46 protein-coding genes and 1 riboswitch (1 of these 47 running past the window's edge) are annotated in these 45,480 nt (G+C 64.9%); of the genes, 24 read left to right on the top strand and 22 right to left on the bottom strand.

All coding sequences use genetic code 11. The features are described 5' to 3' along the window. Positions 1-351: hypothetical protein (locus OOZ63_RS07020; RefSeq protein ID WP_266004708.1), on the top strand; the 351-nt coding region annotated here is incomplete at its 5' end. Further along, on the top strand, positions 348-704 hold the full coding sequence (locus OOZ63_RS07015; RefSeq protein ID WP_266004707.1) for a DUF705 domain-containing protein: 357 nt from the start codon (positions 348-350) through the stop codon (positions 702-704). The genes OOZ63_RS07020 and OOZ63_RS07015, both read left to right, overlap by 4 nt. Before the next feature lie 254 nt (positions 705-958). Here the strand turns inward: OOZ63_RS07015 and OOZ63_RS07010 are convergent, their stop codons facing one another. Both OOZ63_RS07010 and OOZ63_RS07005 read right to left on the bottom strand, forming a co-directional pair. Then, positions 959-1,162 carry a hypothetical protein gene (locus OOZ63_RS07010; protein ID WP_266004706.1) on the bottom strand — a complete coding sequence of 68 codons (204 nt, stop codon included), beginning with the start codon at positions 1,160-1,162 and terminating at the stop codon, positions 959-961. Between the two features lie 273 nt (positions 1,163-1,435). Beyond that, positions 1,436-1,591: a hypothetical protein gene (locus OOZ63_RS07005; protein ID WP_266004705.1), complete on the bottom strand. Its 156-nt coding sequence runs from the start codon at positions 1,589-1,591 to the stop codon at positions 1,436-1,438. 159 nt (positions 1,592-1,750) lie between these two features. Between OOZ63_RS07005 and OOZ63_RS07000 the strand changes: the two genes are divergently transcribed. Beyond that, the gene (locus OOZ63_RS07000) at positions 1,751-2,791 is read left to right on the top strand and encodes a GSU2403 family nucleotidyltransferase fold protein (RefSeq protein WP_266004704.1); all 1,041 of its coding nucleotides are present in this window, start codon (positions 1,751-1,753) and stop codon (positions 2,789-2,791) included. 657 nt (positions 2,792-3,448) lie between these two features. Here the strand turns inward: OOZ63_RS07000 and OOZ63_RS06995 are convergent. Next, the gene (locus OOZ63_RS06995; protein WP_266004729.1) at positions 3,449-4,195 is read right to left on the bottom strand and encodes an NUDIX hydrolase; all 747 of its coding nucleotides are present in this window, start codon (positions 4,193-4,195) and stop codon (positions 3,449-3,451) included. A gap of 115 nt (positions 4,196-4,310) precedes the next feature. Between OOZ63_RS06995 and OOZ63_RS06990 the strand changes: the two genes are divergently transcribed. The 6 genes from OOZ63_RS06990 to OOZ63_RS06965 are packed head-to-tail and all read left to right on the top strand — an operon-like array spanning position 4,311 to position 10,366. Next, positions 4,311-5,372, top strand: coding sequence for an SPFH domain-containing protein (locus OOZ63_RS06990; RefSeq protein ID WP_266004703.1), 1,062 nt, complete (start codon positions 4,311-4,313; stop codon positions 5,370-5,372). Then, on the top strand, positions 5,356-6,288 hold the full coding sequence (locus OOZ63_RS06985) for a sugar kinase (RefSeq protein WP_266004702.1): 933 nt from the start codon (positions 5,356-5,358) through the stop codon (positions 6,286-6,288). Before OOZ63_RS06990 ends, OOZ63_RS06985 begins: the two co-directional genes overlap by 17 nt. A 35-nt stretch (positions 6,289-6,323) precedes the next feature. Next, positions 6,324-6,875 carry an RNA 2'-phosphotransferase gene (locus OOZ63_RS06980; RefSeq protein ID WP_266004701.1) on the top strand — a complete coding sequence of 184 codons (552 nt, stop codon included), beginning with the start codon at positions 6,324-6,326 and terminating at the stop codon, positions 6,873-6,875. Continuing rightward, positions 6,872-7,240: a hypothetical protein gene (locus OOZ63_RS06975; protein ID WP_266004700.1), complete on the top strand. Its 369-nt coding sequence runs from the start codon at positions 6,872-6,874 to the stop codon at positions 7,238-7,240. Before OOZ63_RS06980 ends, OOZ63_RS06975 begins: the two co-directional genes overlap by 4 nt. Continuing rightward, a complete protein-coding gene (locus OOZ63_RS06970; protein ID WP_266004699.1) occupies positions 7,234-7,788 on the top strand; it encodes a 2OG-Fe(II) oxygenase in 555 nt (184 codons plus the stop codon). Before OOZ63_RS06975 ends, OOZ63_RS06970 begins: the two co-directional genes overlap by 7 nt. A gap of 52 nt (positions 7,789-7,840) precedes the next feature. Continuing rightward, positions 7,841-10,366, top strand: coding sequence for a putative bifunctional diguanylate cyclase/phosphodiesterase (locus tag OOZ63_RS06965; RefSeq protein ID WP_266004698.1), 2,526 nt, complete (start codon positions 7,841-7,843; stop codon positions 10,364-10,366). Positions 10,367-10,475: 109 nt separating this feature from the next. Here OOZ63_RS06965 and OOZ63_RS06960 read toward each other — a convergent pair whose 3' ends face one another. The 8 genes from OOZ63_RS06960 to OOZ63_RS06925 form a co-directional block, all read right to left on the bottom strand. Continuing rightward, on the bottom strand, positions 10,476-11,486 hold the full coding sequence (locus tag OOZ63_RS06960; RefSeq protein ID WP_266004697.1) for a sulfate ABC transporter substrate-binding protein: 1,011 nt from the start codon (positions 11,484-11,486) through the stop codon (positions 10,476-10,478). A gap of 105 nt (positions 11,487-11,591) precedes the next feature. Next, entirely contained in the window at positions 11,592-12,536 is a 945-nt protein-coding gene (locus tag OOZ63_RS06955; protein WP_266004696.1) for a CysB family HTH-type transcriptional regulator, read from the bottom strand. An 89-nt stretch (positions 12,537-12,625) separates the two neighbouring features. Then, positions 12,626-13,555: a CysB family HTH-type transcriptional regulator gene (locus OOZ63_RS06950; protein WP_266004695.1), complete on the bottom strand. Its 930-nt coding sequence runs from the start codon at positions 13,553-13,555 to the stop codon at positions 12,626-12,628. Further along, positions 13,552-14,532: a sulfate/molybdate ABC transporter ATP-binding protein gene (locus OOZ63_RS06945; protein ID WP_266004694.1), complete on the bottom strand. Its 981-nt coding sequence runs from the start codon at positions 14,530-14,532 to the stop codon at positions 13,552-13,554. Before OOZ63_RS06945 ends, OOZ63_RS06950 begins: the two co-directional genes overlap by 4 nt. Further along, positions 14,529-15,422, bottom strand: a complete 894-nt coding sequence (gene cysW / locus OOZ63_RS06940) for a sulfate ABC transporter permease subunit CysW (protein ID WP_266004693.1) — start codon at positions 15,420-15,422, stop codon at positions 14,529-14,531. Before cysW ends, OOZ63_RS06945 begins: the two co-directional genes overlap by 4 nt. Beyond that, complete coding sequence (gene cysT, locus OOZ63_RS06935) at positions 15,422-16,258, bottom strand: sulfate ABC transporter permease subunit CysT (protein ID WP_323055726.1); 837 nt, start codon at positions 16,256-16,258, stop codon at positions 15,422-15,424. Before cysT ends, cysW begins: the two co-directional genes overlap by 1 nt. Positions 16,259-16,461: 203 nt before the next feature. Continuing rightward, positions 16,462-17,055, bottom strand: a complete 594-nt coding sequence (locus tag OOZ63_RS06930) for an RBBP9/YdeN family alpha/beta hydrolase (protein ID WP_266004692.1) — start codon at positions 17,053-17,055, stop codon at positions 16,462-16,464. Between the two features lie 16 nt (positions 17,056-17,071). Beyond that, the gene (locus OOZ63_RS06925; RefSeq protein WP_266004691.1) at positions 17,072-17,290 is read right to left on the bottom strand and encodes a TOBE domain-containing protein; all 219 of its coding nucleotides are present in this window, start codon (positions 17,288-17,290) and stop codon (positions 17,072-17,074) included. A 12-nt stretch (positions 17,291-17,302) separates the two neighbouring features. Here OOZ63_RS06925 and OOZ63_RS06920 point away from each other — a divergent pair, with 12 nt between their 5' ends. Beyond that, complete coding sequence (locus tag OOZ63_RS06920) at positions 17,303-17,923, top strand: hypothetical protein (RefSeq protein ID WP_266004727.1); 621 nt, start codon at positions 17,303-17,305, stop codon at positions 17,921-17,923. A 12-nt stretch (positions 17,924-17,935) separates the two neighbouring features. Here OOZ63_RS06920 and soxR read toward each other — a convergent pair whose 3' ends face one another. After that, positions 17,936-18,409, bottom strand: coding sequence for a redox-sensitive transcriptional activator SoxR (gene soxR, locus OOZ63_RS06915; protein WP_266004690.1), 474 nt, complete (start codon positions 18,407-18,409; stop codon positions 17,936-17,938). Between the two features lie 132 nt (positions 18,410-18,541). Here soxR and OOZ63_RS06910 point away from each other — a divergent pair, with 132 nt between their 5' ends. Beyond that, on the top strand, positions 18,542-18,892 hold the full coding sequence (locus OOZ63_RS06910) for an antibiotic biosynthesis monooxygenase (protein ID WP_266004689.1): 351 nt from the start codon (positions 18,542-18,544) through the stop codon (positions 18,890-18,892). A gap of 12 nt (positions 18,893-18,904) precedes the next feature. Here OOZ63_RS06910 and OOZ63_RS06905 read toward each other — a convergent pair whose 3' ends face one another. Continuing rightward, a complete protein-coding gene (locus OOZ63_RS06905) occupies positions 18,905-19,636 on the bottom strand; it encodes a glutathione S-transferase (RefSeq protein ID WP_266004688.1) in 732 nt (243 codons plus the stop codon). A gap of 139 nt (positions 19,637-19,775) precedes the next feature. Between OOZ63_RS06905 and OOZ63_RS06900 the strand changes: the two genes are divergently transcribed. From OOZ63_RS06900 to OOZ63_RS06860, 9 genes are all read left to right on the top strand, one after another. After that, positions 19,776-20,636 (top strand): HpcH/HpaI aldolase/citrate lyase family protein, encoded by an 861-nt coding sequence (locus tag OOZ63_RS06900; RefSeq protein ID WP_266004687.1) that lies wholly within the window; start codon positions 19,776-19,778, stop codon positions 20,634-20,636. A gap of 103 nt (positions 20,637-20,739) precedes the next feature. Further along, complete coding sequence (locus OOZ63_RS06895; protein WP_266004686.1) at positions 20,740-23,091, top strand: sodium:solute symporter; 2,352 nt, start codon at positions 20,740-20,742, stop codon at positions 23,089-23,091. A gap of 78 nt (positions 23,092-23,169) precedes the next feature. After that, positions 23,170-24,060, top strand: coding sequence for a LysR substrate-binding domain-containing protein (locus OOZ63_RS06890; RefSeq protein WP_266004685.1), 891 nt, complete (start codon positions 23,170-23,172; stop codon positions 24,058-24,060). A gap of 119 nt (positions 24,061-24,179) precedes the next feature. Then, positions 24,180-25,256, top strand: coding sequence for an alpha/beta hydrolase (locus tag OOZ63_RS06885; protein ID WP_266004684.1), 1,077 nt, complete (start codon positions 24,180-24,182; stop codon positions 25,254-25,256). A gap of 205 nt (positions 25,257-25,461) precedes the next feature. Beyond that, positions 25,462-27,618 carry a TonB-dependent receptor gene (locus tag OOZ63_RS06880; protein ID WP_266004683.1) on the top strand — a complete coding sequence of 719 codons (2,157 nt, stop codon included), beginning with the start codon at positions 25,462-25,464 and terminating at the stop codon, positions 27,616-27,618. Positions 27,619-27,694: 76 nt separating this feature from the next. Continuing rightward, positions 27,695-28,654, top strand: coding sequence for a ribokinase (locus OOZ63_RS06875; protein ID WP_266004682.1), 960 nt, complete (start codon positions 27,695-27,697; stop codon positions 28,652-28,654). Positions 28,655-28,693: 39 nt separating this feature from the next. Next, positions 28,694-30,874: an SUMF1/EgtB/PvdO family nonheme iron enzyme gene (locus OOZ63_RS06870; RefSeq protein WP_266004681.1), complete on the top strand. Its 2,181-nt coding sequence runs from the start codon at positions 28,694-28,696 to the stop codon at positions 30,872-30,874. Then, positions 30,871-32,766 (top strand): glycoside hydrolase family 127 protein, encoded by a 1,896-nt coding sequence (locus OOZ63_RS06865; protein ID WP_266004680.1) that lies wholly within the window; start codon positions 30,871-30,873, stop codon positions 32,764-32,766. The genes OOZ63_RS06870 and OOZ63_RS06865 overlap by 4 nt, the downstream gene beginning before the upstream one ends. A gap of 9 nt (positions 32,767-32,775) precedes the next feature. Beyond that, entirely contained in the window at positions 32,776-33,999 is a 1,224-nt protein-coding gene (locus OOZ63_RS06860; protein ID WP_266004679.1) for a CaiB/BaiF CoA transferase family protein, read from the top strand. Between the two features lie 27 nt (positions 34,000-34,026). On the opposite strand, the gene OOZ63_RS06855 is transcribed toward OOZ63_RS06860, so the two are convergent. Genes OOZ63_RS06855 through thiC form a run of 5 tightly spaced genes read right to left on the bottom strand, consistent with a single transcriptional unit; the run spans position 34,027 to position 39,585 of the window. After that, positions 34,027-35,685, bottom strand: coding sequence for a bifunctional hydroxymethylpyrimidine kinase/phosphomethylpyrimidine kinase (locus OOZ63_RS06855; RefSeq protein WP_266004678.1), 1,659 nt, complete (start codon positions 35,683-35,685; stop codon positions 34,027-34,029). A 5-nt stretch (positions 35,686-35,690) separates the two neighbouring features. Next, the gene (locus OOZ63_RS06850; protein ID WP_266004677.1) at positions 35,691-36,482 is read right to left on the bottom strand and encodes a thiazole synthase; all 792 of its coding nucleotides are present in this window, start codon (positions 36,480-36,482) and stop codon (positions 35,691-35,693) included. A gap of 1 nt (position 36,483) precedes the next feature. Further along, the gene (gene thiS, locus OOZ63_RS06845) at positions 36,484-36,687 is read right to left on the bottom strand and encodes a sulfur carrier protein ThiS (protein ID WP_266004676.1); all 204 of its coding nucleotides are present in this window, start codon (positions 36,685-36,687) and stop codon (positions 36,484-36,486) included. Next, complete coding sequence (locus OOZ63_RS06840; RefSeq protein WP_266004675.1) at positions 36,684-37,721, bottom strand: FAD-dependent oxidoreductase; 1,038 nt, start codon at positions 37,719-37,721, stop codon at positions 36,684-36,686. The genes thiS and OOZ63_RS06840 overlap by 4 nt, the downstream gene beginning before the upstream one ends. 4 nt (positions 37,722-37,725) lie before the next feature. After that, positions 37,726-39,585: a phosphomethylpyrimidine synthase ThiC gene (thiC, locus tag OOZ63_RS06835; RefSeq protein ID WP_266004674.1), complete on the bottom strand. Its 1,860-nt coding sequence runs from the start codon at positions 39,583-39,585 to the stop codon at positions 37,726-37,728. 87 nt (positions 39,586-39,672) lie between these two features. Then, a riboswitch (TPP riboswitch) is annotated at positions 39,673-39,812 on the bottom strand. A 154-nt stretch (positions 39,813-39,966) separates the two neighbouring features. Here thiC and OOZ63_RS06830 point away from each other — a divergent pair. Then, positions 39,967-40,716 carry an energy transducer TonB gene (locus tag OOZ63_RS06830; RefSeq protein ID WP_266004673.1) on the top strand — a complete coding sequence of 250 codons (750 nt, stop codon included), beginning with the start codon at positions 39,967-39,969 and terminating at the stop codon, positions 40,714-40,716. 7 nt (positions 40,717-40,723) lie between these two features. Here the strand turns inward: OOZ63_RS06830 and OOZ63_RS06825 are convergent, their stop codons facing one another. After that, positions 40,724-41,635, bottom strand: a complete 912-nt coding sequence (locus tag OOZ63_RS06825; RefSeq protein ID WP_266004672.1) for a LysR family transcriptional regulator — start codon at positions 41,633-41,635, stop codon at positions 40,724-40,726. 125 nt (positions 41,636-41,760) lie between these two features. Between OOZ63_RS06825 and OOZ63_RS06820 the strand changes: the two genes are divergently transcribed. The 3 genes from OOZ63_RS06820 (at position 41,761) to OOZ63_RS06810 (ending at position 43,908) form a co-directional block, all read left to right on the top strand. Next, positions 41,761-42,384 (top strand): FMN-dependent NADH-azoreductase, encoded by a 624-nt coding sequence (locus OOZ63_RS06820; RefSeq protein WP_266004671.1) that lies wholly within the window; start codon positions 41,761-41,763, stop codon positions 42,382-42,384. 36 nt (positions 42,385-42,420) lie between these two features. Then, entirely contained in the window at positions 42,421-43,293 is an 873-nt protein-coding gene (locus tag OOZ63_RS06815) for a pirin family protein (RefSeq protein ID WP_266004670.1), read from the top strand. 72 nt (positions 43,294-43,365) lie between these two features. Then, positions 43,366-43,908 carry a cysteine hydrolase family protein gene (locus OOZ63_RS06810; protein WP_266004669.1) on the top strand — a complete coding sequence of 181 codons (543 nt, stop codon included), beginning with the start codon at positions 43,366-43,368 and terminating at the stop codon, positions 43,906-43,908. Between the two features lie 2 nt (positions 43,909-43,910). Here OOZ63_RS06810 and OOZ63_RS06805 read toward each other — a convergent pair whose 3' ends face one another. The 3 genes in view from OOZ63_RS06805 to OOZ63_RS06795 are tightly spaced (at most 26 nt apart) and all read right to left on the bottom strand, a layout consistent with a single transcriptional unit that may run on beyond the window. Then, positions 43,911-44,798 (bottom strand): pirin family protein, encoded by an 888-nt coding sequence (locus OOZ63_RS06805; RefSeq protein WP_266004668.1) that lies wholly within the window; start codon positions 44,796-44,798, stop codon positions 43,911-43,913. Positions 44,799-44,824: 26 nt separating this feature from the next. Then, the gene (cueR, locus tag OOZ63_RS06800) at positions 44,825-45,226 is read right to left on the bottom strand and encodes a Cu(I)-responsive transcriptional regulator (protein ID WP_266004667.1); all 402 of its coding nucleotides are present in this window, start codon (positions 45,224-45,226) and stop codon (positions 44,825-44,827) included. Further along, positions 45,223-45,480 carry the end of a heavy metal translocating P-type ATPase gene (locus tag OOZ63_RS06795; RefSeq protein ID WP_266004666.1) on the bottom strand. 2,103 nt of this gene lie beyond the right edge of the window, so 258 of the gene's 2,361 nt are visible here — the last part of the coding sequence; its start codon lies off the right edge, out of view; it ends in the stop codon at positions 45,223-45,225. Before OOZ63_RS06795 ends, cueR begins: the two co-directional genes overlap by 4 nt.

Below are 45,480 nucleotides of genomic sequence, written 5' to 3'. Positions count from 1 at the left end.
GCCAACATGCCCACGTTGATCACTCCTGATTCCCCGCTCAGCCTTGAGCAGGTCAGTGTCGATACGTGGGTCAGATTTGCGCGATCACCGCCCTTGCAGGTGGGTCAGTTTTCAGTGATCGCCAACACTCTTCAGCCCACCGTCTCTGCTAGTGCAGTACAGAGTTGGGTCAGTGACATTGAAGCCGGTATGCCCATTCCACCGATTCACGTGGACGGTAATGTCATCGTTGATGGCAATCATCGATACATCGCTGGTATGCTTTGCGGTAAACCCGCACCAATTCAACCCTGGACGGCGCCGTTAACCCGACCGCGAGTGCCAATGCGCAACCTACAGATTCAACCGTGACCGCTGCCATTGCCGTTCCGCTGGTTGTCTATGTTGATGTGGACGACACCCTTGTTCGGAGCGTTGGCTCGAAGCGCATTCCGATGACCCGAGTTGTCGAGCACGTTCGGCAATTGAAGGCTGCTGGAGCTGTGCTCTATTGTTGGAGTTCGGGGGGAGGCGAGTACGCGCGACAAAGCGCTGTGGAGCTTGGAATTGAGCAGTCGTTCCAAGCGTTTCTTCCGAAGCCGAACGTGATGATCGACGATCAGTCAGTCGCTGACTGGCGTTTGTGCTTAGAGATGCACCCGCTGTCGATCGAGGAGTGCAGCCCCGATCAGTATTGGGGCGAGATAAGGGCAAAGCAAAACTGATCAGCCTGTATGCGGTGTCGCGTCACCGGGGACTTCCTGGCCGACGACTCCGAATACGCGCTCAATCCATACAAGGAACTGGCCCTCATGTTGCCCACACTCTGGGCAGTAGAGCGACTTGGCGCTGTGCCGCTGAGGGTGCCATGTGCACAACACGAAATGCAATGAACAACCAAGGCACTTGGCCTTGACCCGCGAGTAAGTGGAGTCATTCATTGCTGTTGCTTTAGGGTGTCTGGTTGAGGGCGCCGAGGTTAAATCTTAGCTCTTACCCCTGAGGCCTTCTTGCTGTCCTTGTCCTCATGCGTGACGAACCCAGTAGGCCGCTTGGGCGGGTCGGGCGGTGTCATCAGCTCGCGCAGCGCATCAAACACCTGCTTGAGCTGATTCCTCGTGTTGCGGCTGAAGGTGTCATGGCTCATCGCCAGGCCTTCGGTCTTTTCTTCGAGTTCGGCCACCGCAAGGATTCTGGTTGTTGTTTACGACTTTGGTTCGGCGGTGAAACCGATCACATCCTTGCAAAGCCGCGCCGAGGCGAGGCACGCGTTTACGACTTTAATTGCCAGGAACAACTGCTGTTCTCGACAATTAGAGTCGTAAACAGGTCAATAAAGTCGTAAACATAGACTGTAATTTGTTGCGGCATCCTCCGCTGCTACCGTTCATGCGCAAATGTCGTAAACAAGCGGGGCCGGCTGGTGCGGGTCGCGCGTCTGTGCGGGCTTGAATTGCTAGGGTGCGGCCCAGCTCAGCTTCGCGCCCAGATCTTTAGCCTCGTCCGACCTGGCCGCTGCGCAGCGGGTCAGTGGGTGCTTGACCAGCCAGGCGGTCAGGTCGATCCTCTTCGCGCCCAGGTCCTCGGCTGGACTGGGGAATCCGGCGTGCACGACCGCACCTCGGCCTGCGACCAGGAGCAGCAATGTGGCAACAACGACCGCAGCGCAGTCTTGGAGGTCGTCTGATGCAGTCCCGTCGGCTTTGACGGACTTCTAACACCCTGGTCAGAAATTGATGTACTACCTCGCTAGAAAAGGTAGTATAAAAGCATGTTCGTCGACAACAGCCTGGCAGCGCAGGCCGCCTACTCCTCCGTGCTCTCCGCAGCCCGGATGGCGCAGCTCAATCGATCGCCCGCCGACCTTCCAGGCGGCTTCGCGTCGAAGCTGATCCACGGCAAGCGGTACCACTACTACCAGCGCAAGGGCCCGGCCGGCCTCGAGCAGATCTATGTCGGTCCGGATGACGAGGCAACCCGCGCGCTCATCGAAGCCGCTCACGACGAGACGGTGGTTGCGAACCAGGCGCACTTGCGCAAGTTGGCCAACGCGGCTGCAGCCTTGGGCTGCTACACCGTGGCGCCGAAGCATTTCCGCGTGCTGAAGCGCCTCGCCGATCACGGCGTGTTCTCAGCCGGCGCCCTTGTGGTCGGAACACATGCCTTCCTGGCCTACCAGAACGTGCTGGGCGTGCTCTGGGGTGATCCTGGCCAGACAGTCGACCGGGACTTCGCCCACGCGGGCAGAAACCTCTCATTGGCAGTGGCGCCGGACGCTCGCGTCGATGCCCACTCCGCGATCGAGTCCCTGCAGATGGGCTTTGTGCCGGTGAACTCTGGAACACGGTACGTCAAGCCGGACGAGCCGGACTTCGATCTGGACTGGCTGACCTCCCGGACGCGCACCAGTGACGAGCCGGTCGAATGCCGGGCGCTGAACGTGACGCTGCAGCCGCTGCGTTTCATGGAGCTGGCGCTTGAAGCTCCCATTCCCGCGGCCCTGCTAGGCGGTACTTCGGCCATCGTCGTCAACCTGCCAGCGCCAGCCGCCTATGCCGTGGGCAAGCTCCTCGTGGCCGCCGAACGGACCGGGGACAGCCGATCAAAGACCAAGAAGGACATCGCGCAGGCTGCGGCACTGATCGACTACTTCGTGCAGCGCGATCCCGACGCCATCATCGAGATGATCGCCTCGACACGTGCACGCGGACCGGCTTGGCGCAAGGCCTTGGACGTTGGCTTGGATGCCTTGAACAGAACGTGGCCTAGGGTCGGTGAGAGCCTGGCCACAGCGACCGAACAAGGGAAGTAGGCGGGCGCTACGCGAGCTCTCGACGCAGGCGCTCGGCAGCCAGTCTGTCCATCTCCTGATCGGCGATCTCCCGCGTCCGGTCCCGCTCTGCTTGCTCTGCCTCAGCCTTCGTGCGCGCCTGGCGGTAGGCCTCAGCCGATTCCTTGGTGATCTGATCCTGCCGTTCGATCCAAGCCGAGATCTGCTTGTCATAGACGGATATGACGAGCCCAAGCAGGGTGATGCCAGCCAGACCAGCAACTGCATATCCACCAGCAGGATCATCTTCTCGGCCTCGGTCTTGACCGTGTTGAGTCCGTGCTCTGTGAGCTTGCCAAACACGTAGGCAAGCAGCTGCGGCTGAGTGTGGCGGGCGAATGAATCGGCGGTTGCGCGCTCCTGCTTGCGCGGCGAGAGCCCCTCGATGAACCGCGCACGTGCAGTGATGCGCTCAAGGCCCCGATCCTGGACTTCTTCAGAGATGACCGGCCAGGCCGTGTCGTTCATCTTCATCGCGCTGTAGAAGACCAGCAAGATGTTCAGGACGACTTCCATCTCCTCAATGGCGGCTCCGATGGCTTGAAGGGCGTGCACCGAGAAGAACAGATTAGGCTGGGCCGCGTGGATTTCGTCTGCAAGCAGTTCGCGGTCGTGAAAGCTCAATGGACATTGCGGGCCTCAGTCCCCGCCGCGTGGGCTGAAGGTACGCGGGAAGAAGACGGGCGCCGAGCGATCCTTGAGGCGATAGCCCATCGGCGGTCGATTCGACGAGCTTTCAACGAAACCGACCTCTTCCAGGAAATCGGCTGCGATCATGCGAGTCCGGAAGCCGCTCTTGTCCACGGCGCGGCCGAGCACGACTTCGTACGTCTTCTGGAGCTGCGGCAGCGTGAAAGGTTCTGCCAGGAGGAAGGCCGGCAAGGACGTGTATTCCACTTTGCTCCGAAGCCGTTCCACCGCAGTCTGCAGTATCTCGCTGTGATCGAAGGCCAGCCGGGGCCTCTTCAGCAGATCGTCCACCTTGAACCAGGCGACGTCGGCGGCATTGGCGCCCTTGGCCAGCTGGATGTCTTGCGTAGGAATCAGGGCGAAATAGGCGTGAGTGGCCGACCAACCGCGTGGGTCGCGGGTTGCACTGCCCCAACTTCCAAGCTGCTCCAGATAGGGGCTGCTCACGGCCGTCTTCTCCAGCAGCTTGCGGCGAGCGCACGCCATCAGGTCCACGTCCAGGTCAACGTTGACGAAGCCGCCAGGCAGCGCCCATTGACCAGGGCAAGGCTCCATCGTGCCAGAGGGGCGCTGTACCAGCAGGACCTCTAGGGCATCGTCCAGAACGGTGAAGATGACCACATCCACTGTCGTGTACGGACGAGGGAAGTCGATCGCCTGCGACCGCGGAGCAGGTGTTGCGCTCGCCTTCTTCATCTGTGGTGTCTTGGCCGCCATGGCATGAAACCTCTTGACGCTCATGAATGTTGGTTGTACTGTACATCTTATGCAAGATGTACTGAACAACTAATAACCAGCCAAGGAGGAATTCATGTTCGGCATTCGATTCATCAAGTCTCAACCGACCACTCACCTGATGCAGTTCCGAGGAGGCAAGCTGGCGCGCCAAGGCGCCGGCCTGTCGTTCTTCTACTACGCACCCGCCACGACCTTGGTGGCAGTGCCCGTCGCAAGTCATGACCGCCCCTTCATGCTCGACCTGGTCACGGCGGACTTTCAAAGCGTGACCGTGCAGGGCCAGGTGACCTATCGCATCAATGCGCCGCAGCGGACCGCGGCGATGATGGACTTCTCCTTGCGCCCTGATGGGAAGACCTACGCCTCCGAAGACCCGATTCGTTTGGCGGACCGCGTGGCGCAGCAGGCCGAGGTGATCGTCCAGCAGGCTGTCCAGGCTCTCGACCTCAAGCAAGCGCTGCGCTCGTCTGCTTTGATTGCACGCACTGCGCAACGCGAGCTGGGCGTACAGCCTGAAATCGAAGCGCTCGGCCTGGAAATTCTCGGTATCTCGATCCTCAGCGTGAAGCCCACACCGGACATCGCTCGCGCCCTGGAAGCCGAAGCACGCGAATCCAACCTTCGCGCGGCCGACGATGCCGTCTACGCGCGGCGCATGTCAGCCGTAGAGAAGGAACGCGCCATCCGGCAGAACGAGCTGGACACCGAGGTCGCCGTCGAGCAGAAGCGGCGCGAAATCAGCGAGACCAAGCTAGAGGCCAAGGCCGCGCTCATGCGCAAGGACAACGCATTGCGAGCCGAGCAGATGAGCTCCGACGTGGAACTGGAGGAAAGCCGCAAGGCCTTTGTCGCTGGGCAGGCCAGCAACAGCCGCACCTTGGCCGAAGCCGAAGCGCACCGTGTCTCCAGTGTCATGGCAGCATTGAGCCACACTGACCCGCGCATAGTGCAAGCGCTGGCAGCGGTCGGCATGCAGCCGGCCCAGCTGATCGCGCAGGCCTTTGGCGGCATTGCCGAGAACGCCGAGCGGATCGGCCAGTTCAATATGGCGCCGGAGCTGCTGCAGGTACTGCTGGGCCACAACACGGCAGCCGCGGACGAGGCACCCAGGAGCAATCGTGAGCTCAGCCGCTGAACGCAAGGTCGTGCTGGTGACGCGCAAGACGCGGCTGGAAGAGTTGGTGGCCAAGTACCACACGCTGGCTCAGGCGCGCTTCTACATCGAGCATCTTGGGGCGGACTTCACCGACTATGTCGAGGAGAACATGGCCTACGGCAAGAGCCTGGGTCTGGTGAGCGAGGCACTCAGAGGCTGGGGACGGCACCAGGTGTTGGATCGGGCACATCTGCCGAACTACGTGTTCGCGCCGGACGACATCGTGGTGGCTCTAGGGCAAGACGGCCTGGTCGCCAATACGATGAAGTATCTGGAGGGCCAGCCCCTGGTGGGCATCAACCCGGAGCCCAGCCGTTGGGATGGACTGCTGCTGCCGTTTGAGCCGAGCCACGTCGATGCGTTGCTCGTCGACGTCGCGCACGGACGTCGCCCGACCAAGGCTGTCACCATGGCTCAGGCGCGCTTGTCGGATGGGCAGACATTGAGAGCGGTCAACGACCTCTTCATTGGTCCGCGCAGCCACACCTCGGCCCTGTATGACATTGCTATCGGAGACAGTCGTGAGCAGCAGTCCTCCTCGGGCGTCATCGTTTCGACGGGGCTAGGATCGACCGCGTGGTTGAAGAGTGTGATGACCGGATCGCAGGCCCTTGCGGCAGCGACCGGTGGCCGAGGAAGCGGCGAGTACAAGCCGATGGACTGGGATAGCGATCGGCTGACATTTGCAGTCCGGGAGCCGTTTCCGATGAAGCGCGCGCAGGCAACGCTGGTGTATGGCCAGGTGACCAAGGGCAGGCCCCTGAGCCTGCGCTCGCGCATGCCTGAGAACGGCGTCATCTTCTCGGACGGCATGGAGGCGGATTTCCTGCGCTTCACAGCAGGGGTCGAAGTGATGGTGACGGTGGCGGATACGCAAGGGTGCCTGGTCATGTGACTGGCACTGGGTATCGAATGCGCAAAGAAAGAACCATGAATACGAAAGCCGAGCTGACGTCGATCAGCAAATTTCTCAGCCTTGTGCTTCGGCACGAGCCACAGCGCCCCGGCCTGGAGCTGGACGAGGCCGGCTGGACGCCTGTCGATGAACTGCTCCGCAAGGCGGCGGCTGCCGGGCGGCCCATCTCGCGCGATGTGCTGGATGAAGTCGTCGCGACCAGCGACATGAAGCGCTTTGCCTTTAGCGAGGATGGCCAGTCCATCCGTGCCAATCAAGGGCACTCCATAGAGGTCGACCTGGGTCTGCCGGCGGTGACACCGTCCGACGTGCTGTTCCATGGCACGGCCTCCCGATTCAGCGAAACGATCCTGCGCTTCGGTCTGGAACGTCGCGCCCGTCACCATGTGCACCTAACGCAGGATCGGCAGACTGCGGTGTCCGTCGGTCAGCGCTATGGCGCGCCCGTGGTGCTGCGTATCGACACACGTCGGATGGCCGAGCTGGGCCACGAGTTCCGTTGTTCCGCCAACGGCGTCTGGTTGGTCGATGGCGTTCCCGCCGAGTTCCTGCAGGTGGAGCCATGAGCGAGACGATCACGCTGTACCGACCCACGGGGCCGATGGAGTTGGAGTTGGTGGTGAGTAGCGGCTGGCGTCGCTGGCCGCCCCGCCTGCCCGACCAACCGATCTTCTACCCCGTGACCAACGAGCAATACGCCATCGAGATTGCTCGTGACTGGAACGTCCCGAGCAGTGGAGCCGGCTTTGTCACGCGCTTTCATGTGCGCAAGGACTTTATGGACCAATACCCGACGCGCGTCGTGGGAGCTGCGCGCCATACCGAGTGGTGGATTCCTGCCGAAGATCTCGAAGCGATGAACGACGCGATTGAGGGCCTGATAGAGCTCATCCACACGTTTTCCATCTGGGAGCGACACGAATCATGCTGAAGTTCGAAATGATCGGGATAGGGGTCTATGTCGTTCGCGACTTCCTGTCGGGCGAGGAATGCGAGGCGCAGATCGCTCAGGCAGAAGCGCTCGGCTTCGAGTCCGCCGGAATTGAGCGTGGCGGCGAGGGCGTGGTTGATCTTCGGGTGCGAAACAATGATCGAGCCATCGTCCAAGAAGACGAACTTGCCGCGAACTTGTGGAAACGAGTTGGACCAGTTCTGCCGGAACGCATGATGGGTCGGCGGTTGGTCGGACTGAATCCGCGCTTGAGGTACTACCGCTATGTGCCGGGGCAGCGGTTCAGGTGGCACGCGGACGGGCCGGTAAGCAACAGCCATGGCCACCGCAGCATTCTGACGTTCATGATCTATTTGAACGATGGCTACCAAGGTGGGGGAACAAGGTTCCGCTGGACAGAGGTTGTGCCGGAACGCGGTATGGCCTTGGTTTTCGATCATGACCAATCGCATGAGGGAGCAGAAGTGATCTCCGGAACCAAATATGTCCTTCGCTCAGATGTCATGTCCGAGGGAGCAGATGACTGATCGCTTCATCAGCTCACAAGCCAGGTCAGGCGTATTGTCGTCGGGCTGATCGATGGCCGTGCGCCAGCCCGCAGCTTCAAATGAAGTCGATATGGTGCTTATTGTCGAGAACATAGAATGTGGTGCCGTAGCGCTGATCCCGAGGCAAGCAGTGTCACAGTCTTCTTTGCCGGCCTACCCGAACGCACATACTGGAGCATTCAGAGATGTCTGGCTCGCTCGTTTCGGATCGCGGGGCGCCGCAGCCGCACTGGCGGAGCGTCATCTCGCGCACGCGGCCGGCGATGAACGTCTGGCGCTGAGGATGCGCCTGCTGCTGCTGCGGCATGAGCCGCTTTCTGCGCGCGCCGCCCATCGCTACACGGAGCTTGCGGACCGCATGTTGGTCCTCGGCGACCGCTCGGGCTACCTGATCGCCAGAAGCTTCGCACTCGGAGTCGCCAATTTTGGCGGCGACACGGCGGCTGCCCTTGCTGCCTACGAGCAACTGAGCGCCGAAATTAATCGCCTGGAGGACCCGCTGGAACAGCATGCGGCGATGGGTACGTCGCTGCTGCTGTACCAGGCTGACGGCAAGCCGGCGGCTTATATGCAGCAAGCCTGCCGCATGCTGCAACTTGCCAACGAGATAGACCACGGCGCCATACGTTCAGCGGCCATCAGTAATCTCGGCATCGCCTTCTTCCTGGCGGGCGATGAGCTGCAGGCTCGCCATTATCTTGAGCAGTCGCTGGCAAGTAACGATCTGGGCGGTTGGGTTCGCTTCAGTGCCGTTGCCATCCTGGCAGAGATCTATGCATCGGCCGGTGATGTTGAAAAGATCCTGCCGCTGCTGCGCGTCTGGTCCTTTCCAGACCAGATCGCGGAGCTCGACGGACCGACTGTGGCGCACTTCCATGCACTCGGCGCAGAGACTTTTTCCCGCCTGGGGCAGGCACCACAGGCCCGTGCCTATCTCGATTTTTTGGAGCTCACGCCGTCCGATCAGCACAGCGATGATCTCCGCTGCCTGCTGGTTATGGCCCGAGCCATGCACCACCAGGCCGAAGGACGAGGCGCGCAGGCGGCCGCCGCGATGAGCGAGGCCATGGCCATGGCGCAAGCCATGCCCCGCAGCGACCGGACACTAGCGCCACGCTTCTGGTGGATGGCCGCCGAGCTGGCCGCAGCACAAGGCCAATGGGAGCAGGCCTATCGGCTGATGGACCGCTATCGACGCCTGGAACAGGAGAAAAAGCAAGAGATTGCTGCGGTGCGGCGGGTCGCCGCGAAGTTCCAAACCGACGACAGTGCACGGGCTGTCGAAGCCGCGCAACGCGACCGGCTAACGGGACTGGGTAATCGTGAACGGCTGATCACAGTAGGCGACGCCTGGATCGCGCGCGGGCTCAAGCCAATGGTGGCGATGCTGAACGTTCGGCGATTCAACGCGATCAATGAGGCGCTGGGCCGGGAGATTGGCGACGCTGTGCTGCAGGCGGTCGCCGATCGTCTGGGCGAGGCCTGTATCCGCTTCGACCATGCCCTCGCCGGTCGTGTGTACGCAGACCAGTACGCGCTGGTGCTGGCCGGCGAGCGTGGCGACATCAGTCTGCTCGGCGGTATTGCCGCAGACATGTTCGCCAAGCCACTAGAGGTTGCCGGGCAGTGGGTAGACATCAGTGCAGCCTGGGGTGTCGCCCACTGCCCCGCGCACGGACTCTCAATGCACAAGCTCATGAATCATGCCGAGATCGCCCTGCACGAGGGTCGGCGCAATGATGCCGGATGGACGGTCTATGAACCCAGCCTCATCAGGGCAGATCTCCGGCAACTGTCACTTATCTCCGAACTTAAGCGCGCTGCTCAAGAAGGAGAGTTCTCGTTGCTGTTGCAGCCCAAGTTCCGATTGGCCGACAACGCAGTCACTAGCTTCGAGTCATTGATACGCTGGAACCATCCCACCCGAGGCCTGGTGCCGCCGGCAGAGTTCATTCCTTTCGCCGAGAGCACCGGCAACATCAGAGGGATCACCGAGTGGGTGTTGCGGCGGGCGATGCGGCTTTCCGCGCAGCTGCGTGACGCGGGGCTTGTCTCTCAGATCGCCGTCAATGTGTCGGTGCATGATGTCGGTGCCAGCGGCTTCCCCGGCATCCTGTCCAGCCTTCTGCAGACAACGCGCGCCCGCGCCGAAGACATACGCCTGGAGCTAACAGAAGGTGCGGTCATGAAAGATCCGGCCACAGTGATCGACCGGATGCGTGCGATCAATGCGCTGGGTTTCGAATGGTCGATCGACGACTTCGGCACGGGGCAATCGTCGCTGGCCTACCTGCATATGCTGCCCGTATCGGAGTTGAAGATAGATCGGAGCTTTGTGCGCGGGGCAGCGAGTTCCAGCACGACGCTAACCCTACTCAAGGCCGCGATTGACCTGGGCAAGAATCTCGGCCTTGCCACCGTCGGAGAGGGCGCGGAGACCACCGAGGAGTGGGACCTGCTGCACGAGCTCGGCTGTGACACGGCGCAGGGCTGGTTCGGTGCACACCCGATGCCGGAACAGGCGTTGATCTCCTGGCTACAGGCTCGTGTGCATTAGCGGCATGCAAGAGTGCTGAGTGAGACCCCGGCGCGCCATAGCGCGCCGGGGTTGAGGTCGATAAGACTCTGCCTATCGAGGAGACAATTGATGTAGGCGGCAGGTCTTGTCAGCGACCGCCCGGCGTGTAGATCTGGTCGAAAACGCCGCCGTCGGCGAAGTGGGTCTTTTGGGCCGTGCGCCAGCCACCGAACACCTCGTCGACAGTGATCAGCTTGACCTGGGCGAACTGGCTGCTGAACTTGGCGGCGATCTTGGGGTCGCGCGGGCGGTAATAGTGCTTGCCGGCGATCTCCTGACCCTCGGGGCTGTACAGATACTCCAGATAGGCCTGGGCCTGCTTGCGGGTGCCGCGCTTGTCGACCACCTTGTCTACCACCGCGACTGGCGGCTCTGCCAGGATGGACAGGCTGGGCGTAACGATCTGGAACTTGTCCGGGCCGAGTTCCTTGACTGCGAGGAATGCCTCGTTCTCCCACGAGATCAGCACATCGCCGATGCCGCGCTCGGTGAAGCTGGTCAGCGAGCCGCGCGCGCCGGAGTCCAGCACCTTGGTGTTTGTGTAGATGCGCTTGACCAGGTCCTTGGCCTTGTCGGCATTTCCGCCCGGCTGGGCTAGCGCATAGCCCCAGGCGGCAAGATAGTTCCAGCGGGCACCGCCCGAGGTCTTGGGATTTGGGGTCACGACCTCGACGCCGGGGCGAGCCAGATCGTTCCAGTCTTTGATCACTTTCGGATTGCCCTTGCGCACCAGGAACACGATGGTCGAGGTGTAGGGGCTGGCGTTCTGCGGCAGGCGCTTTTGCCAGTCAACCGGGATCAGCTTGGCGTTGTCGTGCAGCGCATCGACGTCATAGGCCAGGGCCAGCGTCACGACATCGGCCTCCAGGCCATCGATCACCGAGCGGGCCTGCTTGCCAGAGCCGCCATGCGATTGCTTGACCGTCAGGCTCTCGCCGCTCTTTGCCTTCCAATGCTTGATGAAGGCAGCGTTGAAGTCCTGGTAGAGCTCGCGGGTCGGATCGTAAGAGACGTTGAGCAGGGTGGTCTGTGCCTGGGCCGCGGTGCCAAGCAGGGCACTGAGGGTGAGCAGGGACAGGGTGCGTCGGATGGCGTTCACGGCATGGGCCTTCTTGATTTGAGGTTTGGCGGGGAGACTTGACTTTAGAGAGCGCCTGCGCGCTTGTGAACGAAGAAGAGTTGCTTTGCTTTGCAGGGCAGGCGCTCAGGCCGCGAGTTGGCCCTGGCGCGCGTGTTCGACAGCGGCCCGCGTCAGCGGTGCGGCAAAGGTCGAAATGAAGGCATAGACATAGTCGCGCAGATAGGCATCGCGGCGCACCGCCAGCCGAGTCATGTTGTCGGCAAACAGATGGCGGCCGTCGATGGCAGCGAGGTGGCGGTCACGCTCCTCGTCGTAGGCGATTGCCGCGACGATGCCAACGCCCAGGCCCAGGTCCACATAGGTCTTTATTACGTCGGCATCCATGGCCACCAGCACCACATCGATATCCAGACCGGCGGCGCGGAAGGCGTCGTCGATGTGCGAGCGGCCGGTATACCCGGTCTCGTAGGTGATGATTGGGAACTTGGCCAGGCGCTCCAGCGTCAAGACCTGACCCTCAGAAGCTTCGCGGGCCAGCGCGTGGTCCGGCGGCGTTACGATGGTGTGGGTCCAGCGATAGCAGGGCAAGGCCACCAGCTCGTCGAACTGGGCCAGGGCCTCGGTGGCAATGCCGACGTCGGCCTCTCCGTCCAGCAGCAGCTTGGCCACCTGCTCCGGCGAGCCCTGCTGCATATGCAGCATCACATCGGGGTGGGCGGCGCGGAAGTCACGCACCACTGGCGGCAGCGCATAGCGGGCCTGGCTATGGGTCGCAGCGATGCGCAGCGCTCCGCTGCCGGCGCGGGCGAAATCGTCACCTGCGCGTCGCAGGTTCTCTGCCTCGTGCAGCAGGCGCTCGACGATGGGCATGACCTGGCGGCCCGGCTCGGTCAGACCGGTCAGACGCTTGCCGGCACGCACGAAGAGGTCAATGCCCAGCTCGTCCTCCAGCTCGCGGATCTGGCGGCTGACGCCGGGTTGCGAGGTGTGCAGAGCCTGCGCCACCTCGGTCAGGTTGAAGCTGCGGCGCTGGGCCTCGCGGACGGATCGGAGTTGTTGGAAATTCACGGCAAGAGGTTCTCGTTATTTGCTTTTCATTATTGAGAGTCCCGCGCTGCTTGTCCTCCAACTTATTCCGCTAAGGATATGAACACCGCTTAGTCCCCGCTCAGCGCGGCGCGCACCGCGTCCTCGCTGAGGTCGGCCACGCATTCCTGCAGGAAGCGATAGGCATAGCCCCGCAGGTAGTGGCCGCGCTTGAGCGCGATGTGCGTGGTGTTGGCCTCGAAGAGATGGGAGGCATCGAGCAACTGCAGCCCCTGGTCGCGTTGTGGCTCAAAGGCCATCGCCGCGACGATGCCTACGCCCAGCCCCACCTGGACATAGGTCTTGATCACATCGGCATCGAGCGCTGACATCACCAGGTCGGGCGCGAGCCCGGCGGCGGCAAAGGTCGCGTCGATGCGTTCGCGGCCGGTATAGCCCTGGTGGTAGGTGATCAGCGGGTGCTCCGCGACCTGCTCAAGACTCAGGTCTTGCCCGCTCACCTGTGCCAGCGCATGCCCTTGCGGCACGACCACCGCGTGGTGCCAGTCGTAGAAGGGGAAGGTGACGAAGGCATTGTTCTTGCCCAGCGCCTCGGTGGCGATGCCGATGTCGGCCTCGCCCGACTCCAGCAGCGCGACGATCTCGGCCGGGCTGCCCTGGTGCAGCACCAGATGGACCTTGGGATAGGCGGCCTTGAAGCGCGCCACCACCTGGGGCAGTGCATAGCGAGCCTGGGTGTGGGTGGTAGCGATGCTCAACTGGCCGACATCGGCATCGGCGAACTGCTCGGCCAGGCGCTTGATGTTCTTGGCGTCCAGCAGCATACGTTCGACGATCACGGCCAGCTCCTTGCCGGGCGCGGTCAGGCCCAGCAATCGCTTGCCGTGGCGTACGAACAGTGCCACGCCCAGCTCGTCCTCCAGGTCCTTGATGTGCTTGCTGACGCCCGACTGCGAGGTGAACAGCGCCTCGGCCACGTCGGTGAGGTTGAAGTTTTGCTGGACCGCTTCGCGGATGATGCGCAGTTGCTGGAAGTTCATGATTCGAAGGCGCTCAGGCTGGAAGCCGTCAAGCGTACTTGCTGGCCTGGCTGCAGGTTGAGAGCCTCGGCCTGCTCGCGCACCAGCTCGGCCTCAAGATGTTGGCCGTCGGCACCGACCAGCTCGATACGGCTGGCCACGCCAAAGCTGAGGACCCGAGAGACCTGGGCCGACCAGCCCTCGCCACCCGGCTGGGTATGGACTTGCAGTTGATGCGGCCGCACGAAGGCCGGCCTGCCCTCGACCTCGAAGCGGTTGGTGGTGCCGAGAAAACCGTAGACAAAAGGCGTGGCCGGGCGCTCAGAGACCTCGGCGGGCGTGCCGACCTGCTCGACCTTGCCATGGTCCATCAGCACCACCCGGTCGGCCACCTCGAGCGCCTCCTCCTGGTCATGGGTGACGAAGATGCTGGTGATGTGCAGATCGTCGTGCAGCCGGCGCAGCCAGCGGCGCAGCTCCTTGCGCACCTTGGCATCGAGCGCTCCGAAGGGCTCGTCCAGCAGTAGTACGCGCGGCTCTACGGCCAGTGCTCGGGCCAAGGCGATGCGTTGGCGCTGGCCGCCGCTAAGCTGCGGCGGGTAGCGGTCGGCCAGCCAGTCCAACTGCACCAGGTTCAGCAGCTCATGCACCTTCTTCTTGATCTCGCTCTCGCTGGGACGCTGCTTGCGCGGCTTGACGCGCAGGCCGAAGGCGACGTTGTCGAACACCGTCATATGGCGGAACAGCGCGTAGTGCTGGAACACGAAACCGACCTGGCGCTCGCGCACATGGGTGTCGGAGGCGTCCTCGCCCTCCAGCAGAACCTGGCCCCGGTCGGCCGTCTCCAGGCCGGCGATGATACGCAGCAGGGTGGTCTTTCCGCAGCCCGAGGGGCCCAAGAGCGCGACCAGCTCGCCGGTCGGAAAGTCGAGCGAGACATCGCCCAGCGCGGTGAAGCTTCCGAAGGATTTGTGGATATTGCGGACCTGGATGCTCATGGCGCTTCCTTGACTTGGGAGTGGGCTTTCCACTCGACGATTTGTTTGATGACCAGGGTCAGCAGGGCCAGCAGGGCCAGCAGCGAGGCGACCGCGAAGGCGGCGGCGAACTGGTATTCGTTGTAGAGGATCTCCACATGCAGCGGCAGCGTGTTGGTGTAGCCGCGGATATGGCCCGAGACCACCGAGACCGCACCGAACTCGCCCATCGCTCGCGCATTGCACAGGATCACGCCGTAGAGCAGGCCCCATTTGATATTGGGCAGCGTGACGCGCCAGAAGGTCTGCCAGCCCGAGGCGCCCAGCACCGTTGCGGCCTCTTCCTCGTCGCGGCCCTGAGCCTGCATCAGTGGGATCAGCTCGCGGGCGATGAAGGGGAAGGTCACGAACACAGTGGCCAGCACGATGCCCGGCACCGCGAAGATGATCTTCACATCATGGCCCTGCAAACAGGGACCGAACCAGCCCTGGGCGCCGAACAGCAGCACGAAGACCAGGCCGGCTACCACCGGCGACACCGAGAAGGGCAGGTCGATCAAGGTGATCAGCAGCTGCTTGCCGCGGAAGTCGTGCTTGGCAATCGCCCAGGCCGCGCTGACGCCGAACACCAGGTTCAGCGGCAGCGAGATCGCCGCCGCCGTCAGCGTTAGCCAGATGGCCGAGGCCGCATCGGGCTCCAGCAGCGCGGCGAAGTAGACCTCCCAGCCCTTGCGTAACGCCTCGATGAACACCGTCATCAGCGGCAGTACCAGGAACAGCAGGAAGAAGCCCAGACCCAGGGTCAGAAGGGTGCGCCGCACCCAGGGCGCCTCGCGGGTGGCGGGATTGCTTTGATAGAGACCGCCGGGCTTGCGAGACACGGTCAGGGTCGATGTAGCGGCGCCGGCCATCAGCGTTTTCCTTGTTGTCCGTTGCGACGCGAGCTCCAGGCTTGCAGGCCGTTGATGGCCAGCAGCAGCACAAAGGAGAAGATGAGCATCACGGCGGCGATCGAGGTCGCGCCCACATAGTCGTATTGCTCGAGCTTGGCGATGATCATCAGCGGCGTGATCTCGCTGACCATGGGGATATTTCCGGCGATGAAGATCACCGAGCCGTACTCGCCTACGGCGCGAGCAAAGGCCAGCGCAAAGCCGGTCAGCAGGGCCGGTAGGAGCATCGGTAGGATCACCAGGCGAAAGGTCTGCCAGCGATGAGCGCCCAGCGCCGCCGCTGCCTCTTCCAGCTCCGCCTCCATGTCCTCCAGAACTGGTTGTACCGTGCGAACGACAAAAGGTAGGCCGATGAATATCAGCGCAATCAGGATGCCCAGCGGCGTGAAGGCCACCTTGATGCCGTAGGGCGCCAGCAGCGAACCGATCCAGCCGTTGCCGGCATAGAGCGCAGTCAGCGCGATGCCGGCCACGGCGGTAGGCAGCGCGAAGGGCAGATCGACCAGCGCGTCCACGAGTTTCTTTCCGGGGAACTCGTAGCGCACCAGGGACCAGGCCAAGATCAGACCGAACACCAGATTGATCAGCGCCGCCAGCAGTGAGGTGCCGAAGCTGAGCTTGTAGGAGGCTACGACACGCGGCGCAGTGGCCGCCGCCCAGAAGGCCTCGAAACCATGGCCGCCAGCCTTAATGAAGACCGCCGACAACGGGATCAGGACGATCAGCGACAGATAGAAGACGGTGAAGCCCAGGGTCGGGGCAAAGCCCGGCAGAGTCCGGCGCGGTCTGGGCACTCTTGGGGCCAGGCGTGCCGATGCAGGATCGAGTGGCGGTGAGTTGAAGGACGGAGTGAGCACGGCGATGCTGTTGCGACACTAAGGTCTGAGTGCGAAGATCCAAAGAGTGCCAAGAAGCGCTCATTCGCGGAACGACAGTTTTGGTATTTGTTTATCTGGAATAAGCAATCCAGGAAAACTGCGTTGCTCCCAGTCATGGATCAGTTCGCGAAAGACCACTCGCCGAACGCAGCATGCAGGGCTCGCTGTTCGCGTGCGGCACGGGCGCGCGCCGACTCGACCCAGCGCCGGGCCAGCGGGAATGGCCCAAAACCGGACTCGGTGTTGATATGACCGACCGGGCCGAGCTTGGTGTATCCGGCACCCCATCGCGTGGCCCAGCGCTGCGCGCTGGCTGCGGTCATCCAAGGGTCGTTGTCGCTGGCGATCAGCGTCATGGGCCGGCCCAGCCGGTGCTGCGGCAGCGACTCAGCCAGACCAAACTTGTCTGGCTCGGCCGGGGCCACCAGCAGGGCCTGGCGGATAGGTGAATAGGGGTTGTCGGCCAGATGCCGGGCTAGCGCCAGCGTGCCGAAGCTGTGGGCCACCGCAATCCACTCCCCGGGGCCGGCGCTATCCAGGCTGGCGCCGATGCGCTCGGCCCAGCGCTGCAGATTGGGGCTGCTGAAGTCGCGCTGCACGACGCGGCGCGCATCGCGGTATTGCTGCTGCAGCCAGGTCTGCCAATGCGCGGGCCCGCTGTCATGCAGGCCGGGGATGATCAGCAGGCGCGGCGGACGGTAGAGCGCGACCATGGTGGCCTCCGGCAGCCTACAGGGTTGCGATCGAGACCTCGGTCGACTTGACCAGGGCCACCACTTCCTTGCCCGGCACCAGACCCAGCTCCTTGACCGAGCGGGTCGTGATGACCGAGGTGACGATCAGGCCCGATGGCGTCAGCACGTCGACCTCCGAGACCACCGGGCCCTCGATGACTTCCTTGATCGTGCCGCGGAACTGGTTGCGGACATTGATGGCGCTGATGCTCATGGCGGATCCTTGATGACGATGGTGAAGCGCGAGCTTAGGGCCCCGCCCTGGCGCGGCAAACGAAAGCTGGCGCAGCAGGACATGCAGGAAACAGATATGCGTGGCGCCAGCGTCGTAAGATCCGTTGCCACAATGCCCATGACAAACAGACCCCCTCTTTCGATCCTGCCCCTTGCCCTTATTTCCGCCTTGCTGAGCGCCTGCGCCGCCTCCAAACAGCCGGATGCGGTGCAGGCGGTGAGCGCGCCGCTGAACGATCTGAATCTACTAAGCGCGCAGATCCCGGCCGTGCTGAGCCAAGCCCTGAAAACACCTTACGCGCTGCCTCCGAGCGAGCAGGTCTGTGCCGCAGTGGCTGAAGAACTGCGTGCTCTCGACGAGGCCTTGGGCCCCGATCTGGACGCGCCACCACAGCCCGGCAATCCCAGCTTGATCGAACGCGGCAGCGATGCGGCCGGTGATGCCGCCCTGGGCGCGCTGAGGCGCACCGCCGAGGGCGTGGTGCCATTTCGCGGCTGGGTGCGCAAACTCAGCGGCGCCGAGCGCCAGTCCCGCAAGGTCGCGGCCGCCATCGCTGCGGGTGCGGTGCGGCGCGGTTTTCTGAGGGGCGTGGGGGCCGTCAAAGGCTGCTAAAGCGCCACCGTCTTAGCGCGAGCGCTTGACTAACAGCCGCTGCGGCCCCGATCCCTCGTCGCCGAGCTGGTCGTGCGGATTGCGCAGCCGGCAGCGGTCGATAGACAGGCATCCGCAGCCGATGCAGTCGTCCAGCGTGTCACGCAGCTTCTTGAGCTGGGCGATGCGTTCGTCCAGCTCGCCGCGCCAGTTGGCCGACAGCCGGGTCCAGTCAGCGCGGCTGGGCGCCGCCTTGGGCGGCAGCGCGGCCAGCGCAGTACCGATCTCGGCCAGCCCGATGCCGACTCGCTGTGCCACGCGGATGAAGGCGACGCGGCGCAGCACTTCACGCGCATAGCGGCGCTGATTGCCCTCGCTGCGGCTGCTGCTGATCAGGCCCTTGGTCTCGTAGAAATGCAGCGTCGAGACCGCCACGCCGCTGCGCCGCGCCACCTCACCGACCGACAGCGTCGGCGCTATACCGGCGGACTCCAAGGCGATTGCCATCGCTTGTCCTTTCATTTGTCGTGGATTCTTCTTGACCTTAACATTACTTGAGGTCTGACACTTTGCTCTGCTCCTGTTCGGCGCCGCGCGATGTCCGCGCGGGCTCGGGCCGGATCACGACTGAGGTCTGCCATGTCCCATGCCACTACTTCCACCGACTCGCGCTATCGCGTCGACAAATTCATCGTGCCCTCGTCTGCGCTGAGCAGCTTCCTGAAGCAGGTCGAGCGGGTCGATGCCGAGCTCAGTGCCTTGCCCGGCTGCGAACAGCATCTGGTGTTGATCCAGGAGCCGGACAGCGCCGCCGATGTCTTGCATGTGCTGACTTTGGTGGAATGGGCCAGCGCCGCGCACATGAGCGCGGCCAAGACCCATATGCGGCAGCGCTACCGGCACGAGGGCTTTGAGCCGGCGGCCTTCATGCAGGCGCTGGGGGTCAGGGCTGAACTGGGCGACTACCGTCGGGCCGAGGTCGACGGATAGTGGACCACCGGCCTAGCCGGCGTCGAGCTCTGGATAGCAGCGGAAGATACCCTGCTCGCTGAACGGGATGCGGCGCTCGCTGCGCAGATAGGCCGCGACCTTGGGCAGCGCGGCGACGCGATCGTGCAGAGTGACGACGCCAGGCGTAGAGACCAGCACACGGGCCGTGGCTTTTGGATAGGCGTAACGCAGGCCTTCGAGCAGCTGGAACAGCGACAGATCCGCATAGCTCAGCTTTCCGCCGACCAGGTGGCGCGTGCCGGCCGGATTGCGCTGGACGATGGCCTCAAACCAGCTCAGGAACTTGGGCAGGCGGGTTTTGCAGAAGGCCTGGGCGCGCCGCAGCGCCTCGGGCTTCTGGTCCTCGTAGTACAGGTCGGGGCCCAGCGGATGGTGGGAGTCGTGCGCCTCGGTCACCATATCGGCGATGGTCAGCTGGATCTGCTGGGTCCACGCCCGCAGCTGCTCGCTGCGCGGCAATAGCTTCAGCTCGCTGCCAAGGTAGTGCAGGATGGCCGAGGTCTGGCCGATGATGAAGTTGCCGTCCTTCAGAAAGGGCGGTGCAAAGGGCGGATGCGGCTGGCGTGCTTCCTGCAGATGCTGCAGCATCGCCGGCAGACCCTGGCCCGCATCCTCCGATCCGCGGGCGACATCGATATAGACCGCACCGGCCGCCTCAAGCGCCAGCCGCACAAATTCGCCGCGACCCTGAATGGTCGGCCAGTAGTGGAGTTCATATGCCATGGCGGGGACTGTAGCGTGGGGCGGAGTCGGGCCCGACAGCATTGCGCCGGAGCGTACAAAAAGCATCTTCTGAAAGTGTCGCAGCGCAATTTTTCCTGCGTCCTAACGCGCTGATACTGCGGGCAACCTGAAATGCCCCATGCGAAGCAAACTGTTTGTTCCCGGTATTCGCCCCGAGCTGTTCGACAAGGCTCTTGCCAGCCAGGCGGATGCCATCTCGATCGATCTGGAAGACTCGGTGCCCGAGGCTCGCAAGGCCGAGGCGCGTGCCTTGGTGGCCGCCTTTCTAGACTCGGCAGCGCTGCGCGCCTCAGAAAAGTGCATCATCGTGCGTGTCAATTCGCTCGATTCGCCGCACTTCGATGCCGATCTGCAGGCCCTGCTGCGACCGGGTCTGTCAATGGTCAATCTGCCCAAGCCCGAGTCGGCGGCCGACATCCGGGCGGCCGCAGCAGCGCTGGCTGACGTCGAGGCCGCCCGCGGCATCGCGCAGCCGCTCGCGCTACTGGCCAATATCGAAACACCGCGAGCGCTGCGCCATGCCGCTGAGATCGCCTCGGCCCATCCCCGCGTGGCCGGGCTGCAACTGGGACTGGGCGATTTATTCGAGCCCTTTGGCATCGCCCGCAGCGACCGGGCCGCCGTCCATGCGGTGATGCTCGCGCTGAGCCTGGCGGCAGCCGAGGGCGGCGTGATGGCCTGTGACGGTGCTTTTGCCGATTTACAGGATGCGGCCGGCTTTCTAGCCGAGGCGCAGATGGCCCATCGTCTGGGCTTTGTCGGCAAGAGCTGCATCCACCCGAGCCAGATCGCGGCCGCCAACGAAGTCTTCCAGCCCGGCAGCGCCGAGCTGGCGCACGCGCAGCGCGTGGTCGAGGCGGCCGAAACGGCGGCGGCGCTTGGGCGCGGCGCCTTTCTCGTCGACGGCCGCATGATCGACCCGCCATTCCTCAAGCGTGCCCAGCGACTCATTGCCGCGGCTCGCTTCTCCGCGCGCTGACGCTGCGCTTCCCACTCCGTTCTGGGCTCTCCGCCGAATGACTCTTTTCTCCATTGCGACACGGCCCGTACTTTTGCTCGCTCGTTGGCTCCTGTTGCTCGCCATGCCTATGCTGGCTCAGGCGGGCGAGAGCCTGGCAACCGTGCTCGAGAGCCGGCTCCCGGCGCTGGCCGCCCCTGTCGACGCCCTGCTGAGCATCGAGGGGCGGCCGCTGGCGCTGGGGGCGGGCAAAGCCTGGTTGCTGGCACCTGATGCTCAGAGTTGGCAGCCGCTCGATGCGCCGTCCGGCGGCGCCATTGTCGGTAGCGCAGGAGCCGAGGCCCATACCTTTGTGCTTCGTGCCGGTCGTCAGCCCGAACGGCCAGCCTATGTCGAGCGCTTGAGTCTGACGCAAGGGCGTCTGCAGACTGCACAGCTTCCGCCGCTGCCTGTGCCGCTGGTGAGCGCGCGCATCGCCGTGCTCAACGAGGTGCTCTATTTGGTCGGCCGCCAGGCCGATGGCCAGGCTCGCTGGCTCCAGTACAAACCCGGCAACACGGCCTGGGCGCGCCTGGCCGACTGGCCCGGCACCGGGCAGCCCACCTCCCTTGTCGCTCAGACTGCGGCCCTCTTCCTCAGTGTTGTCGATCATGGGGGAGCGACGCGCCTGCTGCGCTGGTCGAGCGACCAGGGTTGGACCGAGCGCGGTACGGTGCCGGGCCGAGTGCTCAGCGGCGCCGGCCGCGCCATCGGCCAGGCCCATGTGCTTTATTTGCTGGCCGATCCCGCGCGGCCCGACGGGCCGCCGCGCTTGATGAGCTTCCAGACCATCACCGGGTCCTGGGCCAGGCTGTCGACCCCGTCCGTCAGAGTTGTGGGCGAGGAGGCGCCGCTGAGCACCGCCTGGAAGAACGGACTGGTCTGGTGGCAGCCCGGTGCCCATGCGGCGCGCGGCGAGTTTCTATTCGCCGAGATTCAGGCGGGCAAACATCTGCTGCGCTGGCTGGACTGGCTTGTGATCGCGGTCTATCTGGCAGCGATGCTTGGCATCGGGCTGTACTTCTATCTTCGCGAGAAGCGCAACTCAACTTCGGACTTCTTTGTCGGCGGCCGAAGCATTCCGTTCTGGGCTGCTGGCGTCAGCCTGTATGCGACCAATACCAGCTCGATCAGCTTCATCGCGATTCCGGCCAAGGCTTTCGAGACCAACTGGCAATATCTGACCAACAACTTGATCGCCGTCGTCGGTCTGATGTTTGTCGCCGTCTGGATCGTTCCCTTGCTGCGCCGGCTCGATCTGATGTCGGTTTTCCATTACCTTGAGACACGCTTTCATCCGGCCATCCGGATGTTAGCCAGCGCGCTGTGCATCCTCATGCAGGTGGGTAGCCGGATGAGCGTGGTGCTGTTTCTGCCAGCATTGGCGATCGCAACAATCACTGGTCTGGACGTGGTTTGGAGCATCCTGATCATGGGCGGCTTCACAATTGCCTACACCGCGCTGGGCGGAATGAAGGCGGTGGTTTGGACCGACTTCGTACAGGTCTTCGCGATGATGGGTGGTGCGATCTTCGCGATCGGCTTCATCATCTACCAGCTCAATGGCGGTTTCGAAGAGTTCTGGCAAGTGGCGATGATCGAGGATAAGACCAAGTTATTCGACTTCAGCTTCGATCTGACCAAGGCCACGGTCTGGGGTTTCATCTTCCTGGTGCTGTTCGATGTCGTGCTGACCTTCCCAAAAGATCAGGTGCTGATGCAGCGCACCTTGTCGACAAAGTCAGACAAGGAGGCAGGCCGGTCGATCTGGGCTTTCGCCGCCATCATGATTCCGGGTGGGTTCGTCTTCTATTCGATCGGCACGGCACTGTTCGTTTACTACCGGGCCAACCCCGAGCGGATGAACCCGATGCTGTCGATCGACGCGACTTTTCCGCTGTTCATTGCCGCCGAGCTGCCGGTAGGTGTCACCGGCTTGATCATTGCCGGCATCTTTGCCGCGGCAATGTCGACGTTGTCCAGCATCATCAACAGTGTGGCAACGCTGGCCTCGGTCGACTTCTACGAGAAGCTTGCCAAGAACCCGACACCCAAGAAAAGTGTGCTGTTCGCCGAGATCATCACGGTGGCCGTCGGCTTGGCCGGCATCGGCGTCGCGCTTGTGCTGTCGCGCTACGACATCCACTCGTTGTTCGATGTCTCGATCGAATTAGCGGGGCTGCTCGGCGGCGGCTTCGCTGGCGCCTACACCCTGGGCATGTTCACGCGACGAGCCAACTCGCAGGGGGTGGCCATAGGGATCGGATCCAGCATCGTCTTGACCACGATGGCCTGGTCAATGGAGCTGGTCCATCCCTATTTCTACCTGGCGATCTCGATTCTGCTGTGCATCGTCATCGGCTATCTGGCCAGCTTGCTGTTCCCGGCGCCGACGCGCTCGCTGAAGGGCCTGACGATTTATGCGGACCAGGCCTGAGTCGCCCGACAGTCGTGCGAATCGCAACGTCTGGGGAGCTGGTGCTGGTGTAGCCTCGGCGATCTTGAGGCGAGACCCGTGGACACGCAATTCCTGAACACCTTTGTTGCCGTGGTCGACCATGGGTCGATGGCGGCCGCCGCGCGGGTGCTGAACATCACGCCGGCCGCCGTGGCCCAACAGATCCGCACACTTGAGCGCGAGATCGGTGCGCCGTTGATCGCCCGAGCCGGACGCACCGTCAGTGTCACCGAGCCGGGCTCGCGGATTTTGCAGCGCGCACGCGACTTGCTGCGCGATGTTGCCGATCTCGGCGCTGTCGCCAATGACGACGCGACCGCCGGCGAGTTGCGTCTGGGTGCCGGCACCAATGCGCTGACGGGCATGCTGCCCGACATCCTGGCGCGCATGGTGGAGAAGTTTCCGCGCATCAAGGTCTTCATCAAGCCAGGCTACTCGCCCGAGCTGCATCGCTGCGTCGAGAGCGGCGAACTCGATGCTGCCATCGTGCTGCAAGCCCCCTTCATCCTGCCCAAGACATGCGATTGGGAGCTGCTGCGCGAAGAGCCGCTGGTGGTGCTGGCGCCGGCCTGCATGGCAGGTCGGGACCCTCACGAGCTACTGGCCAGCCAGCCGCTGATCCGCTACGACCGCCAGCAATGGGGTGGACGGCAGGCCGACCAGTACCTGCGCCTGGCCGGCATCGTGCCGCGAGAGCGTTTTGAGCTTAACGCGCTGAACGCAATCGCAGTTATGGTCGATCGCGGCCTCGGTGTCTCGCTGGTACCGGACTGGGCGCGCCCCTGGCCCGAGGGGCTGCAACTGGTGCGCATTCCTCTGCCGCGGGCCTTCGAGCCGCGCCGCATCGGTATCGTCTGGTCGCGCTCGACGATACGCATCCGCCTCGTCACTGCATTTCTGCAGGAAGCCCGCGCGGCGATGCACACGCACCAGGGCGCGGGCTGCTGAGTCGCTGTAGCGCTGGCAGCCACCAGGACGAAAAGAAAGCTGTCGTGTGAACGTAGCCGCATCTACTTCCTGGGCGACGTGACCGCACCCAGACTCTGCCTCTCCTAACAGGAGACAACATGAAGAACACGTCTACCGACCCGAAGGTCGAAGCCCCTGCGATGTCCTCGCTCGATTGCCCCGGGCCGTGGCCCGGCGAGCCTGCCGCAATGAGCCGGCGTGGCTTGTTGCGCGGCGCCGGAGGTATCGGCGCGGTCGTGCTCAGTGGCTTGAGTCTATCGGCCTGCGGCGGAGGAGACGCACAGGCCGCGACACCTCCACCAGCCCCGCCGCCGCCCGGCCCCTCAGCCAGTTCGATCACCGAGATCAGCTTCGCCTCCGCGGTGCTCGGCGGCACGCGCTACGTCAAGGTCTATCTGCCTGCTGGCTATGCCGGTTCGGGGCTTCGCTACCCGGTCGTCTACATGCTGCACGGCCGCGGCGACAGCCTGTCAGCCTGGGGCCGCAACCAGGCCATGTTCGACGAGTTGATCGCCGCCGGTACCATTCCGGCCTTCATCGGGATCATGCCGGACGCCCCGTCCAGCGACCGCGGCGGCTACTACGTCGACTCTGCCTACAGCAATGCAAAGCTGCCCGGCGCCAAGGTCGAGACCGGCATTATCAACGAGCTCCTGCCCTATATCGATGCGAACTATCGCACCATCCAGCACCGCGAAGCGCGAGCTCTGGCGGGCTATTCGATGGGGGCTTACGGTGCACTGCGCTATGCGCTGGTCTACCCCGAGCTGTTCAGCGGCAGCATTGTGATGAGCCCTGCCGTCTACACGCCGCTGCCGCCGGCAGGATCGAGCACGCGCGAGTTCGGGGCTTTCGGCAGCGGCGACACCCTGTTTGTCGATGAGATCTATCGGTCCAAGACCTACCCGGCCTTACTGCCGGGCTTTGCCGCGAAGAACATGGCGCTGCAGATGTTCATCGCTGCCGGCGACGACGAGTACAAGGAGCCAAATCCGGCCGAGGCGCTCAATGACATCGACATGGAGGCGCATCTGCTGTTCAACCGGGTTTCACGCATCGGCAGCATCAAGGCCCAGCTGCGCATTGTTGATGGCGAGCACGACTGGCCGATCTGGCAACCGGCGCTGCGCGAAGGCCTGCCCTACATATTCAAGACCATGCGTAAGCCCGAGTGAGCGCGCGCCCGCTCGGGGCGCGGCAAGCAATAAACACTACTGGCTGAACATAGCGCAGCGTAGTTTTTCTTTGCTTCCGCATCACTGAGACTGCGGGCGTCCCCAGCTCGGGACGGTCGGCGCCGCATCGACCGCGACGGGCCGGAGCCCCGGGCCGCAAGGCCGCGGCGATTCCCCGTCCTTCCCCAAACAGAGACAAAACAATATGAGACAAGTCCCTTCCTCCCTGACCCTTTTGATGCTCGCCTCGGCCGTTTCGTCGGCCTATGCCCAGCCAGCAGCGGCGCCTATGCCCGCCAGCGCCGCGAGCGCGCCGGACGCGCAACCGCAGCGCCTTGGCACCACCATCATCACCGGCTCGCGCACGGCCAAGGCGATCGACAAGATTCCTGGCGCCATTACCGTAGTCGGCAAGGCGGAGGTGGCCCACACGCTGGCGCTGACCGAAGATGCCAGCGCGGTGCTGGCGCGCAGCGTGCCCGGCTACTCGGAATCGTCGCAGGCGATGAGCAACACCGGCGAGACCCTGCGCGGCCGGATCGCGCTGCGCCTGTTCGATGGCGTGCCGCAAGGCTCGCCCTTGCGCGAGGGTGGCCGCAGTGCCACCTTCACCGACATGGGCGTGGTTGGTCGCATCGAGGTGATCAACGGCCCGTCGGCCTCGGAGGGCGTCGGCGCCGCAGGCGGCATCATCAACTACATCTCGAAAACGCCGACCAAGCAAGGCAACGAATTCGAGCTGATCACACGCTATACGACCCAGGGGCATGACGACAGCGGCGGCTTCAAGGTCGGGCTGAACTTCATGCGCAAGGATGAGAACTACGACCTGCTTGTGTCGGCCTCTCGCATTGACCGCGGCATTTCCTATGACGCGCAGCCACGCCGAGTCGGCCTCAATACCAGCGGTTCGGTGGCCGATTCCAAGGCAAACAACCTGTTCGTCAAGGCCGGCTTCGATTTCGGCACTGACAAGAACCAGCGCGTGCAGGTCTCAGCCAGCAACTTCAAGATCGAAGGCAAGGGCAACTACTACCTGGTCGAGGGTGACCGGGAGACCGGTTCGACCAATACCTCGGAGCGCGGCCAAATTCCCGGTTCGCGGCCCGAGTTCAACGACTTCAAGCAATACACGATCTCCTACCGCCATAACGAGCTGTTTGGCGGCGTCTTCAGCGCCGACGCCTACATTGCCGAGCAGGCGATGCGCTATCCGGCTGAGAACGGTGAGGATCGACAGGACCCACTGATCGCGCCGCTCGGCCAGCTGTGGGACCAGTCGGAGATATATACGGAGAAGAGGGGGCTGCGTACCTCGTGGACGCGCGCCGACATCTTCGCGGTGCAGGGCCTGGAGCTGCGTGCCGGTGTCGACCTCGTTGAGGACGAGGCCCAGCAACGCCTGGCGCTGACCAATCGCTTGTGGGTGCCGCCGATGCTCTACAAGAGCACAGCGCCCTATGCTCAGCTCTCCTATGACCTGGGTCCATTGACACTCAGCGGCGGCTTGCGTCGCGAAGACGGCACACTCAGCGTCGACAGCTACACAACGACCTTTTATCGCAACCGGGTCAATGTGCAGGGCGGCAAGCTGGGTTACACGGCCAATCTGCCCAACATCGGCGCCGTGTTGCGCCTGCCCGAGAGCTGGTCGATGTTCGTGTCGACCGGCAAGGGCTTCAGCCTGCCCAACGTCGGAATCCCACTGCGCAATATCAACAAGCCCGGGCAGTCGGTCGATGGCATCCTCGACTTGCAGGCCATCCTGGTCAAAAACAAGGAGATCGGCGTCAACTGGCGCGGCCAGAGCGCCAGCTTCAGCGCATCCATTTATGACTCGAGCTCAGACCTCGGCGTGTCGCTTTCCATCGACCCGGTCACGAATGATTTCGTGATGAATCGGGCACCGGTGGACATCAAGGGCCTAGAGTTTGCGGGCGACATCGACCTGAACAGGCAATGGAAGCTCACCGGCCTTTTCTCGCGCATTCTCGGCAAGACAACCTTCGTCAAGGACGGTCCGCTTGACAAGCGCATGGGCGTCAATGACGTCAATCCCGACAAGTTCGCGACTTCCGTGACCTGGAAGTATGCGCCGCAGGGCGATGTGACCCTGGGTGCGACGCGCTTGATGTCTCGCGACCTCAACATCGGCAAGAGCGGCGAGGAGCGCACGCGCGGCTACACCTTGTTCGACCTCGGCGCCAACTACGACTTCGGTCGCTACGGCAAGCTGACCGCCGGTGTCGAGAATCTGACCAACAAGTTCTACATCCTCAGCTGGTCGCAACTGGCGGGCTACAAGAACTTCTGGTCCGGGCGCGGCCGCGTGTACTCGATTACCCACACGTTCAAGTTCTGAGCTTCATCGGGGCGGGGCCGAAGTCCGGTTTCCTGTCCCGCTCTTGCACCGATAACTCGACTTCGACCCTGCCTCCATGAACACGCCAAGCAGCACCATCCTCGTGGCAGGCTCTGCCAATCTCGACTTCGTGGTCCGCGCCGCCCATGTGCCGGCGCCCGGCGAAACGGTGCTGGGCCGGGACCTGGCCACCTTCCCCGGCGGCAAGGGTGCCAACCAGGCGGTGGCCTGCGCGCGAGCAGGCGGCGTGGCCACACAGATGTTGCTGGCGCTGGGAGACGATGCCGCCGCCGCGCCCATCGAGCACTCGTTGCGCGACGCCGGCGTGCATTTGCATGTGCTGCGGGTTGCGACCCAGGCTACCGGCAGCGCCTTCATCTGCCTGTCCGACCTGGCGGAGAACGCGATCACGGTTGCGCCCGGCGCCAACCAATGTCTCGGCGAAGAGCATCTGCCCTCGCTGGCTGGCGTCAGCCATCTGCTTTTGCAGCTGGAGACGCCGATCGAGACCGTGACCGACTATGCCTGCCGCGCTCGCGCGGCCGGCGTTCGGGTGGTGCTGAACGCCGCGCCGGCCCGCGCGATCCCTGCTGCGCTGCTCGGAGCGATCGACGTACTGGTTGTTAACGAGGGCGAGCTGGCGGCGATCGCCGGTCCCACAGCTCATCTGGCCGAGGCACTGGGCCGTCTGGACGTGCCCTGCGTCGTCGTGACTTTAGGGGCCCGCGGTTGCTGCGCGAAGCTGGGCGACAACTTCCATCTACAAGCCGGCTTCGCGGTCGATGCGCTCGACAGCACGGCCGCCGGCGACACTTTCTGCGGTGTGCTGGTGGCCGCGCTGCACCAGCGGCTGCCACTGCCTCAGGCGCTACGGCGCGCCAGCGCGGCCGCGGCGCTGGCCTGCACCAGGCTCGGTGCCCAGGCCAGCGTGCCGACACAGCAGGAAGTCGACTCCTTCCTGCGGGCCCGCGCGGATACCGAGGTGTGGGACGAATCCCTGGCCGAGTACTGCGGCCTGTCTGGCGCACTTGCCTGATCGATACCCACTTCCCGCTTTGCTCTCTACGATAGCCGCATGACTTCCGATACCGACCATCTGTCGCCGCCAGGCGACGACGACCGACGCCCAATCGCGACCGAGTTCCGCTTCTCCCATGTGACCACCGGTCGCTACCTGCCTACACCGGGCAAGGCGCCCGGCTGGCCTTTTGCCGAGATTGGCCACTGGAAAATGGATGCCAAGGGCACGGCCGAGGACTGGATCCGCGAGCTGATCGACTGGCGTCGTGAGCACCTGATCCGGATCGGCTACGACGACGCGAACTACCGCCGGTCTGAGCTTCAATGGGCGCAACGCAACTTCGTCCACGCCCAAATGATGGTCGAGGATCGCTACTTCTACGACCCTTTGAAGGGCGAGTACACGGTCGACCGCTATCTGGACGATCTCGAGGCCCGCTTTGGCGGCATCGACAGCGTACTGATCTGGTACATCTACCCAAATATCGGCGTCGACGACCGCAACCAGACCGATCTGGCGCACGACCTGCCCGGAGGGCTGGCGGGCTTGAAGGGCGCGATCGACGCCTTCCATCGCCGCGGTGTGCGTGTCTTCCTGCCGACCAAGCCATGGGACAACGGCACGCGCTCGCAGGCTCAGCGCGACTGGCATGCGATCGCCGATGTCATCCGCCAGGTCGGTGCGGACGGCATCAACGGCGATACCTATAACGGCGTGCCACGCGCGTTCTTCGATGCCTGCGAGGCGGTCGGCTGCCCGATCGTGCTGCAGCCCGAGTCGACCATCTCGTCGGAGGAACAGCTGATCTGGAATGTCCAGAGCTGGGGCAAGAAGGTGCCGGACGCAGTGATCCCCTCGGTGGCCAAGTGGAAGTGGCTGGAGCCTCGCCACATGATCAATGTGGAAAACCGCTGGGGCCGTGATCGCAGCAACGACCTGCAGTACATCCATTTCAACGGCATCGGCTACAACGCCTGGGAAAACATCTGGGGCATCTGGAACCAGCTGACGCCGCGCGACGCAGAAACCCTGCGCCGCATCGCGACCCTGCAGCGCGCCTTCGCTCCCTTCATGGTCAGTATGGACTGGCGGCCCTATGCGCCAACACTGCAGGCCGGCGTTTTCGCCAGCCGGTTTCCGTTAGAGGGGAGGGTTTTGTGGACCCTGGTCAATCGCCACGAGTACGCGATTGACGGCGAGCAGATGGCCCTGCCGCATGTCGAGGGGCGACGCTACTACGACCTCTGGAACGGCACCGAGCTGCGGCCGCGAATCATCGCCGGCCAGGCTCTGATCGAGCTTGGCTTGGAGTCGCGTGGGTACGGCGCGGTGCTGGCGCTTGATGCCGGGCAGTCGAGCGATGGGCTGGCCGCCCATCTCGAGCGGGCCGCCAGCTTCGCGAAGACGCCGCTGCAAAGCCTGTCGGCGCAATGGCGTGCGATCCCGCAGGCCCTGGTCGAGATCGCAGCGACGGCCCCGCAGGCCGTCGCGCCCGCAGGCATGGTCACTGTCCCCGCCGCCGAGTTCGACTTCGTGGTCGGCGGCATCGAGATCGAAGGCCAGACCTGGGCCGGCGTCGATGTGCAGTACCCTTGGGAAGACAGCGCCCGCCGTGGTCACCGCCGCCGCTTGGTGCTGCAGGGCTTCCATATCGATCGCCATCCGGTGACCCATGCCGAGTTCAAGCGCTTCGTCGATGCCAGCGGCTATGCGCCACGCGACGCCCACAATTTCTTGCGCGACTGGGTAGACGGCGCGCCGCGCCCGGGCTGGGAGCACAAGCCCGTCACCTGGGTCGGTTTGGAGGACGCGCGGGCCTATGCGGCCTGGGCCGGCAAGCGACTGCCGCGCGAATGGGAATGGCAGTATGCCGCTCAGGGCCAGGATGGCCGGCTCTATCCCTGGGGCAATGCCTGGGATGCCACCGCTGTCCCGGCGCCCGATCTAGGCCGTACGATGCGTGCGCCGGCTGATGTCGGCACACATCCGCGCGGCGCCAGCCCTTTCGGCGTCGAGGACATGGTCGGTCATGTGTGGCAATGGACCGACGAGTACCGGGACGAGCACACGCGCGCGGCCATCCTGCGCGGCGGCAGCAGCTATCTGCCGCAGACCTCGCACTGGTATTTTCCGCAAGCGTACCGGCTCGACCAGCATGGCAAGTACTTGTTGATGGCGCCCTGCAAGGACCGCTCGGCCGGCATCGGGTTCCGCTGCGTGGTGGACGCCCGATGAACCGCCCGCTGCCCGCCCAGCAGTTCACTTCGGCCAACCAGATCGGCGGCTTGCTGGGCCGCGCACTCGAGGCCAACCGGCGCGGCCGCCTGAGCCGGTTCATCACCGGCTCGGACAGCCCGGCGATCGCCATCTTCGACCCGGCGCGCGTGGCGCAGAACCACGAGGGTGACTGGTACGGCGAACATGCCGGCAAATGGCTGGCCGCCACCGCCAAGGCTTGCGCGCGATCACAGGACCCGGTGCTGACCCAGCAACTGCGCCATGTGGCCGACCACCTGGTCGAGCGCCAGCAGGCCGACGGCTATATGGGCACTTATGCGCCCGAACGCCGCTTCATGGTGCCGCAGCCGCCCAAGCCGCTGAGCTGGAACGGCGAGCCGGCGCTGCGTACCTGGGACATCTGGACACACAGCTATCTGCTGCTGGGTCTGCTCGAAGCCCACCGGGTGCTGGGCGAGCCGCGCTATCTCGCCGCCGCACGGCGCATAGGCGATCTGTGCTGGCACAGCATCGTCGACCGCGGCATCGACATCACGACGCTAGGCAACCATCACGGCATGTCGGCCACCGTGCTGCTCGACCCGGCCGTCGACCTCTACCTGGCGACACAGGACCCGCGCTATCTGGCCCTGGCCGAGACCATTCTCGAGCAGGCCGATGCGCATCCACAGCTGGCCCTCCTGCGCCGCGCGCTGGCCGGCGTCGACGCATCCGAGATCGCCACCGGCAAGGCCTACCAGTTGGCCTGGAACCTGGTCGGGCTGGCCAAGCTGCACAAGGCAACCGGCCGCGACGATTGCCGGCAAGCCGTCGACAATCTGTGGCGCAGTATCCGCGACCATCATCTGAGCCTTGGCGGGGGGCCTTGTGGAGGCGTCGCCCACCGTTCGCGCGAGGTCTTCAATGCGCGCGGCACTTTCGAGCCGCAGGCCTATGTCGAGACTTGCTCGACCTTGGCTTGGTTGCAGCTCAACCGTGAGCTGCTGGGCATCAGCGGCGAGGCCTTCTATGCCGAGGAGATCGAGCGCACGGCCTATAACGACCTGCTAGGCGCAATGGCACCCAACGGTGAGGACTGGTGCTACTACTCGTTCCCGAACGGCCGGCGCGTTCACACGACTTACTGGCGTTGCTGCAAGTCCAGCGGCGCGCTGGCCGTCGAGGAGCTGCCGGCGTTGGCCTATGGCGTCACCGCCGATGGCGGCCTGAGCGTCAATCTCTACAGCCCGGGCAGCGCCGCCGTGCAACTGCCTGCCGCCGGCACGGTACACATCCAGCAGCGCACGGGCTACCCATTTGACGGCCGCGTGCACCTTCTTCTCAGCGAGGTTGAGCGCAACGTCGCCTTCCCGCTGCAGTTGCGCATCCCGGCCTGGGCCGAGGGAGCTCAGCTCAAACTCAATGGCGAGGCGTTAGGACTGCGTCTCGAGCCGGGCCAGTTTCTGCGGGTGGAGCGCCGCTGGTGTAGCGGAGACGAGTTGCTGCTTGAGCTGCCGATGCCCGTGGTGACGCACAGACGGCTACAGCAGAACACGCAGGAGTCGCGCGCGCCCGATGGTTCGCCGGTCGAGCAGCAGGTGCTGCGCTTCGAGTACTTCGCCTTGAGTCGCGGGCCGCTGGTCTATGCGACAACGTTGATCGACGGTTTCAAGACCGAGGAGACGATCCGGCTGCCCGATACGCCGCCGCAAGAATGGCTCGAGGTGCTGCCGGTCGCGCGCGGCGACGAGGGCCCCGAGATCCTTCTGCATCTGGGCTATCGCCCGCCGCTGACCTTCAGCCCCTATTACCGCTGCGGAGGCCGTGAGGACGGCAGCTGGCGTCTGAGCTGGCTGTCGCTGGCACCCCCACAGGCCCGCACCGCCACCGTCAGCACGAACACCCCCTGATTCCGATCCATGGCAAGCAAAGCTTCACCGACAGACCACCCGCGGGCCGACCGAACTGGGCCCCGCGGCCCGCTCAGCGGCGTGAGGGTCCTCGACCTCAGCGCCTATATCGCCGGGCCCTATGGCTGCTCGATCCTGGCTGACCAGGGTGCCGAGGTCATCAAGATCGAGCCGCCCGACGGCGACAATTTGCGCAGCTATCCTTCGACCTTGCAGGACGAGAGCCGCGCCTTTCTCGGCGTCAACCGCAGCAAGCTCGGCCTGGCACTAGACCTAAAGAAGCCCGAGGGTCTGGCCGTGCTGATGCGCCTGGTTCGCGAGTCCGATGTGCTGGTCCATAACTTCCGCCCCTCGGTGCCCGAGCGGCTGGGTATCGCGCACGAGCAGCTTAACTTGATCAATCCGCGTCTGGTCTACTGTGCCGTCACCGGCTACGGCGAAGGTGGGCCGATGAAGGACAAGGCAGGGTATGACCAAGTGCTGCAAACCATGACCGGCATGTGCGCGCTGCAGGGTAAGCCGGGCGGGCCGCCGGAGATCATCTATGGCTCGGTGGTCGACTATTACGCGGCGGCTCTGGTCGCCTCGGGCGTGGCGGCCGCGCTGTTCGAGCGCGAACGCAGCGGCCTGGGCCAGTATGTCGGCATCTCGCTGCTGCGCAGTGCCCTGACGATGCAGTCGGCCCGGCTGATCTGGGCCGAGGGCGAGCCGCTAGACATCGGCCGCGATATGCGTTCTGGCGGCGTCACGGGCATTCACCCGACGCGCGAAGGGCATCTCTACGTCTCCGCCAACACTGCGCGCTTTTGGAAGGCGCTTTGCCAGAAGGTTGGCCTTTCTGAACTGGCTGATGATCCGCGCTTTGACAGCGTGCGCAAACGTGCCCAGACCGCCGGCGAGTTGGTGCCGAGGCTGCACCAGGCCTTACGCCAGCGTACTGCGCTCGAATGGGAGGCGCTGTTCGGCGACGAAGTACCTTGTGCGGCGGCGCGGCGCATCGAGGACATGTTTGATCACCCTCAAGTGCTGGCCGAGCAGATGGTCAGCACCGTAGAGCATCCTGTGTTGGGCCGGTATCGCGGGTTGACGCGGTCGATCAAGTTCGGCCGTACCCCTGGCCCTGAGCCGTTCGCTGCACCGCTGCGTGGCCAGCATGCAGATGAGCTTCTGTCTGAGCTTGGTTACAGCGAAGACGAGCGACAGCGCCTGCAGTCCAGTGGTGCGCTGCGCTGACCGCAGATCAGCGTACAGCGCAGTGACTCAATTGGCCCACTGGCCGCGCATCCACGCCTCGCTGTAAGCGGTCCAAGCCGCAGCTCCCTGATTCAGCGCGCTGACCAGGCAGACGCCGGCCACACCGGTTCGCGCCACTCGCTCGGCCTGTGCGGTCGATAGAACCCCGCCGATGCCCAGCACCGGCGTTCCGGCCATGCGAGTCCACCATCGCAGCTGGCTCAGACCTTGCGGCAGCCAGGGCATGTCCTTGGTCGTGGTGGGCCAGACCGGGCCGCAGGCGATATAGCTGGGCGCCAGGCCGCGCGCGCGCGCCAGCTCCCAAAGGCTGTGGCTGGAGATGCCCAGCTTCAGGCCGCAGACCTCGCGCTCGCGCAGCAACAGGCTGCGTTCCTCATCGCGCAGCGCTGCCCAGTCCTGCTGCCCCAGGTGAAGAGCCATCGCCCCTTCCTCCAGGGCTAGGCGCCAGTGGTCGTTGATCCAGAGCTGGCTGCCGCACCCCGCGTCTCGCAAGGCGGCGCGTATCGCCATGCGAAGATCCTGGCCGACTTGGGCCTCGGCTTTGACCCGCAACTGGATCTGCGGGAAGAGCCCCGCGCCGGCGAGCTCGGCCACGCGAGCGGCGTCGTCGGTGATCGCGTAGAGTCCACAGCGAAAGTCTGCCTTGACCTCGCCGCGCAATACCCGGCCCCAGCGGATCAGCGTTGCCGCATCCAGTGGCTCAGCGCCGAAGCTCATCACCGGCATCGCTTGTGGCTCGGCGATGAAGGCCGGCCCCGGCCGCAGCGGACCAGCCCCGGCGCCGGCGGCATGGCCGTCGCGCAGCGCGGTCCAGCTCAGCATCTTGGCCAGCACCGTCGCGTCTGGCAGTGGGAAGCCGCGTGCCATCGCGGCGGCAGCGGCAGTGGCGAAGCTGCAGCCGCTGCCATGGTGATGGCGCGTGGCCACGCGGGGCAGCGCCAGCCAGCCGGTCGTGCGGCCGAGCTCGGGCTGCCAGGGGCTGAGTATGCCGTCCCACCAGTCAAGCGCAAGCTCAGCGGCGTCGTCCCCACCGGTGATGCAGACGGCCAGTGAACCCAACTGCCGTAGCGCTGCGGCCATGGCCGGCACGTCGTCCGTCAGTCCGGTCAGTCCGGTCAGGCGAGCGGCCTCGCGGCGATTTGGTGTTACCAGGCTCGCGCGGGGCAGTAGCCACTCCCGGTAGGCGGCTATCAGCGCCTCATCGGCAAAGTAGGCGCCCCCGGCGGTGGAGCACAGCACCGGATCGACGACCAAGCCAACGAAGCCGCGTTCACGCCGCAGCGCATCGACCATCTCGGCCACCGAGCGCACCGCAGCGACGCTGGCCAGCAGACCCGTCTTGATGACGCGCGGCGGCATGTCGGTGGCCAGCGAGCTGAGCTGGGCCTGCAACTGCTCGCCGGGCAGCGGGAATACGGCCTGCACTCCGACCGAGTTCTGTGCGGTAATTGCCGCGACCACCGGGCAAAGATGCACGCCCAGCGCTGCCGCTGCGCGCGTGTCGGCCGACAGGCCGGCACCGCCGCCGCTGTCGGTGCCAGCCACGCTCCAGACCACCGGCGGGGTCGGGTCTTGCGTCCAGGGCGGTGCGCGGTCGGAGCCGGGGTCTCTGGCTTGGACCCAGGGCGAGGGCAGGCTGGGATGGGGATGGATTACTTCGTTCATGGTGCTCAGCTCAGCAGGAAGGCATGGCCGCTGACCGGCGTGCTGGCCACTGCGAATTCCTGCGGCGCCATCAGCCCGGCGAGCCGGGCTTGGCGGCCCGCGCGCACCGCATCGCGGAAGGCCTTGGCCATCGCCACCGGGTCGCGTGCCTGGGCCACCGCGCTGTTTAGCAGCACGGCATCGAAGCCCAGCTCCAGCGCCCGCGCGGCCTGGGAGGGCGCGCCGAGGCCGGCATCGATGATCAGCAGCGCCTCGGGCAGGCGCTCGCGCAGCGTGCGCAGGCCCTGCAGATTCGTCAGCCCCTGGCCCGAACCGATAGGCGCGGCCCAGGGCATCAGCACGGCGCAACCGACGTCTAGCAGGCGCCGGCCCAGGATCAGGTCCTCGGTGCAGTAGGGGAAGACGGTGAAGCCCGCGCGCACCAGCTCGTTGGCGGCCGCGAGCAGCTCGAAGGGGTCAGGCTGCAGGCTCAGCTCGTCGCCGACCACCTCCAACTTGATCCAGTGCGTGCCGTAGAGCTCGCGCGCCATCTGCGCCAGCTGCACCGCCTCGCGTGCCGTGCGGCAGCCGGCGGTGTTTGGCAGCAACCGCACGCTCTGGGCTCGGGCACTCTCCAGGGCCTGCGCGAGCGCGCCGTTGTCGCCCGACTGAAGGGTGCGCTTGAGCCCCACGGTCAGCAGCGAGGTGCCGCTGGCGAGTATCGCGTCCTGCAGGACCTGTGGGCTGGGGTAGCCGGCGGTGCCGAGGAAGAGCCGGCTGTGCAGTGCAACGCCGTCAATGATCAGTCCATCATCCATATCAGCCTCCGACAATGGGTTTGAAGAGCAGGATCCGGTCACCGTCGCGCAGCACCGTGCCAGGTCTTGCTTCGCGGGCGACAAACTCGCCATTGCGGGCGGTGGCCACGCTCTCGGGCGTGCGCTGCTGCCGGGCCAGCAGCTCTGCCAGCGTGCTGCCGGGCGGCAGCTGCAGCGCTTGTTCGTCCAGATGGATGGTGATCATGGGGTGGATTCCAGGGAAGCGAGACCGCTCTGGCCGAGCAGGCGCTGTACCAGGGCGGGCGCCAGCAGCCAGCCGTGGCGGTACAGGCCGTTCAGTCGCAGCAGGCCGGGCTCGTGATGGCTGTGCGGCAGGTTGTCGGGCAGGGCGGGGCGCAGATGACGGTCCAGCCGGCCGATTCGGGCCTCGGCCAGCGCCGGCAGTACGCTATGAGCGGCCGCCATCAGCTCCACTGCGCTGCGCAGGCTGACCGGGCTACGGTCCTCGCTTTCGATCTCGCTGGCACCCAGCAGTAGCTCATGCCCGCTGCGCGGCACCAGATATACGCGGTGACGCGGGTGCAGCAGGCGGAGCGGACGAAGGAGGCCGTGGCCCGGCAAGTCCAGCGCCACCACCTCGCCGCGTACGCCGCGCAGGCTCGGCAAGTCTGGCCTGCCACCCAGGCCGCGCGCGTCGATGGCCCAGTCGGTGTGGGCATGCCGGCCGTCGTCCAACTCCAGGCGGCCAGGTTCGACAGCTCTCACTGTCTGCTGCCAATGCCAGGCAACGCCGGGCGCCTGGGCATGCAGAGCCGCCATCGCTTCGATGGGGTGAATCAGGCCTTCGCCGGGCAGCAGCCAGGCACACAGCCCCGGCGCGAGCGCCGGCTCAAGCGCGCGCAGCTGATCCGAGCTCAGATCTTGAGCGCCGGGCATGCGGGCCAGCGCCCGCGCCGCCGCGCCCCGGTCGCTGCGATGGGCGAGCAGCAGGCTGCCCTGCATCCTGAAGCCTACCGCCGTTTTGAATTGGCCAACGACGCTGGGCCACAGGGCGAGGCTTTGCCAGCCCAGGGTGGCGATCGCTTCCCCCCCGCATTCCTGCTCAGCCAGCGGGCTCAACATGCCGGCGGCGGTGAAGGCGGCCGCGCCCTGCGCGTCGAAACGGGGTTCGGGGCCGAGCGCGGGGTCGAAGACCTCGACGCGGTGCCCCGCCCGCGCCAGCGCCCAGGCGAACAGGCGGCCGGCCAGGCCGGCGCCGGCGATGGCGATGCGTGCCATCGGTTCAGGACTCAGACTTGATGGGGATGTAGAGCTCGCTGCCCTGGGCTTTGAACTCTGCGCTCTTGGCCTTCATGCCTTCGCTGTATTCCCGCACCTCCTGCGTGATCTTCATCGAGCAGAACTTGGGTCCGCACATCGAGCAAAAGTGTGCGACCTTGGCACTGTCCTTGGGCAGGGTCTCGTCATGGAACTCGCGGGCGGTGTCGGGGTCCAGGCCGAGGTTGAACTGGTCGGTCCAGCGGAACTCGAAGCGGGCCTTGGACAGCGCGTCGTCGCGCGCGCGCGCGCCAGGGTGGCCCTTGGCGATATCGGCTGCGTGTGCAGCGATCTTGTAGGCCATCAGGCCTGCCTTCACATCGTCGCGGTCGGGCAGACCCAGATGCTCCTTGGGCGTGACGTAGCAGAGCATCGCGCAGCCGAACCAGCCGATCATCGCGGCGCCGATGCCGCTTGTGATGTGGTCATAGCCCGGCGCGATGTCGGTGGTCAGCGGGCCTAGCGTGTAGAAGGGTGCCTCGTCGCAGTGTTTGAGCTGCTCGGCCATGTTCGCCTGGATCAGGTGCATGGGCACATGGCCGGGGCCCTCGATCATGGTCTGCACATCATGCTTCCAGGCGATCTTGGTCAGCTCGCCCAAGGTACGCAGCTCGGCGAACTGGGCCTCGTCGTTGGCGTCTGACAGCGAGCCGGGTCGCAGCCCGTCGCCCAGCGAGAAGCTGACGTCGTAGGCCTTCATGATTTCGCATATCTCCTCGAAATGCGTGTAGAGGAAGTTCTCCTGGTGATGCGCGATGCACCACTTGGCCAGAATGGAGCCGCCGCGCGAGACGATACCGGTGCGGCGCTTGACCGTCATCGGGATGAAGGGCAGGCGCACGCCGGCATGGATGGTGAAGTAGTCGACGCCCTGCTCGGCCTGCTCGATCAAGGTGTCGCGGAACAACGCCCATGTCAGTTCTTCGGCCACGCCGCCAACCTTCTCCAGCGCCTGGTAGATGGGCACGGTGCCGATGGGCACGGCGCTGTTGCGTACGATCCAGTCGCGCGTCGTGTGGATGTTTCGGCCCGTAGAGAGGTCCATGACCGTGTCGGCGCCCCAGCGCGTGGCCCAGACCATCTTCTCGACCTCCTCCTCGATGGACGAGGTGACGGCCGAGTTGCCGATATTGGCGTTGACCTTGACCAGGAAGTTGCGGCCGATGGCCATCGGCTCCAGCTCGGTGTGGTTGATGTTGGCCGGGATGATGGCGCGGCCACGGGCGATCTCCTCGCGCACGAACTCGGGCGTGATCACATCAGGAATGCTGGCACCGAAGGCATGGCCTTTCAGTCGGGTCTCGCGCTCGGCGTCCGCGTCGTACTCGCGCATCCATTCATGGCGCTGGTTCTCGCGGATCGCGACGAACTCCATCTCCGGCGTGACAATGCCGCGTCGGGCGTAGTGCAGCTGCGTGACGTTGTGGCTGGCACCGATGCCGCCTTTGGCGCGGCGCGGTGTTCGCTGCAGGCCGGCGCTGATCTCATGCAGCTTGAGCTGCTGGGCCTGGTCGCGCAAGCCGTCGTCGATCAGCTGAATGCGGCGGCCCTCGTAGGCCTCGGTGTCCTGTCTTGCCTCGACCCAGGCGGCGCGTGGCGTGGGCAGGCCGCGCCGCACATCGATGGCGGCGGCAGGGTCGGTGTAGGGGCCGGAGGGGTCGTAGACCGTGATGGTCTCGCCGTTCGTCAGGGCAATCGCGCGCATCGGCACGCGCAGGTCGGGATGGCGCTCGCCGGCCAGATAGATCTTGGTCGACGCGGGCAGGGGTTCGCGGCTCAGCGCAATGCTCTGATCCAGCGTGGTCGGTTCGGTTATGCGGTTCATGACTGTCTCCAGGTGAACCCCGGAGACTGGTCTTGGAACGGCTGGGGACGGGCGCACGAAACGGGCAGGGCTCGCGCCCAGGGCATGGGGAGGCGAGCAGGCTCTTCTTACGCCGGTACAAACCGGATCAAGTTCAGCGGGACCATGGCTTCCACCACATCTCAGCCCGACGCTGCATCAAGAATATTTTCTCGATGCAGCGCAACAGGGCACCCCGGAGCAGGCGCGCAGTATAGGGTCAGGTGTGAACAGTTTGGCAATAGTCGGTGCAAACCCGGGGCCTGTTCCGGGGGGCTTGCTGCCTACACTTCGGGCGCTTGACGCACATGCGGCGATCCAGAAGACCTGCCGCGGTGTCCACACCAGACCAGGGAGGGATGGATGAAGATCAGCTTGCCGCATCACAGGACCGGCGTGTTTGCCGGGCTCGCCATGGCATTGACCCTGAGCGGCGGCCTCGGCTTGGCGCAGGATCTCGGCGATCTCGAGGCCAAGGCCAAGCTCAGTGCGGCCGAGCGCGCCAAGCGTGATGCCGACAAGGTCTACCAGTGGATACGTTTCCATGCTGACAAGGCGCCGCCCAAGACCAGAGCGGCGCCGTCTGCCGAGGCGGCGGTGCCGATACGGCCGTCAGCGAGCCAGGCGCCGCCCGCTGTAAAGCCAGCGCCTTCAGAGCCGGCGCGGCTGGTGCTGGCTCAGTCTCACGCAGAGCCCATGATTGGGCCCGAGCAACCGCTCGTGGCTGCCGCGCCTGCAGCGGCGCCCGAGCCAATCACGCAGGCGGTGGCACTCGCGCCGCAGGCCGCCACCAGCCCGGTCGCTCCTAGCCCGGCGGTCGCGGCGCTGGCGGCGGCGGCGCCCGATCCCGAGCCGCCGGAAGAGCCGCTGCGGCTTATCGAACGGGTCGAGCCAGAGTACCCGGCGGTGCTACTGCGCGGTCGTGGCACCGGCTCGGTGCTGGTGCAGTTCCAGGTTCAGCCCGATGGGTCGGTGCAGGCACCCGAGGTGCTGAAGTCCAGCAATCAGCGTCTGGTCGCCAGCGTGCTGGCGGCAGTGGCGCGCTGGCGCTTCGCGCCGATCAACAAGACCCGGGTGGCCACGGTGGAGATTGGTTTCCGGCCACCGGAGTGATGCAATATCACTGGCCCGGGCAGGCCGACAGCGCCGTGGCCATCGACTCGATAAAGACCCGGGTGCGTAGCGGCATCAGCCGACGTCCGGGAAAGACCGCCCAGCAGGCGGCCGGCGCGAGCTCCCAGTCTGGCAGCACGCGCACCAGCTCGCCGCGGCTGACATAGGGTTGGGCGAAGTGGTCGCCCACGGCCGTGATGCCGACTCCGGCACAGGCCAGGCGCAGCAGCATATCGGGCGCGTTGACCAGGCTGCGCTTGTCGGGCACGCCTTGCCACGCCTGACCCTCGCTGCCACGACGCAGGCTCCAGGGCATGGGCTCGCCGGAGCGCGACAGAATCATAAGTCCATGCATGCTGCCCAGGGCCTCGGGCAGCTGCGGTTCTCCATGCAGGCGCAGATAGCTGGGGGCGGCATACAGGCTGTTCGTGAACAGGGCTAGACGGCGCGCGGCGAGTTGGCTGTCTTCGGGCAGATCGCCCATACGCACTGCCAGATCGAAGCCCTCGGCGATCAGATCAACCCGCCGAGGCGACAGGTCCAGCTCGAGCGACACCTCCGGATACTCCAGGGCAAAGGCGCACAGCATCGGCGCCAGTGCTTGGTGGGCGAAGTCGGCCGGCATCGAGACCCGCAGCCGCCCGGTCGGGCGCTGCTGCCGGTGCAGGGCCAGCGACAGCGCGCCGTCCACCTCGGCGGCCACCGCCCGGGCATGTTCCAGCACCCCTTGGCCGAATTCGGTCAGTGTCAGGCGGCGGGTGCTGCGCTGCAATAGCTTCTCGCCCAGCCGTTCTTCGAGTGCCGCTAGGCGGCGCGAGACGGTGGATTTGGGCAGCTTGACCCGCTCGGCGGCCCGGCTGAAGGAGCCGGCATCGGCCACGCGGGCAAACAGTAGCAAGTCGTCGGCGTCCAGGCTCATTCGGGGTTGATTGTCTCGTTGATGGAACGATCTTATCCAGACTACCGTCTTCTGTCTCGCGGGTCTGCCCAATACATTGGAGTCATCGTCAAGACGACGACGCAACCCTCTACCGGAGCACCACCATGAACGTTCTGCAAATCAACTCCAGCGCCCGTCGTGTCCAGGACGGCCAGGGCTCTTTCTCCACCCGCCTGGCCAGCGAATTGGTCGAGGCACTGAAGGCCCAGCATCCCGGCGCCAGTGTCACCGTGCGCGACTTGGGGCTGAACCCAACCCCGGTGATGGACGAGGCCGCACTGGGCGCGCTGTTCACGCCGGCCGATGCGCGCAGCGCCGAGCAGAATGCCCGCGTGGCCGAGAACGATGCGCTGATCAACGAATTGCAAGCCCAGAACGTGGTCGTCATCGGTGCGCCGATGATCAACTTCGGCATTCCGACACAGCTGAAGAACTGGATCGACGCGGTGGCCCGCGCCGGCACCACCTTCCGCTACACGGCCAACGGCCCCGAAGGCCTGGTTAAGGGCAAGAAGGTCTATGTGGTGCTGGCCCGCGGCGGCGTCTACCGCGACCAGCCCAGCGACACGATGGTGCCCTATCTCAAGACCGTGCTGGGCTTCCTGGGCATGACCGATGTCAGCTTCATCTATGCCGAAGGCCTGGCGATGGGCCCCGATGCGGAAGCCGCCGCGGTGGCGGGGGCCCGTGCGCAGATCGCCGAGCTGCTCAACCCGGCTACGGTCTAATTCACTTTCTTTCCCTATCGACAAGGAGCAACGACCATGAGCACCACCACCCTGACATCGCAGCTGACCCAGCCGCGCGCGGTGGAGCGCCTGGTCGCCGGCCAGGCGACCAGCGACGGCGCCGGGGTCAAGCTGACCCGCGTGCTGACCAACACCTTGCAGCGCCGCCTGGACCCCTTTTTGATGCTCGATGCCTTTGGCTCGGATCAGGCCGATGACTACATCGCCGGCTTTCCCGACCATCCGCATCGCGGTTTCGAAACCGTCAGCTACATGCTTGAAGGCCGGATGCGGCACCGCGACTCGGCTGGCAATGAGGGCTTGATCGAGGGCGGTGGTGTGCAGTGGATGACCGCCGGACGTGGCGTGATTCATAGCGAGCTGCCCGAGCAGCAGGAAGGCCGGATGGAAGGCTTCCAACTGTGGCTGAATCTGCCGGCCAAGGACAAGCTGCGCGACCCCTGGTACCGCGATATCCCGAGCGCTGAGATCCCGGAGTTCGAACGGGACGGCGTCAAGGTGCGCGTGATCGCCGGCGAGAGCCATGGCGTCAAAGGTGCGGTGCAGCGCGAGCACACCGAGCCGCTGTACCTGGACCTGCACCTGGAGCCCGGTGCGAGCTTCGAGCAGTTGCTGCCCGAGACGCATAACGCCTTTGTCTATGTCTATCGTGGCGCGCTGCGTTTCGAGACCGGCTGCACGGTGCCGCCGCAGCGCATGGCGATACTGGCCAACACGCCGGGCAGCGATGGGGTGCGGCTGAGCGCCGGCGATGAGCCGACCCGCGCCATCTTGATTGCCGGCAAGCCGCTGGACGAACCGATCGCGCAGTACGGCCCCTTCGTGATGAACACGCAGGCGGAGCTGATGCAGGCGGTGCGTGACTTCCAGACGGGGAAGTTGGCCTGAGTGTGCCATCGCTGCGGCGGGCCGGGTATAGACTGGTGGTTTCCGGCCTGGCCGCAGTGAGGGCAGTCGTCCATGAGCGAAACCGCTGTTCTTGTCATCGATGTGCAGCGCGGGCTGTTCGAGCCCGAGCCGCGGCCCTTTGAGGCCGATGCGGTGGTGGCGCGCATCAATGCGTTGACCGCCCGGGCACATCAGCAAGGCGTGCCGGTGGCCTTCATCCAGCATGAGACGGCCGAGGGCTTGCTTGCGTTTCATTCGGACAGCTGGCTGCTGGAGTCGAAGCTGAATATCGGCGTCGGCGATGCGCTCTTGCGCAAGACCACGCCGGATTCCTTTTTGCGCACCGGCTTGGCGGACTGGCTGGCCAGGCATGGCAGCCGGCGCGTCGTGCTGTGCGGCTATGCCAGCGAGTTTTGCGTGGACACGACCGCGCGCCGCGCCGCCGCGCTGGGTTTCGAGGTCGTGCTGGCGGCCGATGCGCACACGACGCACGACAAATCGCATGCCAGCGCGGCCTCCATTCGCGAGCACCACAATGCCACGCTTTCCGAGATCAGCAGCTTCGGCCCGCGCATCAGCGCCGAGCCGAGTGCGCAGATCGATCTCGACCCTTGAGATCAGGGCGCGCGCAGCGCCGGCACGTCGGGCGCCAGCAGGCGCGCGCCGTCATAGCCCCTGACCTCTCCAAAGCCCAGGCCGGCGTTCCAGTCGGCCGCGAAACGGCGGATCTCGTCGGGGCTGCGACCGACAAAGTTCCACCACAACAGCAGCGGCTCCGGGAAGGGCGGGCCGCCCAGCAGCAGCAGCCGCGCGGCCGCCGCGCTGCGCAGCAACAGCCGGGTCTGGCCGGGTGCGAGATACAGCAGCTCGCCGGGTTGCAGTGAGGCGGTTTCGCCGTTGTCCAGCTGAAGCGTCAGCTCGCCCTCCAGAGCCATCAGTCCATATTCGAAATGGGCCTGCACCTGCAGCTCAGTCACAGCCGCCGCGACGCAGGCCAGGTCCATGCCCAGCAGCTCGGTATCGCTGGGCACCGGCGAGCGCGCGCCGTCATGGCTGCCGACCAGCAGCGTGCCCGCGAAGCCACCCAGGCTCAACTGCGGCAGCTCGGCGAAGTGTTCGAAGCGCGGGGGGGTAAATCGGCTGTGCTCCGGCAAAGCAATCCAAAGCTGGGCCAGTTGGAGCCTATCGGTCAGCGATTCCTCCGAGTGGCAGATTCCGCGCCCGGCCGTCATCAGATTGACCTGGCCGGCGCGCAAGACCTGCTCGCTGCCCAGCGAGTCGCGGTGCAGGATCTCGCCCTCTATCATCCAACTGAAGGTCTGCAGCCCGGTGTGCGGATGCGGGCCGACCCGCATGCCCCGGCCCGGCGCCAGCGTGGCCGGGCCGGCATGGTCCATGAAGCACCAGGCGCCGACGGTGCGGCGGCCCACAACCGGCAAGGCGCGGCTGATCGGCAGGCCGCCGACCTCGCCTTGTTTTGCGGTGAAACGTTCAATCAAGGCCATCAAAGGCTCCTTTGGTCACAGCGCGATCATGCCTCAGACAGACCGTCGAGAATGGGGCAGTCGGGCCGCTCGTCGCCGTGGCAGCAACTGGCCAAGGCTTCCAGACTGCGCTTCATCGCTGTCATCTCGGCCAGGCGGCGATCCAGGTCGGCCACATGTGCCAGTGCGATACGCTTGACCTCGCTGCTGGCGCGCCCTCGGTTTTGCCAGAGCTTGAGCAGCTCGGTGATCTCGGCGATCGAGAATCCCAGGTCGCGGGCGCGGCGGATGAAGCGCAGCGTGTGCACCTCCTTGTCCGAATAGAGCCGGTAGCCGGCTTCGGTGCGCGCGACCTGAGGCAGCAGGCCCAGCGACTCGTAATGCCGCAGCATCTTGGCCGAGACGCCCGAGCGCGCGGCCGCCTCACCGATATTGAAGAGCGTGCTCATGTTGCAACTCCCTTCCAGCGTTTCAGCAGCAGCGCATTGCCCAGCACTGAGACGCTGGACAGCGCCATCGCCGCGCCGGCAATCACCGGGTTCAAATAGCCCAGCGCCGCCAGCGGGATGCCGACGACGTTGTATGCAAAGGCCCAGAACAGGTTCTGCCGGATCTTGGCGTAAGTGCGCTTGGAGATATCGATCGCATCGGCGACCAGGGCCGGATTGCCGCGCATCAGGGTGATGCCGGCCGCCGCCATTGC

Origin of the sequence: Paucibacter sp. PLA-PC-4, assembly GCF_026241155.1 — a bacterium.
Classification (GTDB): Bacteria; Pseudomonadota; Gammaproteobacteria; order Burkholderiales; family Burkholderiaceae_C; genus Roseateles_E.
Note: the sequence above shows the minus strand (reverse complement) of the source record. Positions and strands in the feature narration are given on the sequence as shown.

What these genes read in the sequence shown, in the direction of transcription:
- OOZ63_RS06900 (WP_266004687.1), top strand. Translation starts at nt 19,776, where the DNA reads ATGCGAAGCAAACTGTTTGTTCCCGGTATTCGCCCCGAGCTGTTCGAC.
- OOZ63_RS07000 (WP_266004704.1), top strand. Translation starts at nt 1,751, where the DNA reads ATGTTCGTCGACAACAGCCTGGCAGCGCAGGCCGCCTACTCCTCCGTG.
- OOZ63_RS06875 (WP_266004682.1), top strand. Translation starts at nt 27,695, where the DNA reads ATGAACACGCCAAGCAGCACCATCCTCGTGGCAGGCTCTGCCAATCTC.
- OOZ63_RS06880 (WP_266004683.1), top strand. Translation starts at nt 25,462, where the DNA reads ATGAGACAAGTCCCTTCCTCCCTGACCCTTTTGATGCTCGCCTCGGCC.
- OOZ63_RS06820 (WP_266004671.1), top strand. Translation starts at nt 41,761, where the DNA reads ATGAACGTTCTGCAAATCAACTCCAGCGCCCGTCGTGTCCAGGACGGC.
- OOZ63_RS06805 (WP_266004668.1), bottom strand. Translation starts at nt 44,798, where the DNA reads ATGGCCTTGATTGAACGTTTCACCGCAAAACAAGGCGAGGTCGGCGGC.
- OOZ63_RS06855 (WP_266004678.1), bottom strand. Translation starts at nt 35,685, where the DNA reads ATGAACGAAGTAATCCATCCCCATCCCAGCCTGCCCTCGCCCTGGGTC.
- OOZ63_RS06895 (WP_266004686.1), top strand. Translation starts at nt 20,740, where the DNA reads ATGCCTATGCTGGCTCAGGCGGGCGAGAGCCTGGCAACCGTGCTCGAG.
- thiC (WP_266004674.1), bottom strand. Translation starts at nt 39,585, where the DNA reads ATGAACCGCATAACCGAACCGACCACGCTGGATCAGAGCATTGCGCTG.
- OOZ63_RS06810 (WP_266004669.1), top strand. Translation starts at nt 43,366, where the DNA reads ATGAGCGAAACCGCTGTTCTTGTCATCGATGTGCAGCGCGGGCTGTTC.
- OOZ63_RS06905 (WP_266004688.1), bottom strand. Translation starts at nt 19,636, where the DNA reads ATGGCATATGAACTCCACTACTGGCCGACCATTCAGGGTCGCGGCGAA.
- OOZ63_RS06950 (WP_266004695.1), bottom strand. Translation starts at nt 13,555, where the DNA reads ATGAACTTCCAGCAACTGCGCATCATCCGCGAAGCGGTCCAGCAAAAC.
- OOZ63_RS06885 (WP_266004684.1), top strand. Translation starts at nt 24,180, where the DNA reads ATGAAGAACACGTCTACCGACCCGAAGGTCGAAGCCCCTGCGATGTCC.
- OOZ63_RS06965 (WP_266004698.1), top strand. Translation starts at nt 7,841, where the DNA reads ATGGCCGTGCGCCAGCCCGCAGCTTCAAATGAAGTCGATATGGTGCTT.
- OOZ63_RS06850 (WP_266004677.1), bottom strand. Translation starts at nt 36,482, where the DNA reads ATGGATGATGGACTGATCATTGACGGCGTTGCACTGCACAGCCGGCTC.
- OOZ63_RS06945 (WP_266004694.1), bottom strand. Translation starts at nt 14,532, where the DNA reads ATGAGCATCCAGGTCCGCAATATCCACAAATCCTTCGGAAGCTTCACC.
- thiS (WP_266004676.1), bottom strand. Translation starts at nt 36,687, where the DNA reads ATGATCACCATCCATCTGGACGAACAAGCGCTGCAGCTGCCGCCCGGC.
- OOZ63_RS06910 (WP_266004689.1), top strand. Translation starts at nt 18,542, where the DNA reads ATGTCCCATGCCACTACTTCCACCGACTCGCGCTATCGCGTCGACAAA.
- cysW (WP_266004693.1), bottom strand. Translation starts at nt 15,422, where the DNA reads ATGGCCGGCGCCGCTACATCGACCCTGACCGTGTCTCGCAAGCCCGGC.
- OOZ63_RS06860 (WP_266004679.1), top strand. Translation starts at nt 32,776, where the DNA reads ATGGCAAGCAAAGCTTCACCGACAGACCACCCGCGGGCCGACCGAACT.
- OOZ63_RS06815 (WP_266004670.1), top strand. Translation starts at nt 42,421, where the DNA reads ATGAGCACCACCACCCTGACATCGCAGCTGACCCAGCCGCGCGCGGTG.
- OOZ63_RS06870 (WP_266004681.1), top strand. Translation starts at nt 28,694, where the DNA reads ATGACTTCCGATACCGACCATCTGTCGCCGCCAGGCGACGACGACCGA.
- OOZ63_RS06995 (WP_266004729.1), bottom strand. Translation starts at nt 4,195, where the DNA reads ATGAAGAAGGCGAGCGCAACACCTGCTCCGCGGTCGCAGGCGATCGAC.
- OOZ63_RS06970 (WP_266004699.1), top strand. Translation starts at nt 7,234, where the DNA reads ATGCTGAAGTTCGAAATGATCGGGATAGGGGTCTATGTCGTTCGCGAC.
- OOZ63_RS06990 (WP_266004703.1), top strand. Translation starts at nt 4,311, where the DNA reads ATGTTCGGCATTCGATTCATCAAGTCTCAACCGACCACTCACCTGATG.
- OOZ63_RS06980 (WP_266004701.1), top strand. Translation starts at nt 6,324, where the DNA reads ATGAATACGAAAGCCGAGCTGACGTCGATCAGCAAATTTCTCAGCCTT.
- OOZ63_RS06930 (WP_266004692.1), bottom strand. Translation starts at nt 17,055, where the DNA reads ATGGTCGCGCTCTACCGTCCGCCGCGCCTGCTGATCATCCCCGGCCTG.
- soxR (WP_266004690.1), bottom strand. Translation starts at nt 18,409, where the DNA reads ATGGCAATCGCCTTGGAGTCCGCCGGTATAGCGCCGACGCTGTCGGTC.
- cueR (WP_266004667.1), bottom strand. Translation starts at nt 45,226, where the DNA reads ATGAGCACGCTCTTCAATATCGGTGAGGCGGCCGCGCGCTCGGGCGTC.
- OOZ63_RS06975 (WP_266004700.1), top strand. Translation starts at nt 6,872, where the DNA reads ATGAGCGAGACGATCACGCTGTACCGACCCACGGGGCCGATGGAGTTG.
- OOZ63_RS06830 (WP_266004673.1), top strand. Translation starts at nt 39,967, where the DNA reads ATGAAGATCAGCTTGCCGCATCACAGGACCGGCGTGTTTGCCGGGCTC.
- OOZ63_RS06920 (WP_266004727.1), top strand. Translation starts at nt 17,303, where the DNA reads ATGACGATGGTGAAGCGCGAGCTTAGGGCCCCGCCCTGGCGCGGCAAA.
- OOZ63_RS06840 (WP_266004675.1), bottom strand. Translation starts at nt 37,721, where the DNA reads ATGGCACGCATCGCCATCGCCGGCGCCGGCCTGGCCGGCCGCCTGTTC.
- OOZ63_RS06825 (WP_266004672.1), bottom strand. Translation starts at nt 41,635, where the DNA reads ATGAGCCTGGACGCCGACGACTTGCTACTGTTTGCCCGCGTGGCCGAT.
- OOZ63_RS06865 (WP_266004680.1), top strand. Translation starts at nt 30,871, where the DNA reads ATGAACCGCCCGCTGCCCGCCCAGCAGTTCACTTCGGCCAACCAGATC.
- OOZ63_RS06925 (WP_266004691.1), bottom strand. Translation starts at nt 17,290, where the DNA reads ATGAGCATCAGCGCCATCAATGTCCGCAACCAGTTCCGCGGCACGATC.